We start from the raw sequence: 53,911 nt of genomic DNA, 5'->3' as shown, positions 1-53,911 counted from the left end.
CGACGTCGATGCCGAGAAGAAGTCTGGCGTGTTCAAGAGCGTGCCGGCTCGCAGCGACCTGTCTGCCGACATCAACGAAAACCTGATTGTCGAGCTCTACTCCAAGTAAGAGTTAGAAAATAGGTGCTATCCATGCAGAGTTCGGTAAATGAGTTCCTGACCCCCCGCCACATTGATGTGCAGGTGGTCAGTCCGACCCGTGCCAAGATCACGCTCGAGCCTCTCGAGCGTGGTTTCGGCCATACCCTGGGCAACGCGCTGCGTCGCATCCTGTTGTCCTCCATGCCCGGCTGTGCAGTAGTCGAGGCCGAAATCGATGGCGTGCTCCATGAGTACAGCGCCATCGAGGGTGTGCAGGAAGATGTCATTGAAATCCTGCTGAACCTGAAAGGTCTGGCTATCAAGCTGCATGGCCGTGACGAGGTAACCCTGAACCTTTCCAAGAAAGGCGCAGGCGTGGTCACCGCCGCCGACATTCAGCTGGATCATGATGTTGAAATCGTCAACGGCGACCACGTGATTGCCAACCTGGCGGACAACGGTGTTCTGAACATGAAGCTCACTGTGGCTCGTGGTCGCGGCTATGAGCCGGCTGACGCGCGTCAGAGTGACGAAGATGAAAGCCGCAGCATTGGTCGTCTGCAGCTGGATTCTTCTTTCAGCCCGGTCCGTCGTGTCGCTTACGTGGTGGAAAACGCCCGCGTTGAGCAGCGCACCAACCTGGACAAGCTGGTTCTTGATCTGGAAACCAACGGTACTCTGGACCCTGAAGAGGCCATCCGTCGTGCCGCGACCATTCTGCAGCAGCAGCTGGCCGCGTTCGTCGATCTCAAAGGTGACAGTGAGCCGGTCGTGGTTGAGCAGGAAGATGAGATCGATCCGATCCTCCTGCGCCCGGTCGATGATCTCGAGCTGACCGTACGTTCGGCCAACTGCCTGAAGGCGGAGAACATTTACTACATCGGTGATCTGATTCAGCGCACCGAAGTAGAACTGTTGAAGACTCCGAACCTGGGCAAGAAGTCCCTGACTGAGATCAAGGACGTTCTGGCCTCCCGCGGTCTGTCCCTCGGCATGCGCCTCGACAACTGGCCGCCGGCAAGTCTGAAGAAAGACGATAAGGCCACGGCCTGATCGTCACGATCACCGAACTTGAAGTTTGGTAAGGAATTAAACCATGCGTCATCGTAAAAGTGGCCGTCACCTGAGCCGCACCAGCGCACACCGCAAGGCCATGTTCCAGAACATGGCGGTGTCCCTGTTCGAACACGAGCTGATCAAAACCACCCTTCCGAAAGCCAAGGAACTGCGCCGCGTTGCCGAGCCGCTGATCACCCTGGCCAAGGAAGACAGCGTTGCCAACCGTCGTCTGGCTTTCGACCGCACTCGCTCCAAGGAAGCGGTCGGCAAGCTGTTCAACGATCTGGGCAAGCGTTACGCCAACCGTCAAGGTGGCTATCTGCGTATTCTCAAGTGCGGCTTCCGCGCTGGTGACAACGCTCCGATGGCCTACGTTGAGTTGGTTGACCGTCCGGTCGCTGGTGCCGTAGAAGCCGCTGCCGAGTAATCGGTCGCGCAATAAAAAACCGGGCTTGCCCGGTTTTTTATTGCCTGTAGAAAAGTATCGGGTATCGAGAAGCTGTGCTGTGCGCTGCGCATATCTATGGATGTTCCCTCGGCTTCGACAAGCATCCTTCTGGCAGGTCTTAGCTTGACCGAACGCGTTGGTGGGACCAGCATGTTTCCAGTTATCTGTCATCGCTCAAGGATATGCTCATGAAAGGCCATGCCGAGGTCATCGATTACCTGAAGCAATTGCTGAAAGGGGAGTTGGCGGCCCGTGACCAGTATTTCGTGCATTCGCGTTATTACGAGGACTGGGGCTTCAGCAAGCTGTATGAGCGCATCAACCATGAGATGGAAGAGGAGACGCAGCATGCCGATGCCCTGCTCAAGCGCATTCTGTTCCTTGAAGGCGTACCGGATATGGCGCCAACGGCGTTCAGCTTCGGTCAGAGCGTTCCTGAGATGCTCAAGCTGGATCTGGCGCTCGAGTATGAGGTACGTGCAGCCCTCGCCAATGGTATCGAGTTGTGCGAGCGCCATCAGGATTACACCACGCGCGACATTCTCCTGGCTCAGCTGAAGGATACCGAGGAGGACCATGCCTACTGGCTGGAGATTCAGCTCGGTCTGATCGACAAGGTCGGTCTGGAAAACTACCTGCAATCGCAGATATAAACAGGCCTTCATAAAAAAGCCCCGCAGTGCGGGGCTTTTTTATTGCTGCGCTCACGTCTTGTCGCGGGCCAGTAGTGGCTTGAGGAAGTAGCCGGTATGCGACTGCGCCATTTCTGCGACCTCCTCCGGCGTGCCGGCTGCGATGATCATACCGCCCTTGGAGCCACCCTCGGGGCCGAGGTCGACAATCCAGTCGGCGGTCTTGATGACGTCCAGGTTGTGCTCGATGACCACCACGGTGTTGCCGTGGTCGCGCAGGCGGTGTAGTACGTCGAGTAGCTGCTGAATATCGGCAAAATGCAGGCCGGTAGTGGGTTCGTCGAGGATGTACAGGGTCTTTCCGGTGTCGCGCTTGGACAGCTCGCGCGATAGCTTGACCCGCTGCGCCTCGCCGCCGGAAAGCGTCGTCGCGCTCTGACCCAGCTTGATGTAGGAGAGGCCTACGTCGATCAGGGTCTGCAGCTTGCGCGCGATGGCCGGTACGGCATCGAAGAAGACCCGGGCTTCTTCGATGGTCATGTCAAGGACCTCGGTAATGCTCTTGCCCTTGTACTTCACTTCCAGGGTTTCGCGGTTGTAGCGCTTGCCCTTGCACAGGTCGCAGGGCACGTAGATGTCCGGCAGGAAGTGCATCTCCACCTTGATCACACCATCGCCCTGGCAGGCCTCGCAGCGACCGCCCTTGACGTTGAAGCTGAAACGCCCCGGACCGTAGCCGCGTGAGCGCGCTTCCGGCACGCCAGCGAACAGTTCGCGGATCGGTGTGAACAGGCCGGTGTAGGTGGCCGGATTCGAACGCGGGGTGCGTCCGATCGGGCTCTGGTCGATATCCACTACCTTGTCCAGATGCTGCAGGCCATCGAGGCTGTCGTGAGGCGCAGCCTCAAGCGTCGTGGCGCCGTTGAGGGCAGTCGAGGCCAGGGGGAACAGGGTGTTGTTGATCAGCGTCGATTTGCCTGAGCCGGATACGCCGGTGACGCAGGTAAGCAAACCCAGCGGAATTTCCAGGTCAACGTTGCGCAGGTTGTTGCCGCGCGCGCCCTTGAGCTTGAGCTGTTTCTTCTTGTCGCGCGGTGTGCGGTTGGCTGGATAGCGAATCTTCTCGCGGCCGGAGAGGTACTTGCCGGTCAACGAGTCGGGGTGCGCCATGACCTCGTCCGGAGTGCCTTCGGCCACGATACGGCCGCCATGTACGCCAGCGCCGGGGCCGATATCCACCACGTAGTCCGCCAGGCGGATGGCATCTTCATCGTGCTCGACCACTATCACCGTATTGCCCAGGTTGCGCAGGTGGGTGAGGGTGCCCAGCAGGCGCTCGTTGTCGCGCTGGTGTAGGCCGATGGAAGGCTCGTCGAGGATGTACATGACGCCGACCAGGCCCGCGCCGATCTGGCTGGCCAGACGGATGCGCTGGGCTTCACCGCCGGACAGGGTGTCGGCACTGCGATCGAGGGTCAGGTAGTCGAGACCGACGTTGACCAGAAACTGCAGGCGCTCACGAATTTCCTTGAGGATCTTCTCGGCAATCTCGCCGCGGCGACCCGTCAGGGCCAGGTTGCCGAAGTAATCGCAGGCTTCGCCGACTGGCAGGGCGGTGACGGCGGGCAGTGTGCGTTCGCCGACCCAGACGTGACGAGACTCGCGGCGCAGGCGCGTGCCGCGGCAGTCCGGGCAGGGTTGGGTGCTGAGGAACTTGGCCAGCTCTTCCCTAACGGTTTGCGATTCGGTTTCACGGTAGCGCCGCTCGAGGTTGGGAATGATGCCTTCGAAGGGGTGGGCACGTTTGACGATGTCGCCGCGGTCGTTGAGGTAGCGGAATTCAACATTCTGCGAGCCGCTGCCGAACAGAATGACTTTCTGGTGCTCGGCGCTCAGATCGTCGAACGGCTCCTCCAGGCTAAAGCCGTAGTGCGCGGCCAGTGAGGCGAGCATCTGGAAGTAGTAGACGTTGCGCCGGTCCCAGCCGCGGATGGCGCCTTCGGCCAGGGTCAGCTCGCCGTTGACCAGGCGCTTGACGTCGAAGAACTGCTTAACGCCCAGGCCGTCACAGGTCGGGCACGCGCCGGCCGGGTTGTTGAAGGAAAACAGCTTGGGTTCCAGCTCGCTGATCGAGTGGCCGCAGTGCGGGCAGGCAAAGCGGGCGGAGAAGATGATTTCATCACCTTCCTCATCGTCCATGGGGGCTGCCAGGGCGATTCCGTCGGCCAGGTTCAGTGCGGTCTCGAAGGATTCGGCCAGACGCTGCTGCAGGTCCTCGCGGACCTTGAAACGGTCCACCACCACATCGATCGAGTGCTTCTTCTGCTTGTCCAGCTTGGGCAGTTCGTCCAGCTCGTAGAGCTTGCCGTTGACCCGTGCACGGACGAAGCCCTGGGCACGCATTTCCTCGAATACCGACAGGTGCTCGCCCTTGCGCTCGCGGATAACCGGCGCTAGCAGCATCAGCTTGCGCCCTTCCGGCAAGGCCAGCACCTGGTCGACCATCTGGCTGACCGTCTGTGCTTCCAGCGGCACATCGTGGTCCGGGCAGCGCGGAATACCGACGCGGGCGTAGAGCAGGCGCAGGTAGTCGTAGATCTCGGTGATGGTGCCGACCGTCGAGCGCGGGTTGTGCGAGGTCGACTTCTGTTCAATGGAGATGGCCGGCGACAGACCTTCGATGGTGTCGACGTCGGGCTTCTCCATCATCGACAGGAACTGCCGGGCATAGGCCGACAGCGACTCGACGTAACGGCGCTGGCCCTCGGCGTAAAGGGTATCGAAGGCCAGCGACGACTTGCCGGAACCGGACAGGCCGGTGATCACGATCAGCTTGTCGCGCGGCAGGGTCAGGTCGATGTTCTTCAGGTTGTGGGTGCGCGCCCCACGAATCAGGATCTTGTCCACGACAGGCCTCGGCGGCGAGCGGAAACCCGCGAGTATACGGCCGCTGGCCAGTGCACAGCAAAGCACGTGCCTGTGCCGGAGGCGGGTGTGCTGATAGAATCGCGGCCTCGATTTTCCAGGGGGTCGTCATGCACGATCTGCACGATGCGCGGATGAGCGCTCGCGAAACCCGCGCAGCCGGTGGGCTGGCGTTGGTGTATGCCTTTCGCATGCTGGGCATGTTCATGGTTCTGCCCGTATTGGCGACTTACGGCCAGGATCTGGCGGGCGCGACGCCGGCATTGATCGGCCTGGCGATTGGCGCCTATGGCCTGACTCAGGCTGTCCTGCAGATTCCTTTCGGCACCTTGTCCGATCGCATTGGGCGTATGCCCGTGATTGTCTTCGGCCTGCTGGTGTTTGCTGCGGGCGCGGTCCTGGCGGCCAATGCCGAGAGTATCTGGGGCGTGATCGCGGGGCGGGTTCTGCAAGGGGCTGGGGCGATCTCTGCGGCGGTGATGGCGCTGCTGTCGGACCTGACCCGCGAGCAGCACCGGACCAAGGCCATGGCCATGATCGGCATGAGCATCGGCCTGTCGTTTGCCGTGGCCATGGTGGTCGGCCCGCTGCTGACGCGGGCTTTCGGTCTGGCGGGGCTGTTCTGGGCGACCGCAGGCATGGCGCTGTTTGGTCTGGTCATCGTGCTGCTGGTCGTGCCGCGTGCGCCGCAGACACTGGCCCACCGTGAGTCGAATATTGCTCGGCAGGCACTGGCCGCCACGCTCAAGCACCCTGAACTGCTGCGCCTGAACATCGGCATCGGTGTGCTGCATGCAATTCTGATGGCCAGCTTTGTTGCCTTGCCCCTGGCGCTGGTAGAAGAGGGTGGTCTGCCCAAGGAGCAGCACTGGTGGGTGTACCTGGCGGCGCTGCTGATCGGATTCTTCGGTATGGTGCCGTTCATCATCTATGGCGAGAAGAAGCGTCAGATGAAGCGCGTGCTGGTTGGTGCGGTCAGTGTGCTGCTGCTCTGCGAACTGTTCTTCTGGCTGTTCGGCACCAGCCTGCAGTGGCTGGTGGTCGGTAATGTGATCTTCTTTACCGCCTTCAATCTGCTCGAAGCCTCCCTGCCATCGCTGGTGAGCAAGGTGGCGCCGGCCGGCGGCAAGGGCACGGCGATGGGGATCTATTCCACCAGCCAGTTCCTCGGCGCGGCCGTGGGAGGCCTGCTCGGTGGCTGGATGTATCAGCATCTGGGTTTTGCCGGGGTGTTTATCGGCTGTGCGCTGCTGGCTCTTTTCTGGCTTGGCTTTGCTGCTACTATGCGTGAGCCGCCTTACGTGACCAGTCTGCGTCGGCCGCTCAGCGCCGAGGCGCTGGCGGATAGCAGTCTGGTGGGGCGCATTCTGGTGGTGCCGGGCGTCAGTGACGCCGTGGTCGTCGCCGAAGAAGCGGCCCTGTACATCAAAGTGGACACCCAACAATTGAATCGTGCGTTGCTCGAGCGGGAGCTCGAAGAGGCGCCGGTTACGCATTCAGCTTAGGAGAACGAAATGGCCCGTGGGGTAAACAAAGTCATTCTGATCGGTAACGTCGGCGGCGATCCGGAAACCCGTTATCTGCCCAATGGCAACGCGGTGACCAACATCACCCTGGCCACTACCGACAGCTGGAAGGACAAGCAGACCGGTCAGCAGCAGGAACGTACCGAATGGCACCGCGTGGTGTTCTTCGGCAAGTTGGCGGAAATCGCCGGCGAGTACCTGCGCAAGGGTGGCCAGTGCTATATCGAAGGCCGTCTGCAGACCCGCGAGTGGGAGAAGGATGGCGTGAAGCGCTACACCACCGAGATCGTGGTGGACATGAACGGCACCCTGCAGCTGCTCGGTGGTCGTGGTGGCAATGCTGGTGATGATGCGCCGCGCGCACCGCGTCCGCAGCGCGAACCGCAACAGGCTGCTCCGCGTCAAGCGCCGCAGGCCGCTGCCCAGCCGGCACCGGACTACGACAGCTTCGACGACGACATCCCGTTCTGATCCTGGCTGGCCGGGAGCTGACCTCGCATGCGCATGCGCTTGTTGTTGCTGGGTGGTGGCAGTGCTCTCGGCCAGGCCCTGATTCGTCAGGGCGCTGAGGAAGACATCGGCTTCCTCGCGCCGCGTCCGCCCGAGCAGGGCTGGGACGCTGCCAGTCTCACTCTCCTGCTGGATGAAACGCGGCCGGATGCGGTGATCAACCTGGCCTATTACTTCGACTGGTTCCAGGCCGAACAGGTCAGCGAGAGCCGATTTGCCGCGCAGGAGCGGGCCGTCGAGCGTCTTGCCGAACTCTGTCAGCACCACGCGGTGGTGCTGTTGCAGCCTTCCAGTTACCGCGTCTTTGACGGCGCCCGCGCCACCGCGTATGGCGAGCGTGACGAGCCGTTGCCGCTGGGCCTGCGTGGCCAGGCGCTATGGCGTATGGAGCAGAGCGTGCGCGCCCTGTGTCCGCGGCATGTGCTGCTGCGTTTTGGCTGGCTGCTGGATGACAGTGCCGAGGGCGCCGTAGGGCGTTTTCTGCGTCGGGCGGTGCGGGGTGACGAGTTGATGCTGGCCGATGACCGCCGCGGCAACCCGACCCCGGTGGACGATGCCGCGCGAGTGGTGCTGGCCGTGCTCAAACAGCTCGATTGCCAGTCACCCCTGTGGGGCACCTATCACTACGGTGGCCATGAGGCGACCACGGCGCTGGCGCTGGGACAGGCGGTTCTGGAAGAGGCGCGCGCGCTGCGTGCCATCAAGAGCGAGGCCGTCGTCGCTCAGGCCCATGCCGCCAGGCCGGATACCGGCGATGAGCCGCAGCATGCCGTGCTGGCCTGCAAGAAGATCCTCAACACCTTCGGCGTCAAGCCGCGCGCCTGGCGCTCCGGTTTGCCCAGCCTGCTGGATCGTTATTTCCGCCATATTTGAGAACGTCATGACTGCAGCTCCCATTCTGGTGACCGGCGGAGCCGGTTTTATTGGCTCGCACCTGGTCGATGCCCTGCTGGCAAAGGGGCATGCGGTACGGGTACTGGATAACCTGTCCACCGGCAAACGCAGCAATCTGCCGCTGGCTAACCCGCGCCTGCAGCTGCTGGTCGGTGATGTGGCCGATGCGGCTCTGGTGCGCCAGGCCGTGGAAGGTTGCGTGGCGGTGGCCCATCTGGCGGCGGTGGCGTCGGTGCAGGCCTCGGTGGATGATCCGGTCAGTACCCACCAGAGCAATTTCATCGGCACCCTGAATGTCTGCGAGGCCATGCGCGAGCAGGGTGTGCGTCGTGTGCTGTTTGCCTCCAGTGCGGCGGTGTATGGGCAGAATGGCGAGGGTGAGGCAATTGCCGAAGACACGCCGAAGGCTCCGCTGACGCCTTACGCGGCGGACAAGCTGGCCAGTGAGTACTATCTGGACTTCTACCGCCGTCAGCATGATCTGCAGCCGGTAGTGTTCCGTTTCTTCAATATTTTCGGGCCGCGTCAGGATCCGTCATCGCCGTATTCCGGAGTGATCAGCATCTTCTGCGAGCGTGCCCAGGCCGGGCTGCCGATCAGCATCTTCGGTGATGGTGAGCAGACCCGCGATTTCTTCTATGTGGCCGATCTGGTGCGTCTGCTGCTGCAGGGCTTGAACAAGCCCGACACTCCGGAGGGTGCGGTCAATGTCGGGCTGAATCAGGCGACCAGCCTCAACCAGCTGCTGGCGGCCATCGAACAGGTTCTGGGTGGTCTGCCGGCGGTCGCGCATGCTCCGGCCCGCAGTGGCGATATCCGTCATTCGCGGGCGGATAACCGTCGCTTGCTGCAGCACTATGAGTTGGGGGCGATCACCCCGCTGGCGGCTGGTCTGGCCGCGCTACTCGGGCGCTAGCTGTTCTTTTTCAGAAGGGCTTGAGGCGGGCCAGCGCCAGTATGGCGGCGATGGATAGCGCGCAGGCCAGGCTGAGCAGGACTTTTGCCGATCCAGGTGCGCGACGCAGTGCCAGGGCTGCCAGCGCGATGTAGAGCACCAGTACCGCGATCTTCAATTGCAGCCAGTCGGGCAGGGGCCATGGCATGGCTTGCCAGATCAGCAGACCGGCACTGAGCAGCAGCAGGCTGTCGATGCCATGCACCCAGCTTGGCGTGCGCTGTGACTGGCTTTGCCAGCTGCGCCACAGCCGCCAGCCGAACAGGCCGATGCTGGCCAGTGCCAGGCCGACATGCAGACTCTTGAGCACAAGGTACATATTGCCGCCCTAACAAAAAAGGGCGCCCGAAGGCGCCCTAGCTGCGGTTGCCCACAGGGAGTGTGCTCAGAACTTGTAGCCCAGGCCGACCATGTAAACGAACGGGTCAACGTCGACGTCAACTTCGACTTCGCGACCGCCAAAGGACGTGGTGCCCTTGGTGTCGATGTCGATGTAGCGCACTTGGGCGTTGAGCATGACGCTGTCGGTCAGCATGTAGTCCATGCCCAGCTGGTAGGCCAGACCCCAGGAATCGTCCAGATCCAGACCGCTGAAGCCTTTGTCTTCAGCCGTGCTGGTCAGTTCGGTGTCGAAGAACCAGGTGTAGTTGATGCCCAGGCCGGCATACGGCTGGAAGGCAGAGGCCTTGTCCAGCGGGTAGTAGACTACGGACAGGGTCGGCGGCAGGTGCTTCAGTTCGCCCAGTTTGCCGTTCAGGCCGGCGAACGGGCCCGGCATGCCGGAAACGCCCACGTTGTGGGTGAACGGGGTAGCGGCCAGCAGCTCGACACCGATGTTGTCGGTAGCCATGTACATGAAGTTCAGGCCCAGTTGGGTGTCGCTGTCCAGGGTGGCCTTGGTGCCGGCAACGTCGGTACCCAGAGCGCCAACCCAGATGTCGCTGCTGTCTTCGTGCGGATCGACGGTGGCGGCACCGGCACGGACAACGATATCGCCAGCCTCATAGGCATTGGCGAACGGGGCAGCTACGGCCAGGGCCAGAAGCGAAGCGGTGAACAGGGATTTACGCATGATGTGCTCCAGCAAGTGATGAGCTTTTGTATTGGCTGGCTGCATTGTCCGAGAGTGTGTCAGGGTAATTCTTGATCTGGCTCAACATCCGCTCAGTTGGTCGCTTTCACGGAATTTTTATTTTCTGCGCTGTCAAAGCGCGCGCTCGCCGGTGCCGCGCCGCCGAGTATGGCCGCCTTGAACTCGCGGCTGACCGGGCTGGGGCCGATCCACACCTTGAGCAGCGCGTCGTAGAGCGCTTTGCCTGGCAGGCGCCCCTTTTCCTGACCGCCCATGATCAGGCGCGTGCCCTGGCCGGGCAGGTAGTCGAGGCTGCTGATATCGCCTGTGTGCAGGGTGACGTTGCCATACAGCGCCATCAGCTGATCGATTTGCGGTTGCAGCTGGCGCAGCTCGGATTCGTCGAGATTGGTTGACAGTGCGTCGCCCAGGGCTTCGGCGATCTTGCGGGCGCGCACATCGCGGCGCATGACGAACTGCATGCGCTTGGCACTGTTCTGCGTGATGACCTGTTGGCTGTTGTTGGCCGGCTGCTCCAGGTACAGCGCGCCGACATACACCGGAACCATGCCGAAGAAGTAGCGGGTGGCGGCGCCATTGAGTTGCAGGGCGGGCAGCTCGTGTTCGGCGTTGAGGTGTTCGGCAATCTCGATCTGGTCGATGCTGCGGGCCTGGACGAGGAACGGCAGCAGGCTGAGCAGGCAGAGGGTAAGCAGGCGCATGGGTGAGGCTCCATTATTTTTATTGGAGCGCGCAGCCTCGCTGCCGGCGTGGGCTCTGTCAGCTCACCCAAAGTGCGGTGTGATCACTCGCTCATCTCGTAGGCGTAGATCTTCTCGGCGGCCATGCGGTAGCCGGCTTCTGCCAGCTCGCTGCTGGCCGCTTCGACCTTGAGTGGCCCTTCGATCCAGAACGGCTGATAGAGATCGTCCAGTTGCACACCCAGCTCCGAGGTGACGTAGACGATCTGGTTCGAGGGTGGTGGCGGCACATGGATGCAGGCGCCGTAGTAGGGCACCAGGAGGAACTCGATGACGCGGTTCTCGTCGCTGACATTGATCGGCACGATGTAGCCCGGCAGTTTCACCTGCTGGCCGTCCAGCGCCTTGACCACCGGCGCGGCCGGCGATTGCTGGGTCATTGCAGGGCCGCTTTCATTGGTCAGCGCATCGGCCAGTTGCGACAGGTCGTGCATCGGCGCCTGGGGGGCTGCGGCGACGGGAGGTGCATCTGCCGGCACCATCTCCACCCAGGTCAGTTCGCGTACGTCGGCCGCACTCAGCGGCAGACTCAGGCTCAACAGCACAGCAAAGAGAAAACGTGGCATGACCACCTCAGAGTCGGATCGACAATCCGTCACTGAGCGATTGCCGGTAGGCGCGCAGTGCCGGGATCACGCCCATCAACAGGGCGGCGGCCAGAATAGCGCCGAGCAGCTGCCACTCATAGAGGTTGGGGGCGGCCAGCGGCAGATCGAGGCCGTATTGCGTGCGCAGCCAGCCACGGCTGGCGGCAATGCCTATATACAGAAGGGCCAGACCGAGCCCGACGCCGGCAGCGGCCAGGCTGAAGGCTTCCAGTACCAGCAGGCTGCCAATATGCCAGGGGCGGGCGCCGACCGAACGCAGGATGGCCATTTCCCGCCGCCGTTCATTGAGGCTGGTGAGAATGGCGGTGAGCATGCCGATCAGCCCGGTCAGCACCACGAACAGCGACACCACGAACAGGGCTTTTTCGGCCGTGCCCATCAGACTCCACAGCTCCTGCAGGGCCACACCGGGAAGGATGGCCAGCAGGGGTTCGCCGCGGAATTCGTTGATTTCCCGCTGCAGGCTGAAGGTGGCGATCTTGCTGTTCAGACCCAGCAGCATGGCGGTAATTGCCCTGGGCTGCAGGTCGAGTGCTCGCGCCTGTTCGGCACTCAGCTTGGCAGCGCCGCGGGCGGGCATGCCGTTCTGCCAGTCGACATGCAGGGCCTCCATGCCAGCGAGGGAGATATGCAGGGTGCGGTCCACCGGCGTGCCGGTGCGGGCGAGAATGCCGACCACGGTGAAGGGCTTGTCGTCGTGTTTGACCAGGCTGACCGTGCTGACGCCATGGGCCAGGACAATCTGCTGACCGACCTTGTAGTGGAGGGCATCGGCCACTTCCGCGCCCAGCACCACCTCGAACAGGTCGTTGAAGGGTTTGCCTTGAGCGAGCTGCAATGCCTGATTGCGCCCGTACTGATAACGCTCGAAATAGGCGGCACTGGTGCCCAGCACCCGGTAGCCGCGATGCGAGTCGCCCAGCGATAGCGGGATGGCCCACTTCACGCGTGGGTGGGCGGCGAAATGCTCGAAGCTGTCCCAGCGGATGTTGTTGGTGGCATTGCCGATGCGGAACACCGAGTACAGCAGCAGGTTCACGCTGCCGGAGCGGGCGCCGACGATCAGGTCGCTGCCGCTGATGGTGCTGGCGAAGCTGGCGCGGGTTTCCGTGCGGATGCGCTCCACCGCCAGCAGCAGGCACACCGACAGGGCGATGGCGAATACCGTGAGCAGGGCCGTGAAGCGGCGGTTGTTGAGACTGGTCAGGGCCAGGCGCAGCAAGTACATCTCAGGCCTCCTGCGGCTGGGCGGCGCGGTTGAGTTCGGCCAGTGACAGGCTGCGGTCGAACAGCGGCGCCAGGCTCTGGTCGTGGCTGACAAACAGCAGGCTGCTGCCGGCCTCGCGGCATTCGGCGAACAGCAGGCGGATGAAAGCCTCCCGCGAATCGGCATCCAGTGCCGAGGTCGGCTCATCGGCGATCACCAGTTCGGGCTGGCCGATCAGGGCGCGGGCGGCGGCGACACGCTGCTGCTGGCCAATCGACAGGGCATCGGCGCGGCGCTCCAGCAGCTCGGGCTTCAGGCCCAGGTGCTCCAGCAGGGTCGCGGCGGCCAGATCGATGCTGCCATGACGATGGCGTGCACGAGTGGCGCGGGCCTTGGAGAAATGACAGGGCAGCTCGACGTTCTCGCGCACCGAAAGAAACGGCAGCAGGTTGAACTGCTGGAAGATGTAGCCGGTGTGATCGACGCGGAAACGATCGCGCGCGCCTGCACCTAGACTGCCCAGCTCCGTGCCGAGCAGGCGGATGCTGCCGCGGCCGGCCTTTTGCACGCCGCCCAGCAGACCGAGCAGGGTGGTCTTGCCGCTGCCACTGGGACCTTTGAGAAACAGGCTCTCCCCGGACTGCAGGGCAAAGTGCGGGATATCCAGCAGCTCGGCCTGGCCGGGCCAGGCAAAGCCGAGATCATGCAGTTCAAGCAGGGCAGTCATGGCGGTCTCGGGCAGGGCAGGTGCGGCGAATCTAGAGCCTCACAGTCGCGGCGACAAGCAGGGTTTTACAACGGCAGCAGGCTGTCACTGGCGGTGAGCGTCTTGCCGCTTTGCCCGGTGGTGCTGATCAGTTGCACCTGCAGCTTCTCCATGCCGGCAAACTGCTGGAAGAAGGCCGCCAGCGACAGGCTGTCCAGGGCTTGCGGATTGGCACAGCTGAACTGGTAGTGCGCTTCAACATCATTGTGTTGCTCGTCTGCGTGCTCATCTTCGAACAGCGGGCTGTGCAGCTCGCTGCTGGTGATCTGGCAGTTGGCGGCCGCGGGCAGGGTGAAGAGCTGCTGGGGCTGCTCCAGCAGACGTTTCACGCTGGCCAGCTTGGCGCGGTCGGCAGTGCTGTGGGCGGCGTGCTCGAAGCCCAGCAGGTTCATCGCCGGGCTGTCCAGCTCCAGCTCCAGGCTGTTGCCCTCCAGGGCAATATTCAGGCTGGCGCTGCCATGCTCGTGAGCGTCCAGGCTGGCGTGCTCATCATGGTCGTGCTCGTGTGCGTGTTCATTGGCGTGGGCTGGCGCGAAGGGCAGCAGGGCGAGAGGCAGGGTCAGCAGCAACAGGCGCATAATGAGGCTCCAGTAAATTTATATTGTTACGTTATAACAAATGTTCGGAGGCGCCAAGCCGGCGCAGGAGGATGGCATGCGCGTGCGGGGGCAACTGGGTGACCTAGCGATTGATCTGCAGATCAGTCTGGAAGATGGGGAGTGGGCGCGCCTGGCCGAGTTGCTGCGTGGCGCGCTGCCGGCGGCGACGGAGGCTGCGCCTGTACCTTCTGCGACGCCGGTGGTCAGCCCGGCAACCGATCGTCTGTGGCTGACTGCCTGCCAGTTGCTGCGTGAGGCAGGTGCCTGCGAGGGGCCGCAGTTGCTGGCGGATCTGCAGGCGCTGGCCGGCAGTGCCGAGGCAGGCAAGCGACTGCTGGTGCGCTTGCGGCACAGCCCGTTGGTGCGGGTCGAGCAGCGTCAGGATGTGCCCTGGTACAGCTGGCTTGGCGATCAGCCCGCGCCGTAAGAGCCTGTCCAAGGTCTCTCGAGCTAGAGGTATGCAAGGCAAAAACAGGCGAAGAAGCGCAGTTTACATAGGGTAAATGAGCATTCTGAGCCGGTTTTTAACGCAGCAGGCCCGACGCGCAGCAGACCTTGGACAGGCTCTAACCGCGTGCCAGCAGGCTGGCCAATACCGGCAGGCTGGCGAGCAGCAGCAGCTCCAGGCGGATCGTCCACAACACCAGTTGCAGGCGCCGAGGCGTGATCTCGGGAGCGGTGCCCGCCTGCAGTGCCGGGCGCAGATTGAGTGCGGTCAGCGTCGGCAGAACAGAGATCAGGCCGACCAGCAGGAACAGGCCGAGCTTGGCGTGAAACAGGCCGTTGTGCAGGTAGTAATCCAGGCCTTTGCCAAACCACAGCACGCGCAGGGCGCCGGTAACCAGCACCAGCCCGGCGGCCAAACCGTAGCCGATATCCAGCAGGATCAGCCGTCGTGCCCGTGGCGCATCGAGCGGCAGGCAGAACTCGCGGTGCTCCAGCACCAGCAGACAGAACAACAGCAGAAAGCTCAGGGTATGCAGGCTGGCGAGCAGGGCCTGGGACATGGCGATATTCCGCGAACGCAAGGGGCGAGCAGACCCTAGCCCGCGCCCGGCCATTCGTCCAGATCAACCGCTGACCGCGAGCAAAGCGTGAGCGCTGCACTCCTCGCAATCTGACCGCTCGGTTATAGTGCGCGTTCTCTGCTTCCCTCCTCTCCGGAGCCTGCCATGCCGAACAAAGGACTGCTTCTGGCGCTGGTGCTGAGTCTGCTCAGTGCCTGTGATTCATCCACCCCCGAGACTGCCGCCAAGGCGTCGGCCGAGTCTGCGGCGAGTGCTGCCGTTGCCGTTCCCACGGCCGAGCAGCGTGCCGCGCTGGCCGAGCGCTATAAAGGGCGCGAGCTGAGCGTCATCGACGTTTCCGAGGTGCAGCTCGACGGTGCCAGTACCCTGGCCGTGACCTTCAGCGTGCCGCTGGATGCCGAGCAGGATTTCGCCAGCCGCCTGCACCTGGTCGATACCGTCGACGGCAAGGTCGATGGCGCCTGGGAACTGGCCAGTAACGGCATGGAGCTGCGTCTGCGGCATCTGGAGCCGCAGCGCAAACTGGTGCTGACCGTGGATGCCGGCCTGCGCGCGATCAACGGTCAGGCGCTGGCCGAGGAGTACGTGGCCCGTCTGGAAACCCGTGACCTGCAGGCCACCGTCGGCTTCGCCAGCCGCGGCTCGCTGCTGCCGACCCGCCTGGCCGAAGGCCTGCCGGTGATTGCGCTGAACGTCGACGCGGTCAATGTCGAGTTCTTCCGCATCAAGGACGACGCGCTGCCAGGCTTTCTCAGCCAGTGGGGACGCTCCAGCAGCCTGGATACCTGGGAGGCGCGCGAGCTGCTGCCGATGGCCGAACTGGTCTACGGCGGTCGCTTCGACCTGAAGCCGCCGCGCAATACCCGCGAGACCCTGCTGCTGCCGATCGCCGGGCTCAAGCCGCTGCAGCAACCCGGTGTGTACCTGGCGGTGATGCGCCAGGCCGGCACCTACAACTACTCGCAGCCGGCGACCCTGTTCACCCTCAGTGATATCGGGTTGTCCGCCCACCGCTATCGTCAGCAGCTCGATGTGTTCACCCAGGCGTTGGCAGGTGGTGCCGCGCAGAGTGATGTGCAGCTCGACCTGCTGGACGGTGACGGGCGCATTCTGGCCTCGGCCACCACCGATGATGCTGGCCATGCCGAACTGCCGCTGGTGGACAAGGCCGATGTGCTGCTGGCGCGCAAGGACAACGACACCAGCCTGCTGCGCCTCAATGCGCCGGCGCTGGATCTGGCCGAATTCGATATCGCCGGACCGGTCGCCAATCCGTTGCAGTTCTTCGTCTTCGGTCCGCGCGATCTCTATCGCCCTGGCGAAACGGTGTTGCTCAATGCCCTGCTGCGCGACGCTGATGGCCGTGCGGTCAAGCCGCAGCCGGTGAGTGTCGAGGTGCGCCGTCCTGATGAGCAGGTGGCCCGGCGTTTCGTCTGGCAGCCGGGGGCGGACGGGCTGTATCAGTACCAGCTGCAACTGGCCGAGAATGCGCCGACCGGCCGCTGGCAGCTGTTGCTGGACCTAGGCGACGGTCGTCAGGACCTCTATGAGTTCCTCGTCGAGGACTTCCTTCCCGAGCGCCTGGCGCTGGAACTAAAGGGCAGCGAACAGCCGCTGCATACCAGCGAAGACCCCAGCTTCAGCGTCAACGGTCGTTACCTCTACGGCGCGCCGGCTTCCGGCAACCGCCTGACCAGCCAGCTCTATGTGCGCCCGCTGCGCGAGGCGGTGCCAAGCCTGCCGGGCTATCAGTTCGGCTCGGTGACCGAGGAAGAGCTGAATCAGGACATGGAACTCGATGAGATCAGCCTGGATGCCGACGGCGAGGGCGTACTCAGCCCGGAGAACCGCTGGGCCGAGGCGCGCTCGCCGCTCAAGCTGATTCTGCAGGCCAGCCTGCAGGAGTCCGGCGGCCGGCCGGTCACCCGACGCATCGTCCAGCCGGTATGGCCGGCACCCCGCCTGCCGGGTGTGCGCGCGCTGTTCGAAGGCGAGGAAGTCGGCGACAACGGCATGGCCGAATTCGAGGTGCTGCTGGCCGATCCCGAGGGCCACAAGCTGGCGGTCGAGGGGCTCAAGGTGCGCCTGGTGCGCGAGCGCCGGGACTACTTCTGGAGCTTCTCCGAGTCCGAGGGCTGGAGCTATCACTTCAACGAGAAATACCTCAACCTCAGCGAGGAAAGCCTCGACCTGAGCGAGGGCAAGACCGCCAAGGTCAGCTTCCCGGTGGAGTGGGGGCCGTACCGGATCGAGGTGGAAGACCCACAGACCGGTCTGGTCAGCAGTCAGCGCTTCTGGGCCGGTTACAGCTGGCAGGACAACGCCGAAGGCGGCGCTGTGCGTCCGGATCAGGTCAGGCTGGCGCTGGACAAGCCGGCGTACGCTGCGGGCAGTACCGCCAGGGTGACGGTGACGCCGCCGGCGGCCGGCAATGGCTACCTGCTGGTCGAGTCCAGCGATGGCCCTCTGTGGTGGCAGGACATCGAAGTGCCGGCCGAGGGCAAGACCTTTGAGATTCCGGTAGACGAGGCCTGGGCCCGTCACGATCTGTATGTCAGCGCGCTGGTGATCCGTCCCGGTGAGCGCAAGGCCAACGTCACGCCCAAGCGTGCGGTCGGTCTGCTGCACCTGCCGCTGGAGCGGGCGCCCCGGCAACTGGCCGTGCAGCTGACGGCGCCTGAGAAGATGCGTCCGAACCAGACCCTCAAGGTCAAGGTGCAGGCCAGCCGTGCCGGGGGCGAACTGCCCAAGCAGGTACAGGTGCTGGTGGCGGCGGTGGACGTCGGCATCCTCAATATCACCGAGTACGCAACGCCCGATCCCTTTGCCGCCTTCTTCGGCCGCAAGGGCTACGGTGCCGACCAGTTGGACGTCTATGGCCAACTGATCGAAGCCGGCCAGGGCCGTCTGGCCAGCCTGGCCTTCGGTGGTGACGCGGCGCTGGCCGGCGGCGGCAAACGTCCGGATACCAGCGTGCTGATCGTGGCCAAACAGAGTGCGCCGGTCACCCTCAATGCTCAGGGTGAAGGTGAGGTGAGTCTGGATATCCCCGACTTCAACGGTGAGTTGCGCCTGATGGCGCAGGCCTGGAGTGACGACAGCTACGGCAAGGGCGAGGCCAAGACGGTGGTTGCCGCGCCGCTGGTTGCCGAACTGTCGGCACCGCGCTTCCTCGCCGGTGGTGACGAAACCGCGCTGGCGCTGGACCTGACCAACCTCTCCGGTGCACCGCAGAAGCTCGATGTGCAACTGGCGGCCAGCGGTCAGCTGCAACTGCTCGAGGCGGCCGGCAGCGTGCCGCTGCAACTGGCGCAGGGCCAGCGCATCACGCTGCCGATTGCCGTGCGTGCGGTCGGCGGCCTGGGCACCGGCCAGCTCAGCGTCAGGGTCAATGGCCTGGACCTGCCCGGCGAGCAGCTGCCGCCGTTCAGCCGGCAGTGGCAGATCGGCGTGCGTCCGGCCTACCCGGCGCAGCTCAAGCAGTTCCGCGCGGTGCTCAAGGGCGACAGCTGGACCCTGCCGGACAGCGCCCTCAGCCAGTACGACCCCGATGGCCTGCAGGGGCTGCTGAGCCTTTCGAGCAAGCCGCCGCTGAACCTCGCCGAGCAGATCAGCGAACTCAAGGCTTATCCCTACGGTTGTCTGGAGCAGACCACCAGCGGCCTGTATCCGTCGCTGTATGCCGATGCCGCCAGCCTCAAGCGTCTGGGCATCAAGGGCGAAAGCGATCAGGAGCGGCGCAGCAAGCTGGAGCTGGGTATCGAGCGCCTGCTCGGCATGCAGCGCTACAACGGCAGCTTCGGCCTGTGGGGCAGTGACAGCGACGAGGAATACTGGCTGACCGCCTATGTCACCGACTTCCTGCTGCGTGCCCGCGAACAGGGCTACAGCGTGCCGGACGAGGCGCTGAAGAAGGCCAGCGAGCGGCTGCTGCGCTACCTGCAGGATCGCCAGCTGATCGACGTGTACTACAGCGAAGACAGCGAGCACATGCGCTTCGCCGTGCAGGCCTACGCCGGCTATGTGCTGGCGCGCAGTCAGCAGGCTCCGCTGGGCAGCCTGCGCGCGCTGGCCGAACGGCAGAGCGAGGCTCGCAGCGGTCTGCCGCTGGCGCACCTGGCGGTGGCGCTGCAGCTGATGGGCGATCAGCCGCGCGCCGATAGCCTGCTGCAGGCTGCGCTCAGTCATGAGTTCAAAGCCGACCGCTACTACTGGTACGGCGATTACGGCAGCCGTCTGCGTGATGACGCGTTGATCTACGCCCTGCTGGAGGAACATGACCTGGCCAAGGCGCAGCGCGACAGCTGGCTGTTCCGCCTGTCCGATGACCTGGCCGGCAACGAGTACCTGTCGACTCAGGAGCGCAATGCGGTGTTCCTCGCCGGCCGGCGCCTGCTCAATCAGCCGGAAGGTGACTGGCAGGCCGAGCTGAAGGCTGCCGGTCTGGTTCAGGCGCTCAACCGCGAGCAGCCGACCCTGAAGCTGGAGGGTGCCAGCCTGCAGGCGCCGCTGTCGGTGCAGAGCCTCGGCAGCGAGACGCTCTACCAGCAGTTCAGCCTGTCGGGCTATCCGCGTGAGCTGCCGCCGGCCAGTGGCGAGAACCTCAGCATCTTCCGCGAATACCTCGGCATGGATGGCAAGCCGCTGGCGCTGGACAACCTCAGCAGTGGCGAGCTGGTGCTGGTGCACCTGATCGTCGAGGCCAAGGAGCGCGTACCGGATGCCCTGCTGGTTGACCTGCTGCCGGCCGGTCTGGAGCTGGAAAACCAGAACCTGGCGCAGAGCAGTGCCAGCCTCGGTGATGCCAGCAGTGCCGTGAAGGAGTGGCAGCAGTCCATGCAGAACGCGCGGATCAAGCACCAGGAATATCGCGGTGACCGCTATGTGGCCGCTGTGGATATCAGCGGTTATGAGCCGACGCACCTGCTGTACCTGGCCCGCGCCGTCACCCCCGGCCATTACCGGGTGCCGCCGCCTCTTGTCGAGTCGATGTACCGGCCGGGCTGGAAGGCGCTGGGCAGCGCGCCGCAGAGTCTGGTGGTAAAAGGGCGTTAACCCTCACCCCGACCCTCTCCCGCAAGCGGGAGAGGGAGTAGAGGGAGCTGCGCTGGAGAAGGATCTCCGATGACCTTGCAGGATAATGCTCGCCGGTTGCGCCGGGAGATGACAGAGGTGGAAGCGCGGCTTTGGTACCAGCTGCGCGACCGTCGGCTGGATGGATTCAAGTTCCGCCGGCAGAAGCCCATAGGGCCTTACATCGTCGATTTTGTCTGTCTCGATGGACGGCTAATTATTGAGCTCGATGGTGGGCAGCATGCCTTGCAGGTTGAGGCGGATGCGCGCCGCGAGGCGTTTTTGCAGGCAGCAGGCTTTCGGGTGCTGCGTTTCTGGAACCATGAGGTGCGGGCGAATGAGGCCGCTGTGCTCGAACGAATCCACCAGGCCTTGCTGGCGTGCCCGCGTGAGGAAACTTAGGTCTTACGCATGGGGTAAGTGCTCATGCATGACAACCCCTCTCCCGCTCGCGGGAGAGGGGCAGGGGTGAGGGTGCATCGCTGGTTGCTGGCCCCCTTGGTGGGGCTGGCGCTGTTGTGGCTGGCCGACTGGCTGTTCCCGCTGCCGTTGCCGCGGGCCGACGAGGCGCGGGTGGTGCTGGCCGAGGACGGTACGCCGCTGTGGCGCTTTGCCGATGCCGAGGGGGTGTGGCGCTATCCGGTGACGCCGCAGGAGGTTTCGCCGCTGTATCTGGAGGCGCTGCTCACCTACGAGGATCGCTGGTTCTACCGGCACCCCGGGGTCAACCCGCTGGCGCTGGGCCGGGCGCTGTGGCAGAACCTGAGCGGCGGTGAGGTAGTGTCCGGCGGCAGCACCCTGTCGATGCAGGTGGCGCGCCTGCTCGATCCGCATGCGCGCAGCGTGCCGGGCAAGCTGCGTCAGCTGTGGCGCACCCTGCAGCTGGAGTGGCACCTGTCCAAGGACGAGATCCTCACCCTCTACCTCAATCGCGCGCCTTTCGGCGGCACCCTGCAGGGGGTGGCGGCCGCCAGCTGGGCCTATCTGGGTAAGTCGCCAACGCAGCTGACGCCATCCGAGGCGGCACTGCTGGCGGTGCTGCCCCAGGCGCCCAGCCGGCTGCGTCCCGACCGTCACCCGCAGGCGGCGCAGCGGGCCCGCGACAAGGTGCTGCGGCGCCTGCAGCAGTTTGGCGTGTGGGCACCGACTCGGGTCAGCGAGGCGTTGCAGGAACCGGTGCTGCTGGCCCCGCGTCAGGAACCGCGCCTGGCGCCCCTGCTGGCGCGCCGGCTGAATACCCCAGACAGCCCGGCGCTGATCCGCACCACCCTGGACGCCAGTCTGCAGCGGCGTCTGGAAGACCTGCTGCTGGGCTGGCGTGCCCGTCTGCCGGAGCACACCTCGGCCGCGGTGCTGGTGGTCGAGGCGCAGAGCATGGCGGTGCGCGCCTACCTCGGCTCGGTGGATATCGGCGATGAGAAGCGCTTCGGTCATGTCGACATGATCCAGTCGGTGCGCTCGCCGGGCTCGACGCTGAAACCCTTTCTCTATGGCATGACGCTGGATGCCGGGCTGATTCATTCCGAGTCGCTGCTGCAGGATGTGCCGCGCCGTTATGGCGACTACCGCCCCGGCAACTTTTCCGCCGGCTTCACCGGCCCGGTGTCGGCCAGCGAAGCGCTCGCCACCTCGCTCAACCTGCCGGCCGTGCAATTGCTGGAGGCCTACGGGCCCAAGCGTTTTGCCGGCGAGCTTCATGGTGCCGGCCTGCCGCTGCAGTTGCCGGCCGGCGCGCAGCCCAATCTGGCGCTGATTCTTGGGGGTGCCGGTGTGCGCCTTGAGCAGTTGCTGGGGGCCTACGCGGCGTTGGGGCGCGAGGGCAAGGCGGCGCGGATTCGCCTGCAGCCGCAGCAGCCGCTGATCGAACAGCGCCTGCTGTCGCCCGGTGCGGCCTGGATCGTGCGGCGCATCCTCGCCGGCCAGGCGCGCCCGGACCGTGATCCGCGGGCGCAACTGGTGCAGCGCCCGGCGCTGGCCTGGAAAACCGGCACCAGCTACGGCTTTCGCGATGCCTGGGCGATGGGGGTGGGGCCGCGCTACCTGATTGGCGTGTGGATCGGCCGGCCCGACGGTACCCCGGTGCCGGGGCAGTTCGGCCTGGCCTCGGCCGCGCCCCTGCTGCTGCAGGTGCATGATGTGCTGGTCAACCGCGATGCCCAGCGCGGCATCGCCCAGCCCGTGGCGGCGCAGCCGGCCAGCGTGGGCGTGGCGGCGATCTGCTGGCCCGGCGGCCAGCCGCTGGCGGCGGATGATCCGAACTGCCGGCGTCTGCGTTATGCCTGGACGCTGGATGGCACCACGCCGCCGACCCTGCAGGCGCTGGACCAGCCGCTGGGCCTGGGCCTGACGCAGACCCTGTGGGTCAATGCCCGCGGCCTGCAGGTGGCGCCCCACTGCGAGGGAGCCACGGCGCAGCAGGTCATGCTCTGGCCGGCGCCGCTGGAACCCTGGCTGCCCCGGCGCGAGCGCCGGGCGCGGCGTCTGCCGGCGGCTGATACGACGTGCCCCCCGCTGTTGCCCGCCGCCGCGGCGCCTCTGTCAATCGTCGGCGTGCGCCAGGGCGACCAGCTACGCCGGCCGGCCGCCAGTGCCACGCCGCTACGTCTGAAACTCTCGGCGCTGGGTGGCAGCGGCCAGCGCTGGTGGTTCCTCGACGGCTCGCCGCTGGGCAGCACCCAGGGCGCCGACAGCCTGGCGCTGGCGCTGCAGGAACGCGGGCAGCATCAGCTCAGTGTGCTGGATGAAGGCGGCCTGACGGCGCGGGTGGAGTTTCAGGTGTTGGAGTGAGTGGCTCGTAGTGCTTGCAGGTCGGCGCCTTACCGCTGGTCGGAATGCCTCGGTCCACCTCGGGCCGTTTTGAGCCCTGACGCTGACCAGTAACTATGGTTGTTGGTACACGGTTAGAGGAATGCACTGATGCATCTCGTGCGACTGCTGTACCTCAGTAAGGCAACAAACGGGCTCGGAGTCTCGGGTATCGAAGCGCTGCTGCTGTCGGCGCGCCGACACAATCTTCAGGCGGGTATCAGCGGGATGCTCGCTTTCAATGGCGAGTACTTTCTGCAAGTTCTGGAAGGTGGGCGTAGCGAGGTCAATCGCCTCTATCAGCGGATTTCAACTGACCCGCGTCACCAGGAGCTCCTCTTGCTGCAAATGGACGAGATTAGTGAACGTCTGTTTTCAGACTGGAGCATGGCCTATGTGCCGAGCAGTTCGCTGACTCGCGAACTGTTGCTGCGTTATGGCGTCAGCGACGAGTTTCAGCCGATGCTGATGAGCAATCACAGCTGCCTGGGTTTACTCACCACATTGCGGGCTCAGTTGGCCGTCGTTTGAACATGGGGCGTTCAGTTCAAACAGGCTGGGGAGCTTCAGGTGCTGGAGTGAGTGGTCAAACCGGTGTGAGTGCGCCGCGCCAATATTCCTGAAGGCTGGCGGCCAGTTCTTCACGAAAAGGGGGGCGGATCACGCTGAAGGCGGGATCGGCCAGTAGTGCCTGTAGCGGCGCTGGGTAGTCCAGGGTTTGCCACAGTCCACGGATCAGCGCGTAACTGCGCAGCAACAACTGTGTGCCGCGGCCAGTCTGCAAACCCAGTGCGGCATCCAGCAGTTGCCCAGCAAGAGTGAGCCGGCGGGTCAGGTTGAGCTTGAAGGTGCGCACGACCTGTTCCGGCAGGTTCTGCTCCAGCACGCTGTAGGCAAGTGCATCCAGGCTTAGAAATTCAGGGTGCTCGTCGAGGTAGTCAACCATTCGGGCGATCACGGCCTGAACCTGTTCTGTTGCTACCGCACTTGGCTTGAATGCTTCGCCTATGGCCGTGAGCAGGTTGCTGAACTCTTCATCAAGCAGCGCGATGAAAATTTCTTCTTTCGTGGCGAAGTACAAATACACCGTGCCCTTGGCCAGCCCCGCCGCTTCGGCAATGCGCGCAACGGAAGGTAATTGACGTTCGTCACTGAGAAAGAGACGGCGGGCTGCCTGCAGGATGTCCGCGCGGCGGGCCTGCTTGGCATCATCATCTCGGGCACGGCGGGTCATGGTATGGCTCTGACTGGAGGTTGGCGGGGAGCATACCCCGCCATGCTCAGTTCTTCATCAGTTGATAGGCCATGCGACTTTGCAGGGGGCGAGGGGTGAGGCGATTACTGATCACCGTGAGTTTATTCAGCAGTCCTGGCACGACACTCGCCTTGCCACGGAACATGGCACGCAAGCCGATCTGAGCCACCGGGCGTGAGCGCATCATCAACAGGCGCTGGTAGAGGGTCGGGCGCTGCCCTGACACCTGCAGAAACGCCGTGGCGCTGATGCCGGGCGAGAGTACGCTGACCTTTACATTGGACGCCTTCAGCTCTTGATTCAGGGCTTCTCCGAACAGCAGGACATAGGCTTTGCTCGCCGAATAAGCGGCGTAGCTGGGAGTGGCCTGATAGCCACCGATGCTGGCGACCAGCAGGATATGGCCACCACCGCGGCGTGCCATGTCCTGGCTGTAGTGATGGGTCAGCTCGGTCAGCGTCAGCATGTTCAGCTGGAGCATGTCGCGAGTGTTCATCAAGGGTTGCGCCAGAAACTCACCGAATAAACCGTAGCCGGCGTTGTTGATCAGGATATCCACCGATAGCCCGAGGGCATCAGTCTGTGCCTTGAGTGTGCTGGCAGCTTCTGTCTGCGCCAGGTCGAGGCCAATCACGCGGGTTTCGGTGCCATGGCGTTTCTGCAGTTCGCTCGCCAGTGCCTGCATGGGCTCAGTGCGTCGTGCGACCAGAATCAGGTTGGCGCCGAGTTCGGCAAGGAGGTGGGCAAAGTCCACGCCGAAGCCGCTGGAGGCACCGGTAATGAGGGCCCACTGGCCCTTGAGTTGCTGCTGCATGGGGAAAGCCTCTTGAAATGACATTTAAATGACCGCCGGTCATTTGTGTTGCGAGATTAAATGACTGCTGGTCATTTATGGAAGCGCCGCTGGTCGGAATGAGTGCCGGATCGAGGCGGAATTATCGGAGGGTGGTTGTGTGGTGTTTTCCGCAGAGCGCTGAGCGGTGTTGCTCTGTAAGGCGTTTCAGGCCAGGCACAGCCGGTTGCGGCCCTGGTGCTTGGCCTGGTACAGCGCATCGTCGACGCGGCTGAAGAAGGCATCGGCGCTGGCATCGCGCGCGCTGTCGAACACGCCGAGGCCCAGGCTGGTGGTGAGGCGCAGGGGCTGGGCCTGAGCCTCGAGGCCGTGCTCGTCCAGTAGCAGGCGGAACTGCTCGCCCAGCTGTCGGGCGTGTTCCAGGTCGATCCCCGGCATCAGCACGCCGAACTCCTCGCCGCCCAGGCGCAGGAGAATATCGCTCTGGCGGCGGAAGACCTGGCGCATGACGTCGGCGAACTGGCACAGGCACTGGTCGCCGGCCATGTGGCCGTGCTGGTCGTTGATCTGTTTGAAATGGTCGATATCCAGCAACAGCAGGGCCAGCGGGCTACCCTGGCGCTGCGCCTGGGCCACCTGCAGTTCAAACAGGTTGTTGAACTGCAGGCGGTTGCCCAGCTGGGTCAGGCTGTCGGTACGGCTGAGCAGGTCGAGCTGTTCGCGCTGCTCCAGCAACTGGTGCTGCAGATCGACACCGGCGTGGTATTCCTTGTGGTTGCGTTTGAGCGCCAGCATCAGGTACAGCATGAAAAAAACAAGCGTTGTTAACACACCGGCATTCTTGCTCGCTTGCGGCAGCATGATGACCAGCGCAGGCAGGTAAATCAGCAGTACCGCACAGGCGGCCGGCAGGCGCTGCATGGGGAAGTTGAAGATGGCGGCGGTGCTGAAGGCAATAGTGCTCAGCGCGGCAATCAACTGGCTGTCGTGCAGCGGGGTGAGCAGCAGCGTGCAGCCGGTCGCCAGCCCCCAGAGCATCGAGTTCAGCAGTAGCAGCGCCCAGTGCTGCCAGCGCCAGCGCAGCAGACCGTCAAGGTCATGCTCGGTGGGCAGGCGATGACGCAGGCGCAGCACCAGCAGAATGGCGAATCCCAGGCTGAACAGGCTGCCCGGCAGGAGTAACTGCTTGGGCGCGCTGCTGAAGATCCAGCACAGCAGCCAGGCGATCAGGTAGAAGATACCGCCCAGGGTGGTGCGCACACGCATGTCCTGCACTTCGCGCCAGAGGCGGAAGCGGTCGGGATCGTTGGGCATCAGCGTGTTGGGCATGGTGCGGTTCATGGCGGTAAGTGCCGCGATTCTAGCGGCTTTGAGCGCGGATGGCAGCCATTGGCCATCAGCTGCCGATCAGCTGCGCTGGATCAGCCAGATGCCGGCCACCACCAGCAGCAGACCAGCTACCTTGCCAAGGCTGATGGGGGCTTCGCGGTAGCCGGCCCAGCCGAAATGATCGAGAACCAGGGCCATTGCCATCTGCCCGGCCAGCACCAGCAGCATGAACAGCAGGGCACCGGTGCGAGGGCTGGCGTAGGCGGCGGTGGCAATGAAGAAGGCGCCCAGCAGGCCGCCGGTCCAGTGCCACCAGGTGAGACCGCGGAAGGCACTCAGCAAAGGGACTTCGCGTTGGTAGAGCGTGAGCAGAAAGAGGGCAGCGGTACCGACGCAGAATGAAATCAACGCAGCGACCAGTACACTGCCCAGGTGCTTGGCCAACTGACCATTGATTCCGGCCTGCAGTGGCAGGAGAACCCCGGCCAGCAGGGGTAGGGCGAGCAGCCACCAGGTCATTGCAGGCATGATTGGCTCCGACAAAAGCGCCATTATGCTTCAGCTCGTCCATTTGGACCGGTTTGTATGGCGCTTGTGACCTGTTGATGTCGAGCGCCGGTCGTCAGAGTGTGAAGTTTTCGGTCACCCGCTGCAGGTGGCCGGCGGCTGTATCCGACTGACGAATCAGGTTGTCCAGTGCTCGGATGGCCTGCTGCTGATGCTGGCAATCGGTGAGCATGCTTTCGATGTTGCTGAGCACGGTTTCTCGGACATCCCGGCTGTCGTTGAGTTGCTGGGACACGCTGTTGAGTGTCTGGCTGACGCTGCTCAGGTGTGCCTGCATGGCGGTCAGTGTCTCACCCGCCGAGCGTACTTGGGTCAGGCCAATTTCTGAGCGTTCCAGTCCGGTCTGGATTGAGCGGGTGGCGTCGCGTGTGCTGGCCTGAATACTGTCGATGATGCTGGCAATGCTGCTGGTGGACTGACTGGTTCGCTCGGCCAGTTGGCGGACTTCGTCGGCGACCACCGCAAAACCACGGCCCTGTTCCCCCGCGCGAGCGGCCTCGATAGCCGCATTGAGGGCTAAAAGATTGGTTTGCTCGGCGATGTCGCGAATGGTTCGGGTGACCTGATTGATTTCGTCCGTGCGGGCCACCAAGGAACTGAGTACCTCTGCGGCGTCATGCACCGTCTGCACCACCAAGCCTACCTCTTCGCTGCTGCTTTGCAGGGCCTGGGAGGAGCACTCGGCTGCACGTCCGGCTTCCTCGGCGGCTTGTGCCGATTGAGTGCTATCGCTGGATAGTCGTGACAACAGCCCGTTGAGCTCATGGACCGAATGGCTGGCTTTCTCCGAGCTGCTGACCTGATGCGCAGAGGCTTGTTCAATCTCGCGTGCGCCGGCCTGAATACCGCTGGCGAGTTGGCCCAGTGCTCGGGTTTGGCCGCCCAGCTCGGTGATTACAGTCCGCAGGTTGAGTCGTATCGTGTCCGTGCAGCGTGACAGCTCGCCGAGCTCGTTTTGGGTTTTCAGCGCGGCGGGTTGGTCGAGACGCCCTTGCGCGACCTGTTGCAGTGACTGGGGCAGGCGCTTGAAAAAGTACAACTGCCCCTTGCTGATCAGCAGAACCAGCAGCAGAGCGATCACGAGAATGCTGCCGGTGACCAAGACCAGATTGCGTGCGAGGGCATCGATCTGCGCTTGTGCCTGCGCCTCATTGGCTTGGTGCTGGGTATTGACGACGCCTACCAGCTCATCAATGCCTTGGCGGTGATCGAGATAGGCCTGTTCCAGATCCTGCCAGGCCTGTTGGTCATTCTTGCCCTGTTGTCTGGCTGGGATGTAACGAGTCAGGGCTGTCTCGTAAAAACGTTGGGCGGGCGCATAGGTAGTCTGGCTCACCAGTTGCCGCGTGGTTTGATCCAGCGTCTGCTCCTGCCAATAGCGGTAGCGGGCCTGATAATCGCTGTGCAGTTGATTGAAGCGTTCGGCAAGCCGCTGGACTTGCTGGGTGTCTGTACTGGTGTGCATCTGCAGTGCGACCAGGTACGACTCCAGAATGTAGTAAGGCGGTGGCAGGATGTCGGCGAGCAGGTCTTTACCTTTGACGATCTCCTGGTAAAGCGGCCCATTGATGCGCAGCTGCTGGTTGACGACCTGTGTCCAGGCCGCCACCAATGCAATGCCCAGGGCCATGACAACCAGTAGCAGTGATAGCTGCGTCCGCTGACGCAGCCCGGATAACCAGCGCAGCAATGCCATGAGAACAATTCCGTACAGATAGCAGGGTGTTGTTCGCAGTATTGGGCATTCTGCTCAAAGCGCCAGTTGTGCAGCGGTCATCAGAGGCGCGCGGCCAGCTCCGCCCCTTCAAGGATCGCGCGCTTGGCGTCCAGCTCGCCGGCACGTCTGGCGCCGCCGATCAGGTGCCAGGCGCTCTGGCCGTCAGCCAGCTCGGCCAGGGGCTCCTGCCCGGCGCAGATCACCACGTTGTCCACCGCCAGCAGGCGCTGCTCGCCGTTGACCCGCAGGTGCAGGCCGGCATCGTCAACCTGCAGGTATTCCACGCCGCCGAGCAGTTGCACGCCCTGATGTTTGAGGTGGGCACGGTGTACCCAGCCACTGGTTTTGCCCAGGCCTGCGCCCGGCTGGCCGGCCTTGCGCTGCAGCAGCCACAGCTGGCGCGGCGGAGTAGCCGGGCGTGGCGTGATGAGGCCACCGGCGGTGCGTCCTTGAAGATCGATGCCCCAGTCGGCCAGCCAGTCGCCGAGGGCCTGTGGACGCTCGGGTGGCTCGCGCAGCAGATAGCTGGCGACGTCGAAACCGATGCCGCCGGCGCCGATCAGCGCCACGCGGGCGCCGACAGGCGCGCCGCCCAGCACATCGAGATAGGTCAGCACCTTGCGATGGCCTATGCCGGCAATGGCCGGCACCCGCGGACGAATGCCGCTGGCCACGATCACCTCGTCGAACTGGCCGTGCAGTTCGCCGGGCTGAACGCGCCGGTTGAGCTGTACCTCGACTTTGAGGTCGCTCAGACGCTGGCGGAAGTAGCGCAGGGTCTCGGCAAACTCGGCTTTGCCGGGAATGCGCCGGGCCAGGTTGAACTGCCCGCCGATCTCGCCGGTAGCCTCGAACAGACTGACCCGATGGCCGCGCTCGGCCGCCACGCAGGCCGCCGACAGACCGGCGGGGCCGGCACCGATCACGGCGATGCGCTTGGCCTTGCGTACCTTGCGGTAGCGCAGTTCGGTTTCATGGCAGGCGCGCGGATTGACCAGGCAGCTGGCGCGGCGGTTGACGAAGGCATGGTCGAGGCAGGCCTGGTTGCAGGCGATGCAGGTGTTGATGGCGTTCGACTGCCCAGCGGCGGCCTTGCTGACGAACTGCGGATCGGCCAGCAGCGGTCGTGCCATGGACACCAGATCGGCGCTGCCGTCGGCCAGCAACTGCTCGGCCAACTCCGGAGTATTGATGCGGTTGCTGGCAATCAGCGGGATGCGCAGCTCGCGCCTGAGCCGTGCACCGACCTCGGCGAAGGCACCACGCGGCACCGAGGTGACGATGGTCGGTACCCGCGATTCGTGCCAGCCGATGCCCGTGTTGAGCAGGGTGATGCCAGCGTCCTGCAGAGCCAGGGCAATCAGCCGTACCTCGTCGAAGGTGTTGCCGCCCTCCACCAGATCGAGCAGCGATAGACGGAAACTGATGATGAAACGTTCACCGGCCGCCCGGCGCACGCGCCGTACGATCTCCAGCGGCAGGCGCATGCGGTTGTCCAGCGTGCCGCCCCAGTGGTCGTCGCGCTGGTTGGTGCGCGGGCAGAGGAACTGGTTCAGCAGGTAGCCCTCGCTGCCCATGATCTCGACCCCGTCGTAGCCGGCGGCGCGGGCCAGACGGGCGCAACGGCTGAAGGCGGCGATGGTGCGCAGAATGCCGCGCTCGGACAGCTCGCGTGGTGCAAACCAGCTGATCGGGGATTTCAGCGGGGAGGCCGACACTACCAGTGGGTGATAGCCGTAGCGGCCGGCGTGGAGGATCTGCAGCAGAATCTTGCCGCCTTCGCGGTGCACGGTCTGGGTCAGGCGCCGGTGGGCCGGCACCTCCAGGCTGTTGGTCAGGCTGCTGCCGAAGGGCAGCAACCAGCCCTCGCGGTTCGGCGCGAAACCGCCGGTGATGATCAGGCCGACGCCGCCGCGTGCCCGTTCGCGGTAATAGGCGGCGAGCTTGCCGAAGTCCCACAGGCGGTCCTCCAGCCCGGTGTGCATGGAGCCCATGACCACCCGGTTGCGCAGTTGGGTGAAACCCAGATCGAGCGGGGCGAGCAGGTGTGGGAACGGGGGCTTGGGCACGGGCATGGGCGACTCCTGATTCGAGTCGCCATCTTGGCCTGCTCACGCGTACCCGTTAACGGCCGCGGCGCCGCGCCATCCGGGCGCTGCAGCCAATCGGCCGGTTACTTACTCTGTTACTGCAGCGGCTTGCTGAACTGGATCAGCGCCACGCGCTCGCCGCTGGGTGTGGCGCGCTCGACCACGCCGGCCAGCTGGTAGCCCAGGCGCGGGTAGAGCAGCAGACCGGCGGCGTTGCCGTTGAAGCACGATACCTTCATCAGGCGCGCCTGATAGTGGGCGCGGGCCTGTGCTTCCATCACCCCGATCAGGTACTGGGCGACACCGCGCCCTCGGGCCCAGGGCGCCACCATCAGGTTGCCGAGGGCGCAGAACTCGCCGTACTGCCACTGGAAGAAATTGGCAAAGCCGGCCAGTTGGCCATCCAGCTCGACCACCGTGCTGTCGCGCCGCTCGGCCATGGCGGCGGCCAGTTGGCCGACGTCCAGCGGCCAGACGGCACGGGGAAAACAGAAGAACAGCTCGTCGCGGTTCTGCGGAAAGGTCACTACCTGTGCAAGGTCGGCGGCAGTGGCGGGGCGATGGGTCAGGGGCATTGGGCAATCCTTTGCTTGTGGCGTTTTCCAGCAGTGGCCTGCTAGCGGGGCGGGTACTGGTTGAGAATGGCCTGCACCGTCTGGCGGATCGCCTGGCTGCGTTGCTCGGGCGAGTCGAGATTGTGGCGCAGGATCTGCTCGGCGCTGCCGCGCCAGACCAGTTTGCCATCGCGACCGTCGTAGAGGTCGATCTGCAGGGTGCCGACCTGATAGTCGAGGCTGCGCGTTTCCTGCATCACCGGGCCGCCCCAGTAACCGTTCCAGCCGCTGCCCCAGGCGCCGCCATAACTGGTGGTGATCTGCTGCTGGCGGTCGTCGACGATCAACCAGGCCTGCACCCGCAGGTCGGCAGCCTGGCCCTGTGCCGCCGGGCGCAGGCCGCGCTGTTCCAGTTGCTCGGTGATGGCCTGCTCGATGCGCTGGCCGTTGAGGTCGCTGGTCAGGCGTGGGTCGTCCGGGCGGAAGCGCACGGCCGGTTCTTGCCATTGCCAGCTGCGATAGCCGGCGAAGTCGCGGGCGGGATCGAAGTCCCGCTGCAGGCGCGGGCCCTGGCAGGCGGCCAGGAGTAACAGGCTGGCGATCAACAGGGTTCGCATGGCGTGCTCCTTATCGCGGCGGGTAATTGTTCAGGGCCTGCTGCACGGCGCTGCGCAGGGCGTCGAGGCGCTCACGGTTGTCGTCGCCGGCGAGGGCCTCGGCCGAACCGGACCAGACCCGTTCGCCACTGCGGCCGTCTAACAGTTCGATGAACGCCACGCTGACCACCTCCTCGCGGGTGCGGATCACCGGCACGCGGCCGTAGCCACCGTAGCCGTCACCCCAGGAACCGTTGCCATAGTAGCCTCCATAGCTGGGCTCTTCGTACTGCCGCAGACGGCGCTCCTCGCGCAGCGCGGCATGCACCCGCAGGTCTGCGGGCTGGCTCTGCTGGGCGGGGCGCAGGCCGCGTTGCTCCAGCGCACCGGCAACCACCTCGGCCAGTTGTTCGCCGCTCAGTGCGCCGCTGCCGGCTGGGGGCTGCTGCCATTGCCAGCTGAGGTAACGGCTGTAATCCCGTGGTGCTGCCGGGTAGGCGCTGCGGTCGAAGGTCTGCGCCGCGCCGGGCGGAGCCGGCGGCAGCGGCCGTGATTCGGCGCGGTAGGGATTGGGGCTCTGGCAGGCAGCCAGCCCCAGCAGGGTGATCAGCAGCAGTGGGCGCAGCACAGGCATCTCGTACAGCATGGCCAACTCCTCTCAGAAGCTGTTCAAAGTCTCGCGAGCTAGAGCCAGGCTAGGCGCTACGTTAGTAACAGCCTACGGCTGGTCAAAGCGGCGATGAAGCGCAGTTTACTGGCGGTAAATGAGCATTCAGAGCCTGTTTATAACGACGCATGGCCGACGCGCAGCAAGGTTCTCAGCGGGGGCGACAGATCCAGTGTAGGTAGCGGCCCAGTCCGGCGAAGCCAGGGTGGCGGCGGTAGGCCAGCTCCATCTCCAGCAGGTCGGTGAGCTCGGCCTTGGCCTGGAACTCCTGCGGCATGTAATCGTGAAACACACGCACACCGCTCTGCTGTTCGACCGTCCAGTGCGGCGTCAGTTGCAACGCCAGTTCGCGCGGATCGAGCGGGCGTTGTGGCGTCAGGCTCTGGCCCTCGCCGGCGAAACGTTCCTTGCGCAGCTTGCGGAAGTGGCCCTTGAGCAGGTTGCGGTAGATCAGCGCGTCCTTGTTGTAGAAGGCCAGCGACAGCCAGCCGCCGGCTGCAGTGAGCTGGTGCAGTACCGGCAGGATGGCATGCGGCTCGGCCAGCCATTCCAGCACGGCATGACAGAGCACCAGATCGAAGGGCTCGTCGAGCTGGCCGAGCAGGTCCTGCCAGGGCGCCTGGATAAAGGTGGCCTGTTGCCCCGCCTCGGCAAAGCGCGCGCGGGCGCCTTCGAGCATCGGTGCGGCCGGTTCGCTGAAGGTGATCTGGTGGCCATGCTCGGCCAGCCACAGGCTCATGTGGCCGAGGCCACCGCCAATGTCGAGGACCCGCAGCGGGCGTTCCGGCAACGTCTCCTTGAGGTCGGCCTGGAGTACGGCCAGACGGATTGCGCCCTTGGCGCCGCCGTAGATTTTTTCGGCGAAGCGGGTGGCCAGCTCGTCGAAGTGGCGATCACTCATGCCGAGGCCTCCGGGGCGATGAAGCGGCGCTCGCTGTCGGCCAGCTTGGCGCGCACTACCTGTTCCAGATTCAGGCCCAGCTCGCTGCACAGCAGCAGGAGGTAAAGCACCACATCGCCGATTTCCTGACCGGCATGTTCCAGTTGCGCGGGCTCGAGGCGGCGGGATTCGTCTTCGCCGAGCCACTGGAAGATTTCCACCAGTTCGGCCATTTCGACGCTGGCGGCCATGGCCAGGTTTTTCGGGCTGTGGAAGCGGCGCCAGTCGTTATGGTCGCGAATGGCGTGCAGGCGGGCGGTGAGTTCGTCGAGGTTCATGCGTCACTCCGGGCAGAGTGACGCATTGTTTCACGGTTCAGGCCGCTTTGTGCCAGCTGCCGGTCATGTGCGGCACATCGTTCTTGCCGCGCAGGCTGAGCACGCCTTCGCTGCCGGCGGCGCTGGCCACCAGGGTGACGTCGCCGGGCAGCAGCACCGGCTTCTGGAAGCGCACCTCCACCTCGTAACCGGCGCTGGGCAAATGGCTGCCGAGCACGGCCAGGGCGCGGGCCTTGTTCCACAGGCCGTGGGCGATGGCCGTGGGGAAGCCGAACAGCTTGGCGGTCACGCCGAACATGTGGATCGGGTTGTAGTCACCGGCCACCTTGGCGTAACGCCGGCCGATATCCTGCGGGGCTTTCCAGCGCGCGATCTCACTCAGCGGCAGCTCGGCCTGAGTCTCATGCTCGGGCTTCTGGCCCGGCAGGCGCAGGGCGCGGCAGAGCATGCGGCTGTCGCCTTCCCAGAGCAGGCCGAGCTGATCTTCCAAACGGGTGATCAGGCTGAAGGTGGCTCCCTTGTCGTGGGGCTGCAGGTTTTCCAGGTGCACGCTGAGACGGAACGGTCCCAGTCCGCCGAGGGGGCGCAGCACGCGGATGCGGTTCTGCAGGTGCACCAGGCCCAGCAGCGGGAAGGGAAAGCGTGGGTCGGTCAGCAGCTTCATCTGCAGGCCAAAGGCGAGGATGTGCGGATAGGTCGGCGGCAGCAGACCGTCATCGGCGAAGCCACAGATGCTGCGATAGCGCGCCAGGTGCTCGGGGTCGACGCTCACTTCGGTGCGCACGCCGATGGCGGGCAGTTGCTTGCCCTTGATGCCACGGCGCAGGGCCGCGCGGGCGAACAGACCGGGCAGGGCGGGTGAGGTGGGCAGGTCGAGCCAGTCGATGGCCATGGCGAATCTCCAGAGGAATGAGAGGGCAAGCTTAGTTCGCCGCCGGTGGCCCGCATTGGCCGCCTGCGCGGATGGACGCGGCACCCCGGTCAATTGGCCGGTTTGCCATCCGCATGCCTTGAGCTAGACGCGCAAAGCTGCCTAAGATGGGCGCGCCTGACCTCATAACAAGAATGCCAATCCATGCATGATCTGACCGATGACGTGGCGCTGATGCGCCCGGTGATCGATGCCCTGCGCGCCAGCGGCGCCGATGTGGAGCGCGTGCTGGCCCGAGTTGGTCTGAGCGAGGATCGCCTGCCCACCGGGCGCATTCCCCATGCGGCCCAGGCGCTGTTCTGGAAGGCCGCCGCCGAAGAGTGCGGCGACGCCGATGTCGGCCTGTATCTGGCGCAGCACCTGCCGGCCTTCCATGGTTTGCTGCTGGAATACCTGTTCCTCTCCAGCGACACCTTTGGCGAAGGCCTGCGCCATTCGCTGCGCTACGTGCGCCTGCTCTCCGATACGCTGAACGCCAAACTGGAAGTAAAGGATGGCCTGGCCTACCTCTACCTCGGCCTGTCCAGCGGCACGCCGCGGCACTTCTCGGAGATGCTCGCCGGCGCGGTGATCCGCATGTTCGATGCCCTGACCGAGGGTGATTTCAGACCCCGTGAAGTGTGGATGATCCACAGCGAGGGTGCGCCGCTGTCACGTTACGAGGCGGTCTACCGCTGCCCGGTGCGCATGGGTGCCGAACGCAATGCCCTGGTGTTCGACGCGGCGGTGCTCGACAAGCCGTCGCGCCATGCCGCGCCCGAGCTGCTGCGCATGCACGAGTCGCTGGCGCGTCGCCAGCTGGCCGAAGTGGAACGACTCGACCTGGTGCGCAAGGTGCGTGAGTTGATCGGCGAGCTGCTGGTCGATGGTGGCGCCACGCTGGAACAGGTGGCGGCGCGCCTGAACATGCCGGCACGGCGACTGCGCGAGCGGCTGGCGGTAGCCGGCGTGCGCTTCAACGATCTGGTCACCGATTACCGCTGCCGGCTGGCCAAGGAGCTGTTGCTCAAGACCGATGAGCGCATCGAGGTGATCGTCGAGCGCACCGGCTTTTCCGAGCCGAGTACCTTCTACCGGGCGTTCAAGCGCTGGGTCGGTGAGACTCCGGTGGAGTTTCGCAAACGCGGCCGGCCAGGGAGTCCCGCCGAGTGAATCAGCCCAAACAAAAAGCCCGGCAATTGCCGGGCTTTCTGTTTGGGCTTCAGCGCCGCTGCAACAGTACCCCGGATTCCATATGGTGGGTCCAGGGGAACTGGTCGAACAGGGCACAGCGCACCACCTGGTGGGTGTCGTGCAGCTGGGCGATGTTCGCCGCCAGGGTCTCCGGGTTGCAGGAGATGTACAGGATGCGCTCGAAGCGGCGGGTCAGCTCGCAGGTGTCCGGGTCCATCCCCGCGCGGGGCGGGTCGACGAATACGGTGCCGAACTCGTAGGACTTCAGATCAATACCGGCCAGGCGGCGGAACGGGCGCACCTCGTTGAGGGCCTGGGTCAGCTCCTCGGCGGACAGACGCACCAGTTCGATGTTGTTGATGCCGTTGTCTGCCAGGTTGGCCAGCGCCGCATTCACCGAGCTTTTGCTGATCTCGGTGGCCAGCACTTTCCTGACGCGGGTGGACAGCGGCAGTGTGAAGTTGCCGTTGCCACAGTACAGCTCCAGCAGATCGTCCTGCTGCTCGCCGAGTACGTCGTAGGCCCACTGCAGCATCTTTTGGCAGACCACGCCGTTGGGCTGGGTGAAGGCGCCTTCCGGCTGGCGGTAGCGGAACAGGCGGCCGGCCACTGTCAGCTCTTCTTCCACATAATCCTTTCCGATCACCAGGCGCTGGCCACGGGCGCGGCCGATCAGGCTCACACCCAGTTGCTGTGCAAGCTGTTCGGCCTCGGCCTGCCAGGCGGCATCCAGCTGACGGTGATAGCACAGGGTGATCAGGGCATCGCCGGCCAGGGTGGTGAGGAATTCGACCTGGAACAGCTTGTGCGAGAGGACTTCGCTGGCCTGCCAGGCCGCCTTGAGCTGCGGCATCAGGGCATTGATGGCGGTGCTGGCGATGGGGAACTGCTCGATCAGGATTGGTGTGAACTTGTCCCCGGCAGCGAACATGGCGTAGTGGCGTTCACCGGCCTCGCGCCACAGGCGGAATTCGGCCCGCAGGCGGTAATGCTCGATCGGCGAGTCGAACACTTCCGGCTCGGGTGCGGCGAAGGGGGCGAGCAGCTCACGCAGGCGCGCGACCTTGTCTTGCAGTTGCGCGGTGTAAGCCGCCGGGTCTTGGAGCTGGCTCATGCAGGGAAGAAACCGAATTTGATGATGAACAGGGCGGCGAGCACGACCAGCGCCGGGTTAAGGTCCTTGAAGCGTCCGGCCAGAGCCTTGATCAGCACCCAGCTGATGAAACCGAAGGCGATGCCGTTGGCAATCGAGAAGGTCAGCGGCATGGCCAGGGCGGTGATCACCACCGGCGCGGCGACGGTGATGTCGTCCCAATCGATTTCGGCGAGGCCCGAGGTCATCAGTACGGCGACGAACAACAGCGCCGGCGCCGTGGCGAAGGCCGGCACGGTGCCGGCCAGCGGGGCGAAGAACAGGCTGAGCAGGAACAGCCCGGCGACCACGCAGGCGGTCAGGCCGGTGCGTCCGCCGGCGGCGACGCCAGAGGCCGACTCGATATAGCTGGTGGTGGTGGAGGTGCCGAGCAGCGAGCCGCCCATGGCTGCCGTGCTGTCGGCGATCAGCGCGCGCCCCATCTTCGGCAGGTGGCCGTCGGCCCGCATCAGCCCGGCGCGCTTGGCCACGGCGATGAGGGTGCCGGTGTTGTCGAACAGGTCGACGAAGAGAAAGGCGAAGATCACGCTGATCATGCCCACGTCCAGCGCGCCGGCGATATCCAGTTGGAGAAAGGTCGGCGCGATCGAGGGGGGCATGGAGACGATGCCGCCGAACTGGGTCACTCCCAGGGCGATGGCCAGGGCAGTGACGGCGAGAATGCCGATCATCACCGCGCCGGTGACGCGGCGCGCTTCCAGGGCGACGATGATGAAGAAACCGAGCATGGCCAGCTGCGGGCCGGGCGCGGTGAGGTCACCGAGGCCAACCAGGGTGGCCGGGTTATCCACCACCAGAGCGGCTTCCTTGAGGGCGATCAGCGCGAGAAACAGGCCGATGCCGGCGGTGATGGCCGAGCGCAGCGGCAGCGGAATGCTGTTGACAATCCACTCGCGGATACGCAGTACCGACAGCGCGAAGAACAGGGTGGCGGAAATGAACACCGCGCCCAGGGCCACCTGCCAGCTGTAGCCCATATGCAGGACCACTGTGTAGGTGAAGAAGGCGTTCAGGCCCATGCCGGGGGCGAGGGCGATCGGGTAGTTGGCGATCAGGCCCATCACTGCCGAGCCGATGGCAGCGGCCAGACAGGTGGCGACGAACACCGCCCCCTTGTCCATGCCGGTCTCGCCGAGGATGGCCGGGTTGACGAAGAGGATGTAGGCCATGGTCAGGAAGGTGGTCAGACCGGCCAGGATTTCGGTGCGCACGGTGGTGTCGTGTGCCTTGAGTTGGAACAGCTTTTCCAGCATGGGGACTCCCCTGGGGCGTGGCAGTGCCAGTGAACGATAGGCATCAGGCAAGCACAGGCTGTGCCGGCATGCCGAAAATCGCCGCGAGTCCCTGCGCAAAAAAGTGGCGAATCATAGCAGTTCGCTGCCGGGGCGAAAAACTGACTTGGTCGACAGCACGGCTACAGTGATGGGTAGGCTTCTGGCTGCCCGGTTGAGGTCAGCGCTGCAACGTTGCCGCTTCAGGTTTTGCGCTTGCGGCCGTTAAGGCCATCACTGCGCTTAGTTTCAAGGGGGACTCATGAACTTCAGTATTGTGCGAGTGATGTGGGGCAGTGCCCTGCTGGTTGTGGCATTGGCCGTGGGGCTGTCGGTTTGGGTCTCGACGGAGATTGCTGCACTGGATCAGGTTGACCATCGTGCGGTACAGCTCAGCGAGGCGCGGGAGCAGACTCAGGAGCTGCGTTACCACCTGGCTCAGGTTCAACAGTTTTACACGGATGCCAGCCTGACTCAGGAGCGCGAGCCGGCGGAAGAAGCGGCTGCCAACTATCGTGAGGCGTTGAGCCTGTTGGAACAGCTTGCCCGTCTGGCGCCGGCCTATGCCCCGCAGCTGCAGAAACTGCGCACCCCTGTGGATGAGCTGGATGCGGTAGGCAAGCGCATGTTCGAGGCCTACAGCTCCGCCGGTAAGGCGGCGGGCGATCAGGTCATGAGCGACTTTGATGCGCGATCTGCCGAGGTGATCGCGCGCTTTGCCGAGCTGCAAAAACCGCTGAGCGAGGATTACGCCGAGGCGCTGACTCATGGAGAAGCGCTGCGTGAAGAATTGCATTACAGCTCGTTGGCGGCGTGGTCGCTGGTTGTGCTGGTGATCATCGGCAGCACCTGGTTGATCCATCTGCGCGTATTGCCGCCGATTCGCCGCCTTAGCCGTTCGCTTGAGCGTCTGTCCGAGGGCAGTGGCGATCTGACCCGGGAAATTCGTCAGGATGCCGAGGATGAGATCGGTGCGGTGGTCAGTGCCTTCAACCGCTTTGTGGCCGGTCTGCGCCAGCAGATCGCCACGGTGGCCGATGTGGCGCACACCCTTGATCACTCCTCCACGCAGCTGGTGAGTGATGCCCAGGCCGCCGAACAGAGCGCCGAAGTGCTGCGCGTCGAGGTCGAGCAGGTGGCCACGGCGGTCAACGAGATGGCCATGACCGTGCAGGGGGTTGCCGAGCATGCTCATGACAGCTCCGCGCAGACAGCAGATGCCAATCGGGAGGCGCACAGCGCGATTCAGGTGGTCGATGCCACCATCAGTGATATCCGGGTTCTGGCGTCGGAAGTCGGCAAGGCGGCGCAGGTGATCGAAGAGCTGGAAGGCCATTCGCGGGAAATCGGTGGCGTGCTCGAAGTGATCCGCACCATCGCCGAGCAGACCAATCTGCTAGCACTCAACGCGGCCATCGAGGCTGCCCGCGCCGGCGAGCAGGGGCGCGGTTTTGCTGTGGTCGCGGATGAAGTGCGTACCCTGGCCAGTCGCACCCAGGCGTCCACTGAAGAAATCAACAGCATGATCGAGCGTCTGCAGAAGTCTTCGCGCACGGCAGTTGCCGTGATGGAGGAAAGCCGTCTGCATGCCGAGCATGGGGTTGCCCAGGCCGAGGGCGCGGGGCAGGCGCTACGCAGCATCAGTGCGCGGGTCGCCGCGGTGTCCGAGCGCAGTCTGCAGATCGCCGAGGCCGCTCGTGAACAGTCGCTGGTCAGTGAGGAAATCAATCGCCGTATCAGTAGCCTTAGCGAAGAGGCCGGGCGCACGGTAGAGTTGGCCGAAACCACCTTGCAGCGCGGACGTCATGCCGGCGAAAACGCCCACCGCCTGGAAGGTATCGTCGGCCAGTTCAAGTACTGAGCCGCTTTCTGCCCAGCGGAGTTGCCATGAGCAAGCGTGCCCTGATCACCGTCGCCGACGGCGTTGAAGATATTGAAAGCGTGACCCTGATCGACGTGCTGCGGCGCGCCGAGGTCGAGGTGGTGGTGGCCAGTATCGAGAGCCGGCGCATGGTCACCTGTGCCCGTGGTTCACGCCTGACCGCCGATGCCATGCTCATGGACGTGCTGGCCCAGGAGTTCGACCTGATCGCCCTGCCGGGCGGCATGCCCGGTGCCCAGGCGCTGGCCGAGCATGCTCCGCTGGGCGAACTGGTGGTACGCCAGGCCAAGGCCGGCAAGCTGTTCGCCGCCATCTGCGCCGCCCCGGCGCTGGCGCTGCAGGCCTTCGGCGTGCTCAAGCAGCGGCGCATGACCTGCTACCCGAGTTTCAGCGAGCGCCTGTCGGGTTGCACCTTCGTCGATCAGCCGGTGGTGGTCGACGGCAACTGCATCACCGCCCAGGGTCCGGCCAGTGCACTGGAGTTTGCCCTGACCCTGGTCGAGCAACTGCGTGGCAAGGCTGTGCGCCAGCAGGTGGCCGACGCCATGCTGGTGCGTCCATGAGGCAGGCCTTTTGTGCTCTGGCGCTGGTACTGCTGGCCGGCTGTGCCACGGACAGCGAGCCGGCCCGGCATAGCCTGGGCATGCACAGCGCGCAAACCGAGGCCGGCCAGGGCTTGCGTCTGCTAACCGATCGGCACAGCGGCGTGCAGCTGTGGGTCGCCGAGCAACCGGTGCTCAGTCAGAACGATATCGAGCAGGCCGAGGTGCTGGTGGGTGGCGATGGTCAGGCGGTGGTGTTGCTCAGTCTGTCGCCCTCGGCCCAGGCGCTGTTGGCCAGCATCACGGCCAGTCAGATTGGCCAGCCGCTGGCGATTCTGATCGACGGGGAGCTGCGCATGGCGCCGATCATCCGCGAGCCGATCAGCGATGGCCGGGTCGCCCTGACGGGGTTCGACTCGCTGGCCGAGGCCAATGCCCTGGTCGACGACTGGAGTCGTTGAACCGTTCAATCGCAGCAGTGGCGATCGTCGAGTGCCTCCAGCAAGCGGCAGTGCTCGGCATGACCGCTCTGGCAGCCGGCCAGCTTGCCCAGCTCTGCCTGCATGTTCTGCAGGTCGCGGATGCGCGTGGCGATGCTGTCCAGGTGCTCGCGCACCATCTGGTCGGCGCTGGCGCAGGGGCTCTCGGGGTGGGCGGCTAACTCCAGCAGGCTGCGGATTTCCTCCAGGCTGAAGCCCAGCTCGCGGCCGCGGCGGATAAAGCGCAGCCGCCTGACGTCCACTTCCTGATAGTGGCGATAGCCCGAGGCGCTGCGCTGCGGCGGGGGCAGCAGGCCGCTGCGTTCGTAGAAACGGATGGTTTCCAGATTGACGCCGCTGTCGCGGGCCAGAGCACCGATGGTCAGTGGCTTGTGCATGTTGACTCCGTAGTGGCTACAGGGTTTAGCCTAGTCTGCATCCCAAACAAGGAGATGCCAAATGGGCGCTCACTGCTGCAACCACGACGCGGGCCCTCGCAATAATGACGGTCGCTACCGGCGCATCCTGTGGGTCGCGCTGGCGGTCAACCTGGCGATGTTCGGTATCGAGATCGGCGCCGGTATTCGCGCCGGCTCGGTGTCGCTGCTGGCCGACTCGCTGGACTTTCTCGGCGACAGCGCCAACTACGCCATCAGCCTCTGGGTACTCGGTATGGCGCTCAGCTGGCGTGCCCGCGCGGCGCAATTCAAGGCAGTGAGCATGCTGGTGTTCGGCTTCGGCGTGCTGGGCGCGGCGCTGTGGCAGGCCTGGCAAGGCGGCGTGCCCAGTGCGCCGACCATGGGTCTGGTCGGTGGCCTGGCGCTGCTGGCCAACCTCGGCGTCGCGGCATTGCTCTATGCCTACCGGGAAGGCGACAGCAACATGCGCAGTGTCTGGTTGTGCTCGCGCAACGATGCCCTCGGCAATCTTGCCGTGCTGGCGGCGGCCTTGGGTGTGTTCGGCACCGGCAGCGCCTGGCCGGACCTGCTGGTGGCCGGGATCATGGCTGCCCTGGCGGTCAGCTCCGCGGTGCAGGTGCTGCGGCATGCCGACGGCGAGCTTAAGGGTGGGCAGGGCCATGCGCACTGAGCTGGACGAAGCCCTGCAACGTGCGTTTGCCGAGGGCGAGGCTGCCCTGGCGAGGGGCGATCTGCAGGCCGGTGTTGCCTGGCTGGAACGAGCCCATATCCTCGGCCAGCGTCTGCCGCTGCAGCACGCCCGCGCGCACTGGCTGATGCTCAGGGCCGGCTGGCGGGGCCGCGACTGGCGCGAAGTGGCCGGGCAGGTGCCGCGCATAGTCGCCGCGCTGTTGTTTTCACGGCTGTGGGTGCCGCTGGGCAACAACGGGCGGGCACGGGTCAGTGCCTTCCAGCCGATGCCGTTGAGCGAGGAACTGCAGCGCCTGCTGGAGGAGCGCTAGCGGACTTACTTGCTGGCTCGCAGGATGACGAACTTGGGGGTGGCCGCTACCTGCTCGACGCCGCGGAACAGGCGCTTGAGCTTGGCGTGATAGCCCAGGTGGCGATTGCCGACGATCCACAGTTCGCCACCGGTGACCAGCGCAGCACGGGCCTGCTGGAACATGCGCCAGGCGAGGAAGTCGCCGACTACCTGCTGCTGGTGGAACGGCGGGTTGCACAGCACAAGGTCGAGGGAGTCGGCGGCTTGCTCGGCCAAGCCGTCGCCGGCACGGATGCTGACGCTGCGCTCACCCAGCGCGGCCTGCCAGTTTTCCTGAGCCGACTGCACGGCCATGAACGACTCGTCCACCAGCGTCAGCTGCGCCTGCGGATTGCTCAGGGCATAGGCGATGCCGAGCACGCCGTTGCCGCAACCCAGGTCCGCCACACGCAGTGCGCCAAGAGCCTTGGGCAGGTGCGGGAGGAAGGCGCGGGTACCGATATCCAGGCCTTCACGGCAGAACACGTTGGCGTGGTTGGCCAGCTCCAGCGCGGGTTTGTCCAGCCGGTAGCGGGTCGGGTAGGGCGACACGGGCGTAGGCCTCGCCTCGGGAGTGGCTAACAGCAGACGCGCCTTCTTCACCGCCAGGGACGCCTGCAGCGGGCCGATGTACTGTTCGAGCAGTTCACCGGCGGCACGGGGCAGGTGCTTGATCATGCCGGCGGCGACAACCCTGGCACCGGGCGCCAGCTGGCCATGCAGGCGGATCAGTTGTTCTTCCAGCAGGGCCAGGGTTTTGGGCACCCGGATCAGCACCCAGTCGAATGGCCCCTCGAACGGGGCACTGGCCGGCACGAAGGGCACGCTGTTGGCAGGCAGGTCATTGCGCGCCAGATTCTTCTGCAGGGCCAGGGCGCCGAGGAAGGAGTCACCGCTGCTGGTCACTCGGCAATGGGGCGCGAGCGCACAGGCCAGGGCGCCGAAGCCGTCGTTGAGTAGCAGTATGCGCGCATCCGCCGCCAGTCCCTGCTCATGCAGGTGGTTGAGCAGGTACTCGTCGGCGGCATCGAAGGCCTGCAACGGATCGTTGGCCTGGTCCGGCTGGCGAATCAGGTCGAGCTGGGCGAAGGGCGTGCTGAATAGGGGCATACGGACTGCTGGTCGGGTTCGGGCGTGACGTGGACTATCGATAAGGACCGCCAGTATGACGGCCCGGGCCGACAACTTCATCCGTCAGCTGCCGAGCGAGCGGCTCGCCGCTTGAAACAAAAACGGCGCCCGCAGGCGCCGTCGTTACCGCTGGTCGCGTCAGGGCTTCTGCTGGGCCTTGAGCAGGTCGCGGATTTCGCTGAGCAGCTCCTGATCCTTGGTCGGTGCCGGCGGGGCTTCCGGGGCAGCGGCTTCCTCACGCTTGAGGCGATTGATCGCCTTGACGCCCATGAAGATGGCGAACGCGACGATGACAAAGTCGAGGATGGTCTGGATGAACTTGCCGTAGCTCAGCATGACCGCCGGGGCAGTGCCTTCGGCGGCCTTGAGGGTGATGGCCAGGTCGGTGAAATCCACCCCGCCGATCAGCAGGCCCACCGGCGGCATGATCACGTCGCCGACGAAGGAGGTGACGATCTTGCCGAATGCGGCGCCGATGATGATGCCCACGGCCATGTCGACGACGTTGCCTTTGACCGCGAAGGCCTTGAATTCGCTGAGGATGCTCATGCTGTTGTGTGTTCCTTCCAGATGGAGATGCGACCCAGTGTAATGCAGCTCCGGTTCAGAGGGCGAGGTCGACTTCCGGCAGTGACTCGAATCCCGGCCGGGCCAGCAGATAGCCCTGGAACAGATGGATGCCCATGTCCTTCAGTGCGGCCAGCTCCTCGCGGGTTTCCACGCCTTCGGCAATAACCTCGACACCTAGGCGGCGGCACATTTGCACCGTGCCGTCGACCAGTACCTGGCGCACGCTGTCCTGGTCGATACCGCGAATCAGTTCCATGTCCAGCTTGAGCAGATCGGGCTGGAAATCCGCCAGCAGGTTGAGGCCGGCATAGCCGGAACCGAAGTCATCGATCGCCGTCTTGAAGCCCTGTTTGCGATAGGCGTACAGAATCCGCAGCAGGTGCTCGATGTCCAGCACCTGCTCCTGTTCGGTCACCTCGAAGATGATCCGCTCCAGTGGAAAGCCGAAGCGCGCAGCAGCCTCCAGAGTGGCGCGAATACAGGTTTCTGGCTGGTAGACGGCGTTGGGCATGAAATTGATCGACAGCAGCCCTGGCAGGTTCAGACGCGCGCCCAGCTCGACCGCCTTGATCCGGCAGGCCTGGTCGAAGGCGTAGAGATTATCGGTATCCACCTGTTGCAGCAGTGAGCCGGCCGACTCGCCCTGGGGGGCCGCGGACCAGCGCTTCGTGAGCAAAGACCTTGCGGTTCTGCAAGTCGCAGATGGGCTGGAAGGCCATGCTGATGGGAAAGTTCAGGGCCTGGCCGTCACGGCAGGCACCGCAGCGACTATTCGACATGATGAGGCTCGTGTTGTGACTGACTTTAGTTAAGCACAGGCCGACGGCGTCCAGGCAAGGGCCTGCTAGGCTTGAGTCTGTCACCTGCGAGGACGGTATGGTTATGCCATTGCAGAAGCATCCCCTGGAACGCGAGTTTCCCGAGTACGTTGCTCAGTTGCAGCTCCTGCAACGTTGCGACGGTCACTTTCAGCATCTGGTCGATGAGTACCATCGCTTGGATGAGCGGATATTCACGGTCGAGGCCGGGCGCCAGGCGCTGGACGACTGTCTGCTGCTGGGCCTCAAGCTGCAGCGCGTGGGCCTCAAGGATGAGCTGGCTGAACGCCTGTGCCAGGCCAAAGCCAGTGCGGACCTGCACTGATGTTGATCCCGGTCAACGGCGACCGGCAGGTGGCTGGTTAGTCTGACCCCAACAGCCAACCACGGAGTTGCCCCCGATGCATGTAGATCACCACCCGTTGATTCAAGATTTCCCGGAACTGCGCGATGCCCTGCATGAGCTGCGTCAGAGCGATAACCACTTTGCCCGCCTGGCCGGTGAATACGAGGAGCTGGATAAGCGCATCTGCCGCGTCGAAGACGGCGTCGAACTGCTGGATGACGTGACCCTCGGCGGTCTCAAGCAGCAGCGCGTGGCGCTGAAGGACGATCTGGCGCGCATGCTGAAGAAGTCCCAGGGCGAGTGCTGCGGTGCCTGCGGCGGCTGATTAGCCCGCGCTGTCACGAAAGCCCGATCAGGCAGACTGGTCGGGCTTTTTTATTGTCATGCCCAAGCTGCTAGAGTGCCGGTTTTGTGATTTCCGGGCTCTTGCACCATGAGCGATAGCGCTTCTGCCGTCCCCACTCGGGTCAGCTTTGTCACGGCCTTGCACTTCTGGCTCAAGCTGGGCTTCATCAGCTTCGGCGGGCCGGCCGGGCAGATTGCGATCATGCATCAAGAGCTGGTCGAGCGTCGGCGCTGGATTTCCGAGCGGCGTTTCCTGCATGCGCTGAACTACTGCATGGTCCTGCCCGGGCCCGAGGCCCAGCAGCTGGCGATCTATATCGGCTGGTTGCTGCACCGCCACTGGGGCGGCATCGTCGCCGGGGTGCTGTTCGTGTTGCCCTCGCTGTTCATTCTGATCGCCCTGTCCTGGCTGTACATCGCCTACGGCGAGCAACCGCTGGTGGCCGGGCTGTTCTATGGCATCAAGCCGGCGGTGACTGCCATCGTTCTGCAGGCGGCGCATCGCATCGGCTCGCGGGCATTGCAGAACAACTGGCTGTGGTCGATTGCGGCGGCGGCCTTTGTCGCCATCTTCGCCCTTGAGGTGCCGTTTCCGCTGATCGTGCTCGGCGCGGCACTGGCTGGTTTTGTTGGTGGTCGTCTGGCGCCGCAGTATTTTGCCGTCGGCGGCGGGCATGCGGGGCAGCAGCGCGATTATGGTCCGGCGCTGATCGATGACGACACGCCGCCGCCAGCCCATGCGCGCTTTCACCTGTCGCGCCTGATTATCCTGCTGCTGGTCGGTGGTCTGCTGTGGTTGCTGCCGATGGCACTGCTGTGTGCGCTGTTCGGCTGGCAGGGCACGCTGACGCAGATGGCCTGGTTCTTCACCAAGGCGGCGCTGCTCACCTTTGGCGGCGCCTATGCGGTGCTGCCTTACGTCTATCAGGGCGCGGTGGGGCATTACGGCTGGCTGACGCCAACGCAGATGATCGATGGCCTGGCGCTGGGGGAAACCACGCCGGGGCCGCTGATCATGGTGGTGGCTTTTGTCGGTTTCGTCGGTGCCTATGTGCAGCCGGTGTTCGGCCCCGAGTCGGCTTTTGTCGGTGGAGCACTGGCGGCGGCGCTGGTTACCTGGTTTACCTTTCTGCCGTCGTTCCTGTTCATCCTGGCCGGTGGGCCGCTGGTGGAGTCGACCCACAACGAGCTGAAGTTCACCGCGCCGCTGACCGGCATCACCGCCGCGGTGGTGGGCGTGATCGTCAACCTGGCGCTGTTCTTCGCCTGGCATGTGCTCTGGCCGCAGGGCTGGAGTGGCAGTTTCGAATGGCCGGCGGCGCTGATTGCCCTGCTGGCGGCGCTGGCGCTGCTGCTGTTCAAACGCGGGGTCATCGAGGTGCTGGCGGGGGCCGCTCTGCTCGGGCTGCTGGCGCAGACGCTGAGGTAAACCTCGGGCAGTAAAAAGGGGCTCCGCGGAGCCCCTTTCGTATGGCAGCACCTGCGTTACTGGAACTGCTCGATATCGCGCACCACGCTGTCGATTACGCCCTTGAGGGTGTCCAGGGTGACCTGCTGTTCATCGTTGTCCAGGTTCTTGCCGAAGCCTTTGCGCACCACCTGCAGCACGGGTTTGCCGGTGCTGGCGTCGATGAGCTCGGCTTCAAGGAACAGTTCGCTGTTCTTGTCGCGCTCGCCGGCAGCGGTCATGGCGGCGGCAGTGACCAGGGCGATCGGGATGATTTCGTAGGGTTTGAGCGATTCGGTGCTGGTCGATACACCGGTGATTGCCGCACGGAAGATCAGGGTCTGACTGCCACTGATATTGGCGCCGTTCTTCAGGTCGATCAGCTGGAACTTCTTGCTCAGTGCGTTTTTCACCTGGCTGTTGGTGTAGCGATACAACTCTTCCAGAGCCTGGGTGTTGACCTGCTCGGAGGGCTTGGGCGCCGGATAGAACTGCACGCTCTGCACCACCATGTTGCGATAGTTCTGCGCCTTGAAACTCGGGTCGATCCAGCGCAGTACCGGCTGGCCGGAGGCCGATTCGGTTTTTTCCAGTTTCGAGTAGTCGCGCAGGTAGCCGGAGAATTGCTGCTGATCGGCATATTTGGCGGTGCAGCCGGTGAGGGTCAGGCTGCCCAGCAGCAGGGCGGTGGCGAGGGGGCGCAGAGTGAGCATGGCGGGTCCTTGGCGTAGGTGGGTTCGTATCCATCGGCAGGGCCGCGGCGCATGCGCCGCAGCGGGCCAAACAGGGTTCGAGAGTGCAAGCTTTGTGATGACAAAGCAATTAAGGCGGTGCGCTTTTTTAGATCGTTTTCGGCGGTTTCTACAACAGTCCGCCAAAGCGGAAAGCGCTGCCTACCCAGGCAAAAGCCAGGGCCGAGAGCGTGATCAGCGCAATGTGCCAGCCCAGGACCGGCAGGCGTTCGGCGCTCAGTCGCGGGATCAGGACCAGGCGCGCATGCACGCCAAGGGCGGCGGTCAGCGCCAGCAGACCGAGCTTGGCCTGGATCAACCCTGCCTGCGGGCTGTCGCCCAGCCACAGGGCATGGGGTAACCACTGAGTGGCCAGCCACAAACCGCTGATCACCTGCAGCAGCAGGGCTGGCAGGCCGATCTTTTCAAAGACCTGCTCGAAGTTGCGGATAGCCTGCACGTCTCGCCGGCGCAGGGCGCCGGGCAGGATGCCGAGGGCCAGCACCAGGTGGCCGCCAATCCAGACGCTGGCGCCGAGCAGGTGGAAATACAGCAGGATGCGCATGGCCGAACTCCTTTTTGTGGCCAGTCTGCCCGAGCATCCGCCGATGCAGCGTGATGCGGATCAACTCGGCTTCAGGCCTGCTGGCAGCGCGCCGTGAATTCGTCCATGGGCATCGGCCGGCCGAACAGGAAACCCTGGAAGTGCTGGCAGCCGTTATCGAGCAGGAACTGGCGCTGCTCGGCGGTCTCCACGCCTTCGGCGATCACCTTCAGCTGCAGCTTGTCGGCCAGGGCGATGATGACCCGGGCGATGTCGGCATTGCCGGGCTCGATGACTGCATCGCGGACGAAGGACTGGTCGATCTTCAGCTGTTCCAGCGGGAAGCGGTTGAGGTAGCTGAGCGAGGAGTAGCCGGTGCCGAAATCATCCAGCGAGAAGCTGATGCCATGGCTACGCAGGCGATTCATCTTGGCGATGATGTCGTCGATATTCTTGGCCAGCAGGCTCTCGGTCAGTTCCAGCTTGAGGCGCTGCGGGTTGGCGCCGGTTTCCAGGAGGATGCCGAGCACCTGTTCGACGAAAAAGTCCTCGTGCATCTGCTGCGCACTGACATTCACCGCCAGGGTGATGTTCGCCAGTGCCGGCTCCCTGGCCCAGGCGGCGAGGTGCTGGCAGGCCTGGCGCAGGACGAATTCGCCGAGGGGCAGGATCAGGCCGGTGGCTTCGGCCAGCGGAATGAACTCGGCTGGCGAGACCATGCCGCGACTTGGGCTGTTCCAGCGCACCAGGATTTCGCCACCGGTGATCTGCTCGGCGACATTGACCTGCGGCTGGCAGTAGATCAGCAGCTCGCCGCGCTGCAGGCCGTCGCGCAGGTCCTGCTCCAGGGCCACGCGGCGGTCGACGCTGGCCTGCATGCTCGGGTCGAAGAAACGCAGGGTGTTACGTCCTTCGGCCTTAGCCTGGTACATGGCCACGTCGGCCTGCTTGAGCAGTTCATCGAGGCCGGCGGTGTGCTGGTCGAACAGAGCGATGCCGATGCTCGGCGTGCTGTGGTACGGGCGCTCCCTGAGGCTGTAGGGGCGGTTCAGCTCAGCGAGAATCTTCTGCCCGACCATCTCCGCCTGCAGGGCGGTTTCCTGCGGTTGTTCGCTGAGGTCTTCGAGCATCACCACGAACTCGTCACCGCCCAGGCGCGCCACGGTATCGACCTCGCGCACGCTGTCGCGCAGGCGTTGCGCCACCTGCTGCAGCAGGTGATCGCCCATGTCGTGGCCGAGGGTGTCGTTGAGTGCCTTGAAATTGTCCAGGTCGATGAACAGCAGGGCGCCCTGGCGCTGGTGGCGCGCGCAGCCGAGCAGGGCCTTGCGCAACTGCTCCATGAGCAGGCGGCGGTTGGGCAGTTCGGTCAGGGCATCGAAATAGGCCAGCTGGTGGATGCGCTCCTCGGCCAGCTTGCGTTCGGTGAGGTCGGTATTGGTGCCGGACACGCGCAATGCCGTGCCGTCTTCGTCGCGCAGGATGAAACCGCGCGATAGCAGCGGCACGTAGTGGCCCTCCTTGTGCCGCAGGCGGAACTCCAGCTCGAAGCTCTGCACGCTGGAGCCGAGAATGCGCACCAGGCTGGCATCCACCCGCTGCTTGTCGTCCGGGTGCAGCAGGCTGTCCCATAGGGCGATGGTCGGCGGCTGCTCCTCGACCGCCAGACCGATCATTTGCCACCAGCGTGGTGCGTAGTACACGCTCTGGCTTTGCAGGTCCCAGTCCCAGGGCGCATCGTTGGAACCAAGCAGCACCAGGCGCAGGCGCTCCTCGGATTTGCGCAGGGCCTGCTCGGTGCGCTTGAGATCGGTGACCTCGGTGAAGCACACCACCACCTCGCTGAGCTGGCCGCCGTTATCCAGCACCGGAAAGGCATTACACATGGCCCAGACCAGGCCGGTGGCGTCGTTGCGCTTGACCCCTACCACCAGATTCTGCACGCGCAGGCGATCACGCAGTACCTGGTTGACCGGGTAATCCTCCAGCGCCATCGGTGTGCCGTCGGGTTTGAGAAATTGCCACTGCGGATCGATGGCCTCCAGACCGCGCATCTGCTCCAGGCTCAGCCCCAGCAGGTCACAGGCGCGGGCATTGGCCTGGAGGATTTCCGAATGGGCGCCATGCACCACGACGCCGGCGGGAATGTGTTCGATAAGGTCCAGGTAGCGCTGCTCGCTGGCCTGCAGCTCCAGTTCGATCTGCTTGCGGATGCTGATGTCATGCAGGGTGCCCAGGCAGTGGCTGAAGGCGCCCGTGGCCGTGTGCAGTGGCACCAGGTGCAGTTCGGCCCAGTACAGTTCGCCACTGGGGCGTTGCTGGCACAGCTCACCTTGGAAGCTGGCTTCGCCGGCGAGAGCGGCGAGGATGGCGGCATGCTGTTGCGGATTGCTCAGCGGATGCAGCAGAAAGTCGCCGGGTTTTCCGATCAGCATGGCCTCGCTGAGACCACAGGTGTTCAGCAGCGCGGCATTGGCCATCACCACCTGCTGCAGATGATTGGTGATGAATACACCCTGTGGCAAGTCCGCCATCAGCGCTGGCGCCAGTTCGCTGGGCAGGCTGGGGAGTGTCGGGGTGGCGCTCAGATCATGGCTCATGGTGTCTTGTCGGCACTCGGATAATGCAGAGCAGCGACGCTGCGCCTATTCGTACAGCCTAGACCCTGGCGTATCAGTCTGGCGCTGGGCCGAGCATCAGCTCCGGACGGACCCAGGCATCGAAATCGGCGGCACTGACCAGACCCAGGTCGAGTGCCGCCTGGCGCAGGCTCAGGCCTTCGGCATGGGCATGCTTGGCGATGGCCGCTGCCTGGTCGTAACCGATGTGCGGACTGAGTGCGGTCACCAGCATCAGCGAGTGTTCCAGCAGCGCCTGGATCCTTGCGCGATCGGCCTGGATGCCCCGCGCGCAGTGCACCTCGAAGCTGTGCATGCCGTCACTGAGCAGGCGCACGCTGTTCAGGAAATTGTGGGCGATCAGCGGTTTGCACACATTCAGCTCGAACTGCCCGTGGGCGCCGCCGAGGCTTAGCGCCACGTCGTTGCCAAGCACCTGGTAGCAGAGCATCACCAGCGCCTCGCACTGGGTCGGGTTGACCTTGCCGGGCATGATCGAGCTGCCCGGTTCGTTCTCTGGCAGCTGCAGCTCACCCAGGCCGCAGCGCGGTCCGGAAGCCAGCCAGCGCACATCATTGGCGATCTTCAGCAGGGTGGTGGCTAGGGTTTTCAGGGCGGCGTGGCTGCTGACCAGCGCGTCGTGGCTGGCCAGGGCGGCGAAGCGGTTGCCGGCGCAGCGCAGCGGCAGACCGCTGTCCTCGGCCAGCATGGCGGCGACCCGCGCGCCGAACTGTGGATGAGTGTTTAGCCCGGTGCCCACGGCGGTGCCGCCGACTGCCAGCTCGCACAGGGCATCCAGGCTGGCGGCGATGCCCCGTTCGGCATGGCCCAACTGGGCGACCCAGGCCGATATCGCCTGGCCGAGGGTCAGTGGGGTGGCATCCTGCAGGTGGGTGCGGCCGATCTTGATGACGTCGGCGAACTCGCCGGCCTTCTCCGCCAGGCACTCACGCAGCCGGCGCAGCGCCGGCAGCAACTGGTCGCACAGGCCGTGCAGGGCCGCCAGGTGCATGGCGGTGGGGAAAATGTCGTTGGAAGACTGGCCGAGGTTGACCTGATCGTTGGGGTGCACCCGGCGCTGCTGGCCGCGCTCACCGCCGAGCAGCTCGCTGGCGCGGTTGGCCAGCACCTCGTTGACGTTCATGTTGCTCTGCGTGCCGGAGCCGGTCTGCCAGACGCTGAGCGGAAAGGCCCCGGCATGCTCGCCGCTCAGCACCTCGCCGGCCGCAGTGGCAATGGCTTGCGCCACATCGGCCGGCAGCAGGCCCAGCTCGCCATTGACCTGCGCACAGCACTGCTTGACCTGCACCAGGGCGAGGATCAGCTCGGTCGGCAGACGCTCATTGGAAATCGCAAAGTGCAGCAGCGAGCGCTGGGTCTGCGCGCCCCACAGGGCATCGCCGGGGACGGCAATGGTGCCGAAGGAGTCGCGTTCGATACGGCTGGGCAAGGGCATGGGCTAACGATCCTCCTGCCAATGGAAACGGTGCATCACCCGATGCACCCAGGGCGCGAACAGCAAACTGGCGGTGACAAGAAAGCCCAGCCCGGCATACAGCGCATAGAGTCCGGAAAAGACTTTGCCGGCATTGGTTTTGGGCGCATCAACCTGGCCCATGCCTCCCATCAGCATGGCGGCATTGAGGAAGGCGTCGCGCCAGGGCAACTGCTCGTAATGCATGTAGCCGGCCATGCCCAGCAGCAGCGAAAACGTCAGCAGCGCCAGAGCGGCCAGCGCATGCAGCAGCAGACGGCGGAGAAACTGCGCATGGGGTAGCGGTGGGTGCGCCTTGCCTTCGTACATGGCCGCTCAACCTGACGCCGGTCGGGCCTGACGCAGGGCCGCGCTGAGTGCGTCGGCGGCTTCGGCCCAGTCGGCATCGTCAGCTACCGCTTCGCGCAGGAAGGCGGCCTGTGCCGGCGTCCAGCAGGGCGCGTCAGCCAGGTCGAGGTGCTCGGCGAGTGGGCTGTTGCAGCCGATGAAGTGGCGGATCGAGGCCTCATCGCTGGGCAAGCCCAATTGGGCGAACAACTGGGTGAAACTGTGCACGGGCTGTTCCATGGGACCTCCCGGCAGCGGGCAGAAGCGGCCACTGCTTTCAAGGGAGGATAGTTCAGCCGGTGCGCCGGGTTGGTGTGCTGGACGAGCGGCTTAGTGCGGGCGCTGGTTGATCAGATAGGTCAGCAGGGCCGGGTCTTCGGCATCCACCAGCTGCTGCAGCGAGCGGAAGGGCAGTTGCTCGAACATGGCCTGCCAGAACGGCACCGCCAGCGGGTCCTGAGGATAGAGGCTGACGATCCAGCTGTGCTGGCTGGCGAGCATCACCTGCTCGACCAGCGCACGGCCGATGCCCTGACGGCGGTACTTCTTGAGGATGAACAGGTCGGCGAACTCCAGGGCATCGACGCCCGGCAGTTCGCTGCGCTCGATCAGCAGGAAACCGGCGATGAAACCGTCGACCAGAATCAGCTGCGCACTCCAGTCTTCGCGCTGCCAGTACAGCGCCAGGTAGGGATCGTGCACATAGAAACGGCCATCGGTCTCGACATCCTCTTCCTCCCAGTTCGACGACTCATAGGCGTAGAACTGGTAGAGATTGCGAATCAGTGGTAACTGCTCGGCGCTGGTCTGGATCAGTTGGATTTGCATAGGGTCAATCCGCGCGGAATACGTGTTGGCGATGAAATGCCAAGTATGGTTCGTGTTGGGGCGCAAGTGATAAGCGCATCGTTGCTGAAATACCCAGCTCTTCGG

At 64.5% G+C, this 53,911-nt stretch carries 56 protein-coding genes and 2 pseudogenes (2 of these 58 cut by a window edge); 23 read left to right on the top strand and 35 right to left on the bottom strand.

The features are described 5' to 3' along the window. The 4 genes from rpsD to bfr all read left to right on the top strand — a co-directional run. A protein-coding gene (gene rpsD, locus HNP49_RS13485) for a 30S ribosomal protein S4 (RefSeq protein WP_184684045.1) crosses the window boundary here: on the top strand, window positions 1–109 show its end. Its footprint begins 512 nt before the window's first position; only the last 109 of its 621 coding nucleotides appear in the window; its start codon lies beyond the left edge, outside the window; it ends in the stop codon at window positions 107–109. A gap of 23 nt (window positions 110–132) precedes the next feature. Further along, a complete protein-coding gene (locus HNP49_RS13480; RefSeq protein WP_095941486.1) occupies window positions 133–1,134 on the top strand; it encodes a DNA-directed RNA polymerase subunit alpha in 1,002 nt (333 codons plus the stop codon). 43 nt (window positions 1,135–1,177) lie between these two features. Next, a complete protein-coding gene (gene rplQ, locus HNP49_RS13475) occupies window positions 1,178–1,567 on the top strand; it encodes a 50S ribosomal protein L17 (protein WP_095941487.1) in 390 nt (129 codons plus the stop codon). Between the two features lie 209 nt (window positions 1,568–1,776). Then, window positions 1,777–2,241, top strand: a complete 465-nt coding sequence (gene bfr / locus HNP49_RS13470) for a bacterioferritin (RefSeq protein ID WP_184684044.1) — start codon at window positions 1,777–1,779, stop codon at window positions 2,239–2,241. 51 nt (window positions 2,242–2,292) lie between these two features. On the opposite strand, the gene uvrA is transcribed toward bfr, so the two are convergent. Beyond that, window positions 2,293–5,127 (bottom strand): excinuclease ABC subunit UvrA, encoded by a 2,835-nt coding sequence (gene uvrA / locus HNP49_RS13465; RefSeq protein WP_184684043.1) that lies wholly within the window; start codon window positions 5,125–5,127, stop codon window positions 2,293–2,295. A 128-nt stretch (window positions 5,128–5,255) separates the two neighbouring features. On the opposite strand from uvrA, the gene HNP49_RS13460 reads away from it, so the two are divergent. Genes HNP49_RS13460 through HNP49_RS13445 form a run of 4 tightly spaced genes read left to right on the top strand, consistent with a single transcriptional unit; the run spans window position 5,256 to window position 8,991 of the window. Beyond that, the gene (locus HNP49_RS13460; protein WP_184684042.1) at window positions 5,256–6,650 is read left to right on the top strand and encodes an MFS transporter; all 1,395 of its coding nucleotides are present in this window, start codon (window positions 5,256–5,258) and stop codon (window positions 6,648–6,650) included. Window positions 6,651–6,659: 9 nt separating this feature from the next. Next, window positions 6,660–7,142, top strand: coding sequence for a single-stranded DNA-binding protein (locus HNP49_RS13455; protein ID WP_095941491.1), 483 nt, complete (start codon window positions 6,660–6,662; stop codon window positions 7,140–7,142). A gap of 27 nt (window positions 7,143–7,169) precedes the next feature. Beyond that, window positions 7,170–8,054 carry a sugar nucleotide-binding protein gene (locus HNP49_RS13450; protein ID WP_184684041.1) on the top strand — a complete coding sequence of 295 codons (885 nt, stop codon included), beginning with the start codon at window positions 7,170–7,172 and terminating at the stop codon, window positions 8,052–8,054. 7 nt (window positions 8,055–8,061) lie between these two features. After that, a complete protein-coding gene (locus HNP49_RS13445) occupies window positions 8,062–8,991 on the top strand; it encodes an NAD-dependent epimerase/dehydratase family protein (protein ID WP_184684039.1) in 930 nt (309 codons plus the stop codon). A 10-nt stretch (window positions 8,992–9,001) separates the two neighbouring features. Here HNP49_RS13445 and HNP49_RS13440 read toward each other — a convergent pair whose 3' ends face one another. The 7 genes from HNP49_RS13440 to HNP49_RS13410 all read right to left on the bottom strand — a co-directional run bounded on the left by HNP49_RS13440 (window position 9,002) and on the right by HNP49_RS13410 (window position 14,022). Further along, on the bottom strand, window positions 9,002–9,349 hold the full coding sequence (locus tag HNP49_RS13440) for a SirB2 family protein (RefSeq protein WP_184684038.1): 348 nt from the start codon (window positions 9,347–9,349) through the stop codon (window positions 9,002–9,004). A gap of 66 nt (window positions 9,350–9,415) precedes the next feature. Continuing rightward, window positions 9,416–10,102, bottom strand: coding sequence for an OmpW family protein (locus tag HNP49_RS13435; RefSeq protein ID WP_184684036.1), 687 nt, complete (start codon window positions 10,100–10,102; stop codon window positions 9,416–9,418). A 92-nt stretch (window positions 10,103–10,194) separates the two neighbouring features. Beyond that, a complete protein-coding gene (locus HNP49_RS13430; protein ID WP_184684035.1) occupies window positions 10,195–10,824 on the bottom strand; it encodes a chalcone isomerase family protein in 630 nt (209 codons plus the stop codon). Window positions 10,825–10,907: 83 nt separating this feature from the next. Beyond that, on the bottom strand, window positions 10,908–11,429 hold the full coding sequence (locus tag HNP49_RS13425; RefSeq protein ID WP_184684033.1) for a DUF3299 domain-containing protein: 522 nt from the start codon (window positions 11,427–11,429) through the stop codon (window positions 10,908–10,910). A 7-nt stretch (window positions 11,430–11,436) separates the two neighbouring features. Further along, window positions 11,437–12,699: an ABC transporter permease gene (locus HNP49_RS13420; RefSeq protein ID WP_184684032.1), complete on the bottom strand. Its 1,263-nt coding sequence runs from the start codon at window positions 12,697–12,699 to the stop codon at window positions 11,437–11,439. 1 nt (window position 12,700) lies between these two features. After that, window positions 12,701–13,405 (bottom strand): ABC transporter ATP-binding protein, encoded by a 705-nt coding sequence (locus HNP49_RS13415; RefSeq protein ID WP_184684030.1) that lies wholly within the window; start codon window positions 13,403–13,405, stop codon window positions 12,701–12,703. A 65-nt stretch (window positions 13,406–13,470) separates the two neighbouring features. Further along, the gene (locus tag HNP49_RS13410; RefSeq protein WP_184684023.1) at window positions 13,471–14,022 is read right to left on the bottom strand and encodes a DUF2796 domain-containing protein; all 552 of its coding nucleotides are present in this window, start codon (window positions 14,020–14,022) and stop codon (window positions 13,471–13,473) included. Between the two features lie 76 nt (window positions 14,023–14,098). Here HNP49_RS13410 and HNP49_RS13405 point away from each other — a divergent pair, with 76 nt between their 5' ends. Beyond that, on the top strand, window positions 14,099–14,470 hold the full coding sequence (locus HNP49_RS13405; protein WP_184684022.1) for a hypothetical protein: 372 nt from the start codon (window positions 14,099–14,101) through the stop codon (window positions 14,468–14,470). Window positions 14,471–14,609: 139 nt separating this feature from the next. Here HNP49_RS13405 and HNP49_RS13400 read toward each other — a convergent pair whose 3' ends face one another. Then, complete coding sequence (locus HNP49_RS13400; RefSeq protein ID WP_184684021.1) at window positions 14,610–15,050, bottom strand: DUF2214 family protein; 441 nt, start codon at window positions 15,048–15,050, stop codon at window positions 14,610–14,612. 165 nt (window positions 15,051–15,215) lie between these two features. Here HNP49_RS13400 and HNP49_RS13395 point away from each other — a divergent pair, with 165 nt between their 5' ends. From HNP49_RS13395 to HNP49_RS13380, 4 genes are all read left to right on the top strand, one after another. Beyond that, a complete protein-coding gene (locus HNP49_RS13395; RefSeq protein WP_184684020.1) occupies window positions 15,216–20,126 on the top strand; it encodes an alpha-2-macroglobulin in 4,911 nt (1,636 codons plus the stop codon). Between the two features lie 69 nt (window positions 20,127–20,195). Beyond that, window positions 20,196–20,546, top strand: a complete 351-nt coding sequence (locus tag HNP49_RS13390) for an endonuclease domain-containing protein (RefSeq protein ID WP_184684018.1) — start codon at window positions 20,196–20,198, stop codon at window positions 20,544–20,546. 24 nt (window positions 20,547–20,570) lie between these two features. Beyond that, entirely contained in the window at window positions 20,571–22,931 is a 2,361-nt protein-coding gene (gene pbpC, locus HNP49_RS13385) for a peptidoglycan glycosyltransferase PbpC (protein ID WP_184684017.1), read from the top strand. 129 nt (window positions 22,932–23,060) lie between these two features. Beyond that, on the top strand, window positions 23,061–23,480 hold the full coding sequence (locus HNP49_RS13380) for a BLUF domain-containing protein (protein WP_184684015.1): 420 nt from the start codon (window positions 23,061–23,063) through the stop codon (window positions 23,478–23,480). Window positions 23,481–23,535: 55 nt separating this feature from the next. On the opposite strand, the gene HNP49_RS13375 is transcribed toward HNP49_RS13380, so the two are convergent. The 12 genes from HNP49_RS13375 to HNP49_RS13320 all read right to left on the bottom strand — a co-directional run bounded on the left by HNP49_RS13375 (window position 23,536) and on the right by HNP49_RS13320 (window position 34,627). Continuing rightward, complete coding sequence (locus HNP49_RS13375) at window positions 23,536–24,183, bottom strand: TetR family transcriptional regulator (RefSeq protein ID WP_184684013.1); 648 nt, start codon at window positions 24,181–24,183, stop codon at window positions 23,536–23,538. A 46-nt stretch (window positions 24,184–24,229) separates the two neighbouring features. After that, entirely contained in the window at window positions 24,230–25,018 is a 789-nt protein-coding gene (locus HNP49_RS13370) for an SDR family oxidoreductase (protein ID WP_184684011.1), read from the bottom strand. Window positions 25,019–25,204: 186 nt separating this feature from the next. Beyond that, window positions 25,205–26,326, bottom strand: a complete 1,122-nt coding sequence (locus HNP49_RS13365) for a GGDEF domain-containing protein (protein WP_184684009.1) — start codon at window positions 26,324–26,326, stop codon at window positions 25,205–25,207. Between the two features lie 78 nt (window positions 26,327–26,404). Continuing rightward, on the bottom strand, window positions 26,405–26,854 hold the full coding sequence (locus HNP49_RS13360; RefSeq protein WP_184684007.1) for a DMT family transporter: 450 nt from the start codon (window positions 26,852–26,854) through the stop codon (window positions 26,405–26,407). A 94-nt stretch (window positions 26,855–26,948) separates the two neighbouring features. After that, window positions 26,949–28,358 carry a methyl-accepting chemotaxis protein gene (locus HNP49_RS13355; RefSeq protein WP_409372553.1) on the bottom strand — a complete coding sequence of 470 codons (1,410 nt, stop codon included), beginning with the start codon at window positions 28,356–28,358 and terminating at the stop codon, window positions 26,949–26,951. Window positions 28,359–28,669: 311 nt separating this feature from the next. Next, a complete protein-coding gene (locus HNP49_RS13350) occupies window positions 28,670–30,685 on the bottom strand; it encodes an NADPH-dependent 2,4-dienoyl-CoA reductase (RefSeq protein ID WP_184684002.1) in 2,016 nt (671 codons plus the stop codon). A 110-nt stretch (window positions 30,686–30,795) separates the two neighbouring features. Then, window positions 30,796–31,275: a GNAT family N-acetyltransferase gene (locus HNP49_RS13345; protein WP_184684000.1), complete on the bottom strand. Its 480-nt coding sequence runs from the start codon at window positions 31,273–31,275 to the stop codon at window positions 30,796–30,798. Window positions 31,276–31,316: 41 nt separating this feature from the next. Beyond that, on the bottom strand, window positions 31,317–31,871 hold the full coding sequence (locus tag HNP49_RS13340; RefSeq protein ID WP_184683998.1) for a DUF4136 domain-containing protein: 555 nt from the start codon (window positions 31,869–31,871) through the stop codon (window positions 31,317–31,319). A 10-nt stretch (window positions 31,872–31,881) separates the two neighbouring features. Beyond that, a complete protein-coding gene (locus tag HNP49_RS13335; protein WP_260407170.1) occupies window positions 31,882–32,496 on the bottom strand; it encodes a DUF4136 domain-containing protein in 615 nt (204 codons plus the stop codon). A 172-nt stretch (window positions 32,497–32,668) separates the two neighbouring features. Further along, a complete protein-coding gene (locus HNP49_RS13330; protein WP_184683996.1) occupies window positions 32,669–33,418 on the bottom strand; it encodes a methyltransferase in 750 nt (249 codons plus the stop codon). Beyond that, complete coding sequence (locus HNP49_RS13325) at window positions 33,415–33,735, bottom strand: MazG-like family protein (RefSeq protein ID WP_184683994.1); 321 nt, start codon at window positions 33,733–33,735, stop codon at window positions 33,415–33,417. Before HNP49_RS13325 ends, HNP49_RS13330 begins: the two co-directional genes overlap by 4 nt. A 37-nt stretch (window positions 33,736–33,772) precedes the next feature. Further along, complete coding sequence (locus HNP49_RS13320; protein ID WP_095941509.1) at window positions 33,773–34,627, bottom strand: MaoC/PaaZ C-terminal domain-containing protein; 855 nt, start codon at window positions 34,625–34,627, stop codon at window positions 33,773–33,775. Between the two features lie 183 nt (window positions 34,628–34,810). Between HNP49_RS13320 and HNP49_RS13315 the strand changes: the two genes are divergently transcribed. Then, on the top strand, window positions 34,811–35,818 hold the full coding sequence (locus tag HNP49_RS13315; protein ID WP_184683992.1) for an AraC family transcriptional regulator: 1,008 nt from the start codon (window positions 34,811–34,813) through the stop codon (window positions 35,816–35,818). Between the two features lie 49 nt (window positions 35,819–35,867). On the opposite strand, the gene trmA is transcribed toward HNP49_RS13315, so the two are convergent. Continuing rightward, window positions 35,868–36,953: a tRNA (uridine(54)-C5)-methyltransferase TrmA gene (gene trmA / locus HNP49_RS13310; RefSeq protein WP_184683990.1), complete on the bottom strand. Its 1,086-nt coding sequence runs from the start codon at window positions 36,951–36,953 to the stop codon at window positions 35,868–35,870. Further along, the gene (locus tag HNP49_RS13305; RefSeq protein ID WP_184683988.1) at window positions 36,950–38,245 is read right to left on the bottom strand and encodes an NCS2 family permease; all 1,296 of its coding nucleotides are present in this window, start codon (window positions 38,243–38,245) and stop codon (window positions 36,950–36,952) included. Before HNP49_RS13305 ends, trmA begins: the two co-directional genes overlap by 4 nt. Before the next feature lie 280 nt (window positions 38,246–38,525). On the opposite strand from HNP49_RS13305, the pseudogene HNP49_RS19010 reads away from it, so the two are divergent. The 4 genes and pseudogenes from HNP49_RS19010 to HNP49_RS13290 all read left to right on the top strand — a co-directional run. Beyond that, window positions 38,526–39,269: pseudogene (locus tag HNP49_RS19010) on the top strand (HAMP domain-containing protein); the annotation flags it as partial. Window positions 39,270–39,419: 150 nt separating this feature from the next. After that, window positions 39,420–40,124, top strand: a complete 705-nt coding sequence (locus HNP49_RS19005; RefSeq protein WP_409372552.1) for a methyl-accepting chemotaxis protein — start codon at window positions 39,420–39,422, stop codon at window positions 40,122–40,124. Between the two features lie 26 nt (window positions 40,125–40,150). Beyond that, window positions 40,151–40,708: a DJ-1 family glyoxalase III gene (locus HNP49_RS13295; protein ID WP_184683984.1), complete on the top strand. Its 558-nt coding sequence runs from the start codon at window positions 40,151–40,153 to the stop codon at window positions 40,706–40,708. Further along, window positions 40,705–41,148: a SecDF P1 head subdomain-containing protein gene (locus tag HNP49_RS13290; RefSeq protein ID WP_184683982.1), complete on the top strand. Its 444-nt coding sequence runs from the start codon at window positions 40,705–40,707 to the stop codon at window positions 41,146–41,148. Before HNP49_RS13295 ends, HNP49_RS13290 begins: the two co-directional genes overlap by 4 nt. Before the next feature lie 5 nt (window positions 41,149–41,153). Here HNP49_RS13290 and HNP49_RS13285 read toward each other — a convergent pair whose 3' ends face one another. Continuing rightward, on the bottom strand, window positions 41,154–41,564 hold the full coding sequence (locus tag HNP49_RS13285) for a MerR family DNA-binding protein (RefSeq protein WP_184683980.1): 411 nt from the start codon (window positions 41,562–41,564) through the stop codon (window positions 41,154–41,156). Window positions 41,565–41,625: 61 nt separating this feature from the next. On the opposite strand from HNP49_RS13285, the gene HNP49_RS13280 reads away from it, so the two are divergent. Both HNP49_RS13280 and HNP49_RS13275 read left to right on the top strand, forming a co-directional pair. After that, the gene (locus tag HNP49_RS13280; protein WP_184683978.1) at window positions 41,626–42,255 is read left to right on the top strand and encodes a cation transporter; all 630 of its coding nucleotides are present in this window, start codon (window positions 41,626–41,628) and stop codon (window positions 42,253–42,255) included. After that, window positions 42,245–42,586, top strand: a complete 342-nt coding sequence (locus HNP49_RS13275; RefSeq protein WP_184683976.1) for a DUF3703 domain-containing protein — start codon at window positions 42,245–42,247, stop codon at window positions 42,584–42,586. The genes HNP49_RS13280 and HNP49_RS13275 overlap by 11 nt, the downstream gene beginning before the upstream one ends. Window positions 42,587–42,591: 5 nt before the next feature. Here the strand turns inward: HNP49_RS13275 and HNP49_RS13270 are convergent, their stop codons facing one another. The 3 genes and pseudogenes from HNP49_RS13270 to HNP49_RS13260 form a co-directional block, all read right to left on the bottom strand. Beyond that, window positions 42,592–43,716: a class I SAM-dependent methyltransferase gene (locus HNP49_RS13270; protein WP_184683974.1), complete on the bottom strand. Its 1,125-nt coding sequence runs from the start codon at window positions 43,714–43,716 to the stop codon at window positions 42,592–42,594. A gap of 159 nt (window positions 43,717–43,875) precedes the next feature. After that, the gene (gene mscL / locus HNP49_RS13265) at window positions 43,876–44,286 is read right to left on the bottom strand and encodes a large-conductance mechanosensitive channel protein MscL (protein ID WP_184683972.1); all 411 of its coding nucleotides are present in this window, start codon (window positions 44,284–44,286) and stop codon (window positions 43,876–43,878) included. A gap of 55 nt (window positions 44,287–44,341) precedes the next feature. After that, window positions 44,342–45,086, bottom strand: a pseudogene (locus HNP49_RS13260) (EAL domain-containing protein). A 103-nt stretch (window positions 45,087–45,189) separates the two neighbouring features. Between HNP49_RS13260 and HNP49_RS13255 the strand changes: the two are divergent. From HNP49_RS13255 to chrA, 3 genes are all read left to right on the top strand, one after another. After that, a complete protein-coding gene (locus HNP49_RS13255) occupies window positions 45,190–45,450 on the top strand; it encodes a YdcH family protein (protein ID WP_184683969.1) in 261 nt (86 codons plus the stop codon). Window positions 45,451–45,526: 76 nt separating this feature from the next. Continuing rightward, window positions 45,527–45,796, top strand: a complete 270-nt coding sequence (locus HNP49_RS13250) for a YdcH family protein (protein WP_184683967.1) — start codon at window positions 45,527–45,529, stop codon at window positions 45,794–45,796. A gap of 108 nt (window positions 45,797–45,904) precedes the next feature. Further along, entirely contained in the window at window positions 45,905–47,245 is a 1,341-nt protein-coding gene (chrA, locus tag HNP49_RS13245) for a chromate efflux transporter (RefSeq protein WP_184683965.1), read from the top strand. Between the two features lie 56 nt (window positions 47,246–47,301). On the opposite strand, the gene HNP49_RS13240 is transcribed toward chrA, so the two are convergent. From HNP49_RS13240 to HNP49_RS13205, 8 genes are all read right to left on the bottom strand, one after another. Continuing rightward, on the bottom strand, window positions 47,302–47,976 hold the full coding sequence (locus tag HNP49_RS13240; RefSeq protein ID WP_184683963.1) for a DUF3313 domain-containing protein: 675 nt from the start codon (window positions 47,974–47,976) through the stop codon (window positions 47,302–47,304). A 148-nt stretch (window positions 47,977–48,124) separates the two neighbouring features. Further along, on the bottom strand, window positions 48,125–48,559 hold the full coding sequence (locus tag HNP49_RS13235) for a CopD family protein (RefSeq protein WP_184683961.1): 435 nt from the start codon (window positions 48,557–48,559) through the stop codon (window positions 48,125–48,127). Window positions 48,560–48,630: 71 nt separating this feature from the next. Then, window positions 48,631–51,138, bottom strand: coding sequence for an EAL domain-containing protein (locus tag HNP49_RS13230; protein WP_184683959.1), 2,508 nt, complete (start codon window positions 51,136–51,138; stop codon window positions 48,631–48,633). A gap of 73 nt (window positions 51,139–51,211) precedes the next feature. Continuing rightward, complete coding sequence (gene fumC, locus HNP49_RS13225; protein WP_221445220.1) at window positions 51,212–52,612, bottom strand: class II fumarate hydratase; 1,401 nt, start codon at window positions 52,610–52,612, stop codon at window positions 51,212–51,214. A gap of 3 nt (window positions 52,613–52,615) precedes the next feature. Next, the gene (locus tag HNP49_RS13220) at window positions 52,616–52,960 is read right to left on the bottom strand and encodes a hypothetical protein (protein WP_184683957.1); all 345 of its coding nucleotides are present in this window, start codon (window positions 52,958–52,960) and stop codon (window positions 52,616–52,618) included. 6 nt (window positions 52,961–52,966) lie between these two features. Then, window positions 52,967–53,218: a DUF2789 family protein gene (locus HNP49_RS13215; protein WP_184683955.1), complete on the bottom strand. Its 252-nt coding sequence runs from the start codon at window positions 53,216–53,218 to the stop codon at window positions 52,967–52,969. Window positions 53,219–53,308: 90 nt separating this feature from the next. Continuing rightward, the gene (locus tag HNP49_RS13210) at window positions 53,309–53,806 is read right to left on the bottom strand and encodes a GNAT family N-acetyltransferase (RefSeq protein WP_184683953.1); all 498 of its coding nucleotides are present in this window, start codon (window positions 53,804–53,806) and stop codon (window positions 53,309–53,311) included. A 4-nt stretch (window positions 53,807–53,810) separates the two neighbouring features. Further along, window positions 53,811–53,911 carry the final stretch of an HNH endonuclease gene (locus tag HNP49_RS13205; protein WP_260407167.1) on the bottom strand. 754 nt of this gene lie beyond the right edge of the window, so the window shows 101 of its 855 coding nt (coding positions 755–855); its start codon lies off the right edge, out of view — the gene reads right to left on this strand; the stop codon is at window positions 53,811–53,813.

Origin of the sequence: Pseudomonas fluvialis (assembly GCF_014207935.1) — a bacterium.
Taxonomy (GTDB): Bacteria; Pseudomonadota; Gammaproteobacteria; order Pseudomonadales; family Pseudomonadaceae; genus Aquipseudomonas; species Aquipseudomonas fluvialis_A.
The sequence above is the reverse complement of the archived record's forward strand: the minus strand, read 5'-3'. Positions and strand labels throughout refer to the sequence as shown.

Bases quoted from the DNA above. Each gene is read 5' to 3' on its own strand.
- HNP49_RS19005 (WP_409372552.1), top strand. From the start codon at position 39,420: ATGGCCATGACCGTGCAGGGGGTTGCCGAGCATGCTCATGACAGCTCC.
- HNP49_RS13235 (WP_184683961.1), bottom strand. From the start codon at position 48,559: ATGCGCATCCTGCTGTATTTCCACCTGCTCGGCGCCAGCGTCTGGATT.
- HNP49_RS13290 (WP_184683982.1), top strand. From the start codon at position 40,705: ATGAGGCAGGCCTTTTGTGCTCTGGCGCTGGTACTGCTGGCCGGCTGT.
- HNP49_RS13410 (WP_184684023.1), bottom strand. From the start codon at position 14,022: ATGCGCCTGTTGCTGCTGACCCTGCCTCTCGCCCTGCTGCCCTTCGCG.
- HNP49_RS13320 (WP_095941509.1), bottom strand. From the start codon at position 34,627: ATGGCCATCGACTGGCTCGACCTGCCCACCTCACCCGCCCTGCCCGGT.
- HNP49_RS13420 (WP_184684032.1), bottom strand. From the start codon at position 12,699: ATGTACTTGCTGCGCCTGGCCCTGACCAGTCTCAACAACCGCCGCTTC.
- HNP49_RS13425 (WP_184684033.1), bottom strand. From the start codon at position 11,429: ATGCCACGTTTTCTCTTTGCTGTGCTGTTGAGCCTGAGTCTGCCGCTG.
- HNP49_RS13380 (WP_184684015.1), top strand. From the start codon at position 23,061: ATGCATCTCGTGCGACTGCTGTACCTCAGTAAGGCAACAAACGGGCTC.
- HNP49_RS13445 (WP_184684039.1), top strand. From the start codon at position 8,062: ATGACTGCAGCTCCCATTCTGGTGACCGGCGGAGCCGGTTTTATTGGC.
- HNP49_RS13460 (WP_184684042.1), top strand. From the start codon at position 5,256: ATGCACGATCTGCACGATGCGCGGATGAGCGCTCGCGAAACCCGCGCA.
- HNP49_RS13275 (WP_184683976.1), top strand. From the start codon at position 42,245: ATGCGCACTGAGCTGGACGAAGCCCTGCAACGTGCGTTTGCCGAGGGC.
- HNP49_RS13270 (WP_184683974.1), bottom strand. From the start codon at position 43,716: ATGCCCCTATTCAGCACGCCCTTCGCCCAGCTCGACCTGATTCGCCAG.
- HNP49_RS13230 (WP_184683959.1), bottom strand. From the start codon at position 51,138: ATGAGCCATGATCTGAGCGCCACCCCGACACTCCCCAGCCTGCCCAGC.
- HNP49_RS13400 (WP_184684021.1), bottom strand. From the start codon at position 15,050: ATGTCCCAGGCCCTGCTCGCCAGCCTGCATACCCTGAGCTTTCTGCTG.
- HNP49_RS13355 (WP_409372553.1), bottom strand. From the start codon at position 28,358: ATGCACACCAGTACAGACACCCAGCAAGTCCAGCGGCTTGCCGAACGC.
- HNP49_RS13480 (WP_095941486.1), top strand. From the start codon at position 133: ATGCAGAGTTCGGTAAATGAGTTCCTGACCCCCCGCCACATTGATGTG.
- HNP49_RS13435 (WP_184684036.1), bottom strand. From the start codon at position 10,102: ATGCGTAAATCCCTGTTCACCGCTTCGCTTCTGGCCCTGGCCGTAGCT.
- HNP49_RS13240 (WP_184683963.1), bottom strand. From the start codon at position 47,976: ATGCTCACTCTGCGCCCCCTCGCCACCGCCCTGCTGCTGGGCAGCCTG.
- HNP49_RS13395 (WP_184684020.1), top strand. From the start codon at position 15,216: ATGCCGAACAAAGGACTGCTTCTGGCGCTGGTGCTGAGTCTGCTCAGT.
- HNP49_RS13330 (WP_184683996.1), bottom strand. From the start codon at position 33,418: ATGAGTGATCGCCACTTCGACGAGCTGGCCACCCGCTTCGCCGAAAAA.
- HNP49_RS13315 (WP_184683992.1), top strand. From the start codon at position 34,811: ATGCATGATCTGACCGATGACGTGGCGCTGATGCGCCCGGTGATCGAT.
- mscL (WP_184683972.1), bottom strand. From the start codon at position 44,286: ATGAGCATCCTCAGCGAATTCAAGGCCTTCGCGGTCAAAGGCAACGTC.
- HNP49_RS13280 (WP_184683978.1), top strand. From the start codon at position 41,626: ATGGGCGCTCACTGCTGCAACCACGACGCGGGCCCTCGCAATAATGAC.
- HNP49_RS13340 (WP_184683998.1), bottom strand. From the start codon at position 31,871: ATGCGAACCCTGTTGATCGCCAGCCTGTTACTCCTGGCCGCCTGCCAG.
- HNP49_RS13390 (WP_184684018.1), top strand. From the start codon at position 20,196: ATGACCTTGCAGGATAATGCTCGCCGGTTGCGCCGGGAGATGACAGAG.
- HNP49_RS13455 (WP_095941491.1), top strand. From the start codon at position 6,660: ATGGCCCGTGGGGTAAACAAAGTCATTCTGATCGGTAACGTCGGCGGC.
- HNP49_RS13295 (WP_184683984.1), top strand. From the start codon at position 40,151: ATGAGCAAGCGTGCCCTGATCACCGTCGCCGACGGCGTTGAAGATATT.
- HNP49_RS13215 (WP_184683955.1), bottom strand. From the start codon at position 53,218: ATGGAACAGCCCGTGCACAGTTTCACCCAGTTGTTCGCCCAATTGGGC.
- HNP49_RS13405 (WP_184684022.1), top strand. From the start codon at position 14,099: ATGCGCGTGCGGGGGCAACTGGGTGACCTAGCGATTGATCTGCAGATC.
- HNP49_RS13375 (WP_184684013.1), bottom strand. From the start codon at position 24,183: ATGACCCGCCGTGCCCGAGATGATGATGCCAAGCAGGCCCGCCGCGCG.
- HNP49_RS13285 (WP_184683980.1), bottom strand. From the start codon at position 41,564: ATGCACAAGCCACTGACCATCGGTGCTCTGGCCCGCGACAGCGGCGTC.
- HNP49_RS13365 (WP_184684009.1), bottom strand. From the start codon at position 26,326: ATGCCCAACACGCTGATGCCCAACGATCCCGACCGCTTCCGCCTCTGG.
- pbpC (WP_184684017.1), top strand. From the start codon at position 20,571: ATGCATGACAACCCCTCTCCCGCTCGCGGGAGAGGGGCAGGGGTGAGG.
- HNP49_RS13350 (WP_184684002.1), bottom strand. From the start codon at position 30,685: ATGCCCGTGCCCAAGCCCCCGTTCCCACACCTGCTCGCCCCGCTCGAT.
- HNP49_RS13450 (WP_184684041.1), top strand. From the start codon at position 7,170: ATGCGCATGCGCTTGTTGTTGCTGGGTGGTGGCAGTGCTCTCGGCCAG.
- HNP49_RS13360 (WP_184684007.1), bottom strand. From the start codon at position 26,854: ATGCCTGCAATGACCTGGTGGCTGCTCGCCCTACCCCTGCTGGCCGGG.
- rplQ (WP_095941487.1), top strand. From the start codon at position 1,178: ATGCGTCATCGTAAAAGTGGCCGTCACCTGAGCCGCACCAGCGCACAC.
- HNP49_RS13370 (WP_184684011.1), bottom strand. From the start codon at position 25,018: ATGCAGCAGCAACTCAAGGGCCAGTGGGCCCTCATTACCGGTGCCTCC.
- HNP49_RS13430 (WP_184684035.1), bottom strand. From the start codon at position 10,824: ATGCGCCTGCTTACCCTCTGCCTGCTCAGCCTGCTGCCGTTCCTCGTC.
- HNP49_RS13255 (WP_184683969.1), top strand. From the start codon at position 45,190: ATGCCATTGCAGAAGCATCCCCTGGAACGCGAGTTTCCCGAGTACGTT.
- HNP49_RS13415 (WP_184684030.1), bottom strand. From the start codon at position 13,405: ATGACTGCCCTGCTTGAACTGCATGATCTCGGCTTTGCCTGGCCCGGC.
- HNP49_RS13220 (WP_184683957.1), bottom strand. From the start codon at position 52,960: ATGTACGAAGGCAAGGCGCACCCACCGCTACCCCATGCGCAGTTTCTC.
- HNP49_RS13210 (WP_184683953.1), bottom strand. From the start codon at position 53,806: ATGCAAATCCAACTGATCCAGACCAGCGCCGAGCAGTTACCACTGATT.
- HNP49_RS13335 (WP_260407170.1), bottom strand. From the start codon at position 32,496: ATGCTGTACGAGATGCCTGTGCTGCGCCCACTGCTGCTGATCACCCTG.
- chrA (WP_184683965.1), top strand. From the start codon at position 45,905: ATGAGCGATAGCGCTTCTGCCGTCCCCACTCGGGTCAGCTTTGTCACG.
- bfr (WP_184684044.1), top strand. From the start codon at position 1,777: ATGAAAGGCCATGCCGAGGTCATCGATTACCTGAAGCAATTGCTGAAA.
- trmA (WP_184683990.1), bottom strand. From the start codon at position 36,953: ATGAGCCAGCTCCAAGACCCGGCGGCTTACACCGCGCAACTGCAAGAC.
- HNP49_RS13325 (WP_184683994.1), bottom strand. From the start codon at position 33,735: ATGAACCTCGACGAACTCACCGCCCGCCTGCACGCCATTCGCGACCAT.
- HNP49_RS13305 (WP_184683988.1), bottom strand. From the start codon at position 38,245: ATGCTGGAAAAGCTGTTCCAACTCAAGGCACACGACACCACCGTGCGC.
- fumC (WP_221445220.1), bottom strand. From the start codon at position 52,612: ATGCCCTTGCCCAGCCGTATCGAACGCGACTCCTTCGGCACCATTGCC.
- HNP49_RS13345 (WP_184684000.1), bottom strand. From the start codon at position 31,275: ATGCCCCTGACCCATCGCCCCGCCACTGCCGCCGACCTTGCACAGGTA.
- HNP49_RS13440 (WP_184684038.1), bottom strand. From the start codon at position 9,349: ATGTACCTTGTGCTCAAGAGTCTGCATGTCGGCCTGGCACTGGCCAGC.
- HNP49_RS13250 (WP_184683967.1), top strand. From the start codon at position 45,527: ATGCATGTAGATCACCACCCGTTGATTCAAGATTTCCCGGAACTGCGC.